This is a genomic window from Ruminococcus sp. YE71 (assembly GCF_900119155.1).
In the GTDB taxonomy this organism is placed as follows: Bacteria; Bacillota; Clostridia; order Oscillospirales; family Ruminococcaceae; genus YE71.
This window is the reverse complement of record NZ_FPIR01000012.1, coordinates 1-57,276: the sequence shown is the minus strand read 5'-3', so window position 1 is coordinate 57,276 and position 57,276 is coordinate 1. Positions and strand designations below refer to the sequence as shown.

The following is a 57,276-nucleotide window of genomic DNA, read 5'->3' as shown; positions in this document are numbered from 1 at the left end:
CGCTCTCACCGAGCTGCCGATGTACTACTCGAACCTCGTTACCATGTCGAGACTGGAGCGCAACCCCACCATCAAGTCCGAGATCAAGATGCGTAACTTCGAGCGCAGCATCCCCGTAGGCTTCATGACCTACCCCATCAGCCAGGCTGCCGACATCACCGCTTTCAGAGCAAAGTACGTCCCCGTGGGCGAGGATCAGCTCCCGATGCTGGAGCAGGCACGCGAGATCGTGAACAGCTTCAACCGCATCTACAAGTGCGACATCCTCGTTGAGCCGCAGGCTATCCTTCCCGAGAACTCCGCCTGCAACAGACTCGTGGGCACCGACGGCGGCACCAAGATGTCCAAGTCGCTCGGCAACTGCATCTACCTCAAAGACGATGAAAAGACCCTCAAGCAGAAGATCATGGGAATGTATACCGACCCGACGCACATCAACGTCAGCGACCCGGGCCACACCGAGGGCAATCCCGTGTTCATCTACCTTGAGGCATTCTCCACCGAGGAGCATTTTGCGGAGTACTTCCCCGACTACAAGAACCTCGCTGAGATGAAGGAGCACTACGAGCGCGGCGGACTCGGCGACATGAAGTGCAAAAAGTTCCTCAACAGCGTTATGCAGGAGATGCTCAAACCTATCCGCGAGCGCCGCGAGGAGTTCGCAAAGGACAAGGGCGAGCTGCTCAACATCCTCAGAAAGGGTACTGACAGGGCGATCGAAGTATCGAACGAGACGCTTTCGCTGGTGAGAAACGCTATCGGAACCGATTACTTCAACGATGCGGAATTCATCGAAAAGTACGCGAAGTAAACAAAAATCCGACCCGAAAACGACCGCTGAGGTATGGTTCGTTATCTGCGTGTGGTTCGGAACGATGATACTGTTTGACTGGCTGTTAGAGAAAAATTATCCCGACACCGCGATCGGTCATGAGGGACTTCGGCAGGTAACGGAATATCTTGAAAAATGGCTCGCATTTATGCTCATAAAACCGCTTTTATGGGCAGGTGCGGTGCTTCTGGCAGGCTGGTTCGACAACTGGTTTGAAAACCGCCATGAAAAGATCAGGCCTAAGTTCAGACCCGTGTTCAGCAAATATCTTGCGGTCATAGCGGCAGTAACAGCGCTGTTTATCACTACCGGGGTATCCCGCTTTGATTTGCAGGCAGAAAAGAACGGCTACAAAGGACTTAAAATAATGAAGGCGGTGTCGCTGCTTGCCGACTGTCAGCATGATCTGGAGGAACAGCAGACAGCATCGGCGAAGATAACCCTCGGCAAGATCAGCATGAACACCTACCGGGTCACCTCGGGCGGCAGAGGCGGAAGGTCAGTTTACACCGCAGAGTACGCCATCTGCGACACTGACGGCGTTACCGTTTCGCAGATCTCAAAGAACGACAGAAACCGCATGAAAGACAGCTTCTGCGGATACCTGACCCACGATGTCGAGCAGTTCGTCCACAGCGGATTCATCGCTTCGATAGACGGACTTGAGAGCGATATCCCCGACGACCACGAACAGATGTTCACTATCGAGTACAGAAGTGAAAAGAAGTTCCGCAAGATCGTCCGAAACACTCAGCCCTTCGAGGGGGAACTGAAAAATCTTACTCTCGTCTGTATTTACGACGGGAAAAGGATCAGCGAGATACTTGCGGCAGAAACCGAATTACCCAACACGACCTATGAGGGCGCCGAATACTTCCTCGAAGCGTTCATAGACGGAAAATTAACGAGGGTCAGCAACATATTGATAATTTAATACAGGGAAAGGCAGTGTTTTTCGGCACTGCTCCACCCCGTGACTTTATCCGTTTAAAAGGTAAAAATTGTAAATAACCACAACTTTAAAGGAGTGATATTTGTGATACTGCTTATTGACAACTACGACAGCTTCACATACAACCTCTATCAGGCGATAGGCGTAATGAACAAGGACATCAAGGTAGTCCGCAACGACGAGATCACCATCGACGAGATTGAAAAGCTCGCCCCCGAAGCGATCATCGTTTCGCCGGGTCCCTGCTACCCTGCGCAGGCAGGCATCTCGGTGGAGGCTATCAGACATTTCAGCGGCAAGATCCCGATACTCGGCATCTGCCTCGGTCATCAGTCTATCGCGGAAGCCTTCGGCGGAAAGATCATCCGCGCAGACGACCCGCTCCACGGCAAGCAGACTTCCGTTTTCATCGACAACACCACGGCGCTGTTCGAGGGTCTCACTTCCTCGATAAACGTTGCAAGATATCACTCGCTGGTGGTCGATACCGAGACCCTGCCCGACTGCCTTGAGGTCATCGCAAAGGACCTGAACGACGGCGCAGTAATGGCTCTCAGACACCGCGAGCACAAGACCTACGGCTTGCAGTTCCACCCCGAGTCGATACTCACTCCCGTGGGTTCGCAGATACTCGCGAACTTCCTGAAAGAGGCAGGCATCAGCTTCAAGCCCCAGCCCGGCACAGAGCTTCCCGACGCACAGAAGGTCGAGCTCAAGCCCCTCATCGCGAAGGTCGTTGAGGGTCAGCACCTCACCCGCGAAGAGGCTCAGAGAGCTGTTGACATCATCATGAGCGGACGCGCTACTCCCGCTCAGACCGCCTGCCTGCTCACCGCCATGAGAATGAACGTTGAGACTCCCGACGAGATCACAGGATGCGCTCTCGGTATGCGCGGCAAGATGACCACCGTTCCTCACGAGCGCGAAGTGCTCGAAATAGTCGGCACAGGCGGCGACCTTGCAAGCAGCTTCAACATCTCGACCACATCGGCGTTCGTTATCTCGGCACTGGGTCAGGCTGTTGCAAAGCACGGCAACAGAAGCGTTTCCTCCAAGAGCGGCGCGGCTGACGTGCTCGAATCCCTCGGCGTGAAGATCGCCACTACTCCCGAACAGGCTTCCGCCTGCATCGAGGAAGTGGGCATGACCTTCCTGTTCGCACAGAGCTACCACAAGGCTATGCGTTTCGTGGGACCCGTCCGCGGTCAGATAGGCGCGAGAACGGTGTTCAATATCTTAGGACCGCTCACCAACCCTGCGGCTGCCGAGTACAACATCATCGGCGTTTACGAGGAGAGACTGCTTGACATCGTGGCAAACGTTCTGAAAAACCTCGGCGTAAAGCACAGCCTTGTAGTATACGGCACCGATAAGCTGGACGAGTTCTCCATCTCCGCTCCGACAGCTGTCCGCGAGATCTGCGAGAACGGCAAGATACTCTCCTACGAAGTAACTCCCGAGTCGGTAGGTCTGAAGCGCGGCAAGAAAGAGGATATCGTGGGCGGCAACGCTGACGAAAACGCGGCTATCACCCTCGGCATCCTGAAGGGCGAGATAACCGATGCCAAGCGCGACATCGTACTGCTCAACTCGGGCGCAGCACTTTACGTTTCGGGCAAGGCTGCTTCCATCGAAGAGGGCGTGAAGCTGGCACAGTCGGCTATCGACAGCGGCGCGGCACTCAGACAGGTCGAGAAGCTGGTCGAGTTCACCAACAGAGGACAGTAAGATGATACTCGACGATATTATCGCATACAGAAAAAAACAGCTGGAGCGCGAGACCGAAAAGTGCCCCCTGAACGAGATGCGCCGACGCGCAGAGATACAGCTCTGCGACCGTGTGCCGCTCTCGCTCGCGGATGCGCTCCGCGGCGACAGGCTCGCCTGCATCTGCGAGGTCAAGAAAGCCTCGCCGTCGAAGGGTCTTATCCGACCCGATTTCCGCCCCGTGGACTTCGCGAAGGAGTACGAGGCGGCAGGCGCGAACGCCATCAGCTGCCTGACCGAGGAGCACTACTTTCAGGGCTCGTCGGAGTACCTGGCGGCGATACGCAAGGCGGTGAACATCCCGATACTCCGCAAGGATTTTATCTTCGACGAGTATCAGCTCTTTGAAGCGGCGGCGATAGGCGCGGACGCAGTACTGCTGATAGCCGCGGTACTGGACGAAAATGAATTCAGCGACCTTTACAGGCTCGCAAAAAAACTCGGGCTGAGCGTGCTCGGCGAGATGCACACGGTCGAAGAGATGCAGAGATACGCCATCGACCGCCCCGAAATGGTGGTGGGCGTGAACAACCGCAACTTAAAGACCTTCGAGGTAGACCTCGCGACCGTCGAGAAGGTGAAGCCATACGCTCCCGAGGGGACGGTGTTCGTCTCCGAGAGCGGAATAAAGACCAACGACGACATGAAGCGCGTGCGCTCACTGGGCGCCGACGCGGTGCTCATCGGCGAAACGCTCATGAGAGCCGACAGCATAACAAACGAACTTAACAGACTGAGAGAGGGAGTTTAAATGGAAAAGATCGGAAGATTCGGTCAGTACGGCGGACAGTACGTCCCCGAGACCGTTATGACAGCCGTTCACGAGCTTGAAGCGGCTTACGAAAAATACAAGGACGACCCGACATTCATCGAGGAGCTGAAAACGCTCTACCGCGACTACGCAGGCAGACCTTCGATGCTCTACTACGCCGAGAAGATGTCGAAAGACTTAGGCGGCGCGAAGATCTACATCAAGCGCGAGGATCTTAACCACACGGGTTCCCACAAGATCAACAACGTGCTCGGTCAGATACTTCTCGCGAAGAAGATGGGCAAGAAGCGCATCATCGCCGAGACGGGCGCAGGTCAGCACGGCGTTGCGACCGCGACCGTATGCGCTCTCTTCGGGCTTGAGTGCGAGGTATACATGGGCGCTGAGGACTGCAAGCGTCAGTCGCTGAACGTTTACCGCATGAACCTGCTGGGCGCGAAGGTCACGCCAGTCAGCAGCGGCACTTCGACCCTCAAGGACGCTATCAACGAAGCTATGCGCGACTGGGTGTCGAACATCGAGACCACATTCTACTGCATCGGTTCGGTAATGGGACCGCATCCCTACCCGACTATGGTGCGCGATTTCCAGAAGATAATCTCGCAGGAGATAAAGGAAGAACTGCTCGAACGTGAGGGAAAGCTCCCCGACTGCGTTGTTGCGTGCGTCGGCGGCGGCTCGAATGCTATGGGCGCCTTCTACAACTTCATCGAGGACAAGAGCGTTCGTCTCGTGGGCGCTGAGGCGGCAGGCAGAGGCATCTCCACCCCCGACACCGCGGCTACGATGGCGCTGGGCTCGGTGGGCATCTTCCACGGCATGAAGTCGCTGTTCTTACAGGACGAGTACGGTCAGATAGCTCCCGTTTACTCGATCTCGGCAGGCCTCGATTATCCCGGTGTAGGCCCCGAGCACACCTACCTGCACGACACGGGCAGAGCCGATTATGTCCCCGTTACCGACGAGGAAGCGGTATGCGCATTCGAGTACCTTTCCAAGACCGAGGGCATCATCCCTGCGATAGAGTCCTCACACGCAGTTGCGGCGGCACTCAAGATCGCACCGACCATGAGCAAAGACCAGATACTTGTCATCAACCTTTCGGGACGCGGTGACAAGGACGTTTATTCGATAGCAAGATACAGGGGGGTAGATGTAGTTGAAGAATAGGATAGACAGCTGCTTCGAGCAGCTCAAAGCAAAGGGCGAGAAGGCGCTCATCACATTCGTGACGGCAGGCGACCCCGACCTTGAAACGACTGAAAAAATTGTGCTCGAAATGTACGACAAGGGCGCAGACATCATCGAGCTGGGTGTTCCCTTCTCCGACCCGATCGCCGAAGGCCACACCATACAGAAAGCGTCGCTCCGTTCGCTGAACAACGGCACGACCCTCGACAAGATATTCGACACGGTAACGAACATCCGCACAAAAACCGACAAGCCGCTCCTGCTGATGATGTACATCAACACGATATTCAAGTACGGCACGGAGCGTTTCTTCAAGGGCTGCAAGGAGCGCGGCATCGACGGCGTTATCGTGCCCGACCTGCCCTTCGAGGAGCGTGACGAGATAAGCGATACCGCCGATGAGTACGGCATCTATGTGATAAACCTTGTTGCGCCGACCTCCGCCGACAGAGTCAGCATGATTGCGAAGGAGTCGAAGGGCTTCCTGTACGTTGTCTCCTCGCTGGGCGTTACGGGAACCCGCAAGGACATCACCACCGATTTCGGAACGCTGCTCGCTCCCCTCAAGGACTGTGACGTTCCCTACTGCATCGGATTCGGTATCTCGAACTCCGAAATGGCAGCGAAGATGTCGAAGTTTGCCGACGGCGTTATCGTGGGCAGCGCGATAGTGAACAAGATAGCCGAAAACGGCAAGGATTCGCCCGAGCCTGTCGGAAAATTCGTGGCAGAGCTTAAAGCTCCGCTCAGATAAGCATAAAAAAGCAGTCCCTTAAAAAGGACTGCTTTTTGTTTCAGTACAATATTATTCCCACCACAAACGAGCCGATGAGTGCCGCGGCAATAACTAAAACAGCCGCGCTTACAGCTTTCGGGACTTGCTTTGTTCCGCGCTTTTTCATGACCGCGAACATAACAGCCGCGATGATAACAAGCAGGGCAATCGTGCCTGCGACCGCATATATCCCGATCGACGCAAGCCCTATCGCGTGTCCTATCTTTTCCATGATTTACCTCACTGATAGCATACTCCGCCGCTTTCAAGGCTCTTGCCGAGATGCGAGATATCACCGTACCCGTGCAGTCGGAAGTTCACAAGCCCGTCATGACGCTCGTCGGTGCAGAGCATCGCGATTGCCGTCGGCTCACAGCTGAACCCCTGCAAGGTCAGCAGCGGCGAGATACCGAGCAGGTGCGCGATCACCATGCAGCCTGCCCCGAAATGGCAGTACAGCGCGATAGTCTTGTCGTTTCTGCCGCTGCGGTATGCACCGCCCTCGCGGATGTAGCCGTACCTCGCAAGTATGCCGTCAAGACCCTCGCGGACAGCCGCCGTCCTCACGCGCATCTCTTCCGTATCAAGCGGAGACGCGCCGAGGAAAGTATCCTCGCTGAAAAAGCGTCTCTCTTTTGTCCATTTTTCGGGACTCAAGTCCCATATCTCCATTCCGTTCACACGCACGTCGAACTCGTGGAGCCAGTCGCAGACCTCGGCTTCAACGCCGAGACGCTTCACTGTGTACTCGCAGGTCTCCCGCGCTCTGCCCATGGGCGACACGTAGAAATCATCCACCCCCAGCTTTGCGATGCGCTCACCGAGCAGTTCGGCTTCGTGTCTGCCGTTCTCGGTCAGGCAGTCGTGAGCGTAATCGGGCTCACCGTGACGCACTATCAGCACTCTCATTTTTTACGTTCTCCTTTTCTTCATCATTGTCCTGTAACATCTTTATGAACTCCTCTTTCGGTATCGGCTTGGAGAAGAAATAGCCCTGCAAATAGTCTACCGCGAGCTTGTCGAGCATCTCTATCTGCTTGCAGGTCTCCACGCCCTCGACGAGTATCTCGCGCTTCATCTGCTTTATCATGCGGACGCTGTTTTCGAGGATTATCTGACCGAGTTCGCTCGTCTCGGCGCTCCAGAGGATGCTCTTGTCTATCTTCACCACGTCGAAATCCAGCGAGAATATCGACTCCATGTTAGAGTAGCCCGTGCCGTAGTCGTCCATCGAGAAGCGGAAGCCGTGATTTTTCAGCGCGTTCACCACCGAGTTGAGCAGCTTGTAGTCGCTCGCCGCCACCGACTCGGTTATCTCGAAGTTTATCATGTGCTTGTCAACGCCTATCTCGTCCACGATATTGTTGATATGCTTGACGAATCCGGGCTGCATACACTCGATGACCGAGAGGTTGACGTTGATGCTGTCCATGCCGAATTTCTCGGGCAGGCCGCTCTTTATGAACTTGCAGACCTCCCGCAGAACGAAGTCGTCTATCTGTTCTATCATGCCGATCTGCTCGGCGATGGGAATGAACTCATCGGGGAAGATGCTGCCTATCTGCTTGTCGTGCAGTCTGATAAGCGCCTCGGCGCCGTGCAGTTTCTGACCCTTGAGCTGATAGGTCGGCTGGTAGTAGACCTCAAAGCTGTTGTTTTTCAGACCCTTTGTGACGGCGTTCTCGACCGCCGAACGTCTCAGCAGGTAGTCAAGGTCGCTGCCGAGAAGTATCTTCTTGTCGTTGTTTGCGGGTATCGGGCTGTCCACCATGTAGAAAGCGTCCGCGGCGCTTGTGATGCGCTCGGGTACTTCGGCAGCCATGAAAATTGCCGACAGCGGCAGCTCGGAATCGCCGTAAGTCCACACGCGGTCGAAACGGTCTTTCATTTGCAGGCAGACATCACGGGCGTGTTCCTTGGTGCAGTCCATCAGCGTCAACACGAAGGAACCGGGGTTAGTGTTGTAGATGTGGTGCTTCGGAACGATGGTCTTCAGATACTCGGACACGACCTCCGAAAGGATGTCGGTGTTCTCCGAACCCACTGCCTTGCGCAGGATGTCGCTGTTGGTTATCCTCACGCAGACGATGTACAGCTGACGCTTGTTGACGATAAAGCTGTTTATATCGTTTTTCAGGGCTTTTCTGTTGTACAGACCCGTGTCAACGTCTATGCGGTCATCCTCACTCTCTATCGCGAACAGAACGCCCAGCAGTGCAAGAGACTCGGCAAACAGCTCCGCCTTTATGAACATAAAGAAAAGCTGCGTCAGTATGCCTATCACCGTTATCATGAAGAAATACACGAGCGCGATCTTTCGTTTCGAGGTCAGCGCCTGCCATGAGAACATCAGCAGAAGTGCCGACAGCGCAAGATAGAGCGCTCCCGAAATGTAGATCGACGCCTCCGCAGGCCCCCTCGTGAACTTGTACCCGTCGGTATAGTAGAAGAAGCTGTGGAAAAACGGGTTCAGGATTATCGGTATCAGCGTCAGCAGGAACGGAAGCATAAAAAACAGCTTCGTCCGCTTCGTGATGAACCCCGAGCCGCTGACCCTCATCACATAGCAGAAAAACAGCGGACACAGTGCCGAATGGAACAGAAAATAACTCGTCTGCGAAATCTCCAGCAGCACCGCGAATAACTTTGAGTAAGGCGCCGCCGCCACGAAAAACTCCGCGAGTATCGAAGTGATGGAGTTGATTATCAGTATGCCGACAATGGCTATGTAGATCTTATTGTGCTTTCTTTCCGTGCGCTGCTGACTGAACTTGAATATCAGGCAGGTAACAGAGATGAGAAAAGACGCTGAAAACGAAGCTATATTGTAATAATTGCTTAAGTCCATGCTATCCCTCCCATAAATCGGAATAAATTTCACTATACTATTGAATATTATAGCACAAAATAACTAAATAGTCAAGGAATATCCGATATTTTTTAAAATTTCATCCCTGCCACCCCTGCTCAGAAGCATTTTTCGTATAAACTCACTCTCCCCCGTCGAATCGGGATTTTGACAAAATAACTGAGAAAAAGTCACAAATCTGTGGTATAATAAAAAGGAGATATTTTGTAAATAAAGGAAAAGAATGTATGAAGAAGAATGACATTGATATGCTGTCGGGTTCGGTGGGGGACAAGACGCTGAAGTTTGCGCTGCCGCTTGCCGCGACGGGTATTTTGCAGCAGCTGTTCAACGCGGCTGACATCGCTGTTGTCGGGCGGTTCGTCGGAAAAAAAGCCATGGCGGCTGTCGGCTCGAACACCCCCATCATCAACCTCATCATCAGTCTGTTCATCGGCATTTCGGTGGGCGCGAACGTAGTCATCGCGAAATACACGGGTCAGCGGAACGACAAGAAAGTCAGCAGGGCTGTCCACACGGCTCTTGCGGTGTCGGTCATAAGCGGTGTGATCCTTGCGCTGGTGTGCGAGTTTTTTTCAGCCGCGATACTTCGCAGGATGTCGATACCCTCGAACGTTTTCTCCCTCAGCCTGAAATATTTCCGCGTCTACCTCGCAGGTCTGCCCGTGATACTGCTTTACGACTTTGCGTCGGCAGTGTTCAGGAGCAGGGGCAACACGCGGACGCCGCTCATCTGCCTGTTCAGCTCGGGCGTGATAAACGTCCTGCTGAACCTGTTTTTTGTCATCGTGCTGAAACTCTCGGTCATCGGCGTGGCACTTGCGACCGTGATGTCAACTTTCATCAGCTCGGCGATGCTTGTGTTTTTCCTCTACAAGGACACAGGCGCCGCCCACTTCGACCCGAAAAAGCTCTGCCTCGACGGCAGGATACTGAATCAGATGGTGCAGATAGGTCTGCCCGCAGGCTTGCAGGGCATGGTCTACGCCCTGTCGAACATCATCATTCAGGCTTCCATCAACAAGCTGGGCGAGGACGTTATGGCAGGCTCGGCGGCGGCGCTCAATATCGAGGTCATCGTCTACTACATACTCAGCGCCTTCGGTCAGACCTGCACCACTTTCGTCGGGCAGAATTACGGCGCACGCAAACCCGACCGCTGTCAGAAGATACTCCGCGTCACGATGCTGCAAAACGCCGTGTTCTCGGTGTCGGTGTCGATGCTGATACTGCTGATGGGCAGACCGCTGCTCTCGATGTTCAACCCCGACCCCGATGTGATAAACTACGGCATCGTCAGGATGCGCTACATCCTGCTGGCGGAGATATTCAACGTGGTCATCGAGATACTTTCGGGATGGATGCGCGGCTTCGGCTACTCGCTGGTGCCTGCGCTCATATGCGTGGCAGGCATCTGCGGCGTCAGGATAACATGGGTCTACACGATTTTCAAACACAAAAGCACTTTCACGAACCTCATCTCGGCGTATCCGCTGAGCTGGGCGATAACGGCGGCAGCGCTCGGGCTGGCGTATATTTACGTGAGATACAAAAAGCTCGGCAAGTTTTTCGCCGAGGGTACGGAGGTATGAAATGAAGATAAGAAGAGCGGAAAAGAAGGATATCGACGGGCTGAACAGACTGCTGTATCAGGTCGCAAGGGTCCATCACGACGGCAGACCCGACCTTTTCAGGGCGGGCGCGAAAAAGTATACCACCGAGGAACTTCTGACTATCCTCGATGACCAGGATAAGCCCATCCTCGCGGCAGTTGAGGACGATGACACGATGCTCGGCTACGCTTTCTGTCAGCTGAAAATCTACGACGGCGAGGGCGTTCACACCGCGATGCGGACTCTGTACGTCGATGATATCTGCGTCGAAGAGTCCGCAAGAGGTCAGCACGTCGGTACCGAGATATTCGCGGCGGTCAGACAGCTTGCAAAAGAACTCGGCTGCTACAACGTGACCCTCAACGTCTGGGAATGCAACCCGCCCGCCATGGCCTTCTACCGCTCCCTCGGCATGACCCCCTACTGCACGGGCATGGAACTCATCTTGTGATGCTTTGTTTTCAAGAGTGCTGAACTTATTGGGGGAAACCCTTTTGAAAAAGGGTAATCCCCCAAACCCCTTTCCTAAAACTTTTAATACTTTTTGGCTTTTTGGTGATCCTTTCTTACTTTGTACAGGTCGGGAAGATCGTAGTTCTTCTCTTATGTTGCTTGCCCCTTGCCAAAAAGACGTTCAAAGACGGGCTACGCCTCATTGTGTGGTTCAGGCATGGGTGAGCGTTTACATTTTATAGCAAAGAAAAACGGCGGGAGACAAACTCCCGCCTTACTTTTTCTGTCTTTTTTTTCATTTATGGAGAGAGCCTATCTTCCAAACCACATCCAACAAACGACAATATTAAAAGTCTTTGGAAGTGGGTCTGGGGGAGAACCTTTCTTCTAGCCGTGCGAAGCTAAGGCGGCTGTGCGAAGCTAAGGCGGGCGTGCGAAGCTAAGGAGGGCGTGCGAAGCTAAGGCGGGCGTGCGAAGCTAAGGCGGGCGTGCGAAGCTAAGGCGGGCGTGCGAAGCTAAGGCGGGCGTGCGAAGCTAAGGCGGGTTTCCCACAGCTAAATTCCGCACTCTACCGGTACATATTCTGTTCGATGAGAGAGACTTTTTCGTAGCTGGATGTTGAGGCGGCGCCGAGGGCGTAGAGGATGTCGGTGGCGCCCACTTCCTTTGCGAAGCTGAGGGAGTTGGTGTTAAAGAACCTGTCGTCGCAGAGGTATATTTTGGAGAACGAGCCTGTCAGGAACGGCAGGAGCGCGTTTCCGTAGCTGTCTTTGAAGACCACGAGGACTCTGTCATTGTTCACGTCCGTATCTATCTCTAAGATAGTATCGTCGGTACCCACGAACACCGTGTAGCTCGAACCTATGTCCATATCCTCGAAGAAAAGGCTGCCCTCGTAGCCCTCGCCGCTGAACCACGTATCGTAGGACAGCACCTTGCAGCGGCCGAGATTCGCGGGTTTGTAGTAGGTGAAAGTATCGGGATGATCCTCCAGCTGATATATGCCGTTGACGCTGTAGAACGCCCCGAGATAGCCCTCACGCTCCACCGCCTGATAGGTCGAAAATTCGGGGAACGGCACGCCTGCTTTTTCCGCGAACTCACGCGCCGCGTAGAACGCCGCTATCGGCTGCCAGTGGTAATCTGTCCGCGAGTAGAGATATTCCGCCTTGTGTTCGCCGAGCAGACGGTCGATGGGTACACTCTTCGCCGTTTTCAGCTTCGAGTATACGTAGTCCGCGCACTCCGCCTGGTCCGGATAGTCGTCCTTTATCTCCACGGGGGTATAGAATTCCTGCGAGGTCGGTATCATCATCAGGTAGGTGTTCACCCCATCGAGCTTTTCCGCGTAGCTGTCGATGCTCTGCGCGAGGTAGTCGCCCGTTTCCTCGCTGAAATAGAACTCCTCCATCGCCCTGACCCAAGGCGTGTCCTGATAGGCAACGATACAGCCACTCTCGAAACCGTAGGGGCTGTCCTCGTCGGGCGGTGCGGAAGTCGAAACGAGGGTGGTCGTTGTGGTCGTTGTGGTGGTCTCCGCCGTTGTGACGGAGGTCTCGGGCGCGGCTTTTTCCGCAGCTGCGGCGCCGTCATCCTTCCGCGCATCGGCGCACCCTGCCAGCATCATCGCCGCCGCCGTTACGGCGAATATTCTCTTCTTCATGTGAAACAACTCCCTGTCAGCTAAAGCTCTTGGCGTGGTCATCGGCGATACGGCGCACCTCATCCTCCGCGCTCAGGAAGGCGTCAGCCACATACGGGTCGAAATGGGTGCCTGCGTCCTCGCGGATGATGCTCATAGCCTTCTCCACCGTGAAGGGCTTCTTGTAGCTCCTCTGAGAAACGAGCGCGTCGAACACGTCGGCAACCGCCATTATCCTTGCCGAAAGGGGTATCTCCTCCCCTTTCAGACCGTGGGGATAGACCTTGCCGTTCCACTTCTCGTGATGGAACTCGGCAACGTTCTTCGCCTCGGTAAGATAGTCCGAATCGGGCACCATCGCGATTGCCCTGTCGATAATAAGGCTTCCGCGGGTGGTGTGGGTCTTCATTATCTCGAACTCCTCGTCGGTCAGCTTGCCAGGCTTGTTGAGGATGGTGTCGGAGACCTGTATCTTTCCGATGTCGTGGAGAGGTGCGGCGTTCATGACGTTCCGCGTGAACTCCTCGTCGATGATGTCGCTGTAGTAGCCCTTTTCTTTGAGCTGTCTGAGTATCACCCTGCAATACGCCACAGTCTTTCTTACGTGGTCGCCCGTACACTTGTCGCGGCTCTCGACCATGTCCGCCAGCACCATGATAAGACCGTTCTGCATCTTCGAGATTGTCTCGGTCTTGGTCTGGATGTCGTCAACGTAGCTCATGCTCTCGCTGATGGTCTTGACGAAGGCATTGTAGAGGTTCTCTATCTCGTCGCCCGTGCGGATGTTGAGATACTTCATCAGCCGCACGCTCTCGTCGCGGGCTTCATCGCTGTTGTAGGCGAAATCCTCGGCGCTGTAAGCCATAGTGTTCACGGGAACGATGACGTTGTACTCAACCAGCCACAGACCCACCGCCAGTATCAGCATGAAGAAGCCGATGAGAAGCGACACCTGCTTGGTGATGAAGCTGTAGCCGTAGGTCTCCAGCAGGTTCATGGAGACATCGGTGCAGGCGTAGCAGACGCAGTTCCCTTCCTTGTCGTAGACGGGCTTGTAGACGGTCAGGAGCCAGCCGAAAGCGCCGTCGGTAACTATCGGGTCGATCTTTCTGTCCTTCAGAAGGGTGGGCACCAGCTTCATGAAGGACTCGTCAAACTTGACGACGTCACCCGCCGCGGAACCCTGCACATCGCTGTCAAGGTCGAACACCACATGACAGCCGTCCTCATGTATCTGATAAACGTACATATACTGTATGTCGGGCAGGCTGTTTTTGAGCCTGTACATCTCTTCGAGAGTCTCGGTATACCCCGGCTCGTCAACGCCGTTTTCCATGTAGGCATCCACCTTCTCGGGGTCGATCTTTGAAGCGACAATCGTTGCGATACCGTCCGCGAGCCTGATATGGTCGTTCTTCATCGAGCGCTTGAAAAGCACGAAGCTGATAACGATAGCGATGCCCGCCACCAGCACCGAAGCCGCCACAAGGATAATGAGCATCTTCGTCCTCAGCGAGACCACGCGGTTTTTCTCGCTCTTGATGCCTGCCGCCATGTCGGTGTCGATGGGTGCCTGCCATCTGCCCGTGGGGGGCATCGAAGCCGCGACCTTCTCGGGTACGAGCTTTACCATGAACAGCGCCGCGATGAAGGACAGCCCCTTGTCGAACAGCTCGGTTATGAACAGCGACAGGTACAGCGCCCAGAATCTCGGCAGTCCCGACTCGTGCAGATCCAGCGCCAGTTCCTTTGAAGTGCCGCCTATGTCAGCCGAATGCAGGAACCAGGTCATTACCGTGCCGATGGTCGCCGTCACTGCCGTGATGATGGCGATGGATGCAGCACAGCCGAGCTTTTTCTTCACCCAGCCCTTCCGCACAAATATCGAGACCATTATCGCCGACAGCATATTCAGCGCCGCATAGTACATCTCGTTGCTCTTCGTGATGCACTTTATCGCGTTTGTGACAAACCCCACGATAACTCCGGGGAGCATACCGCCCAGCATGGAGATCGACATTGTGCCTGCCGTGTCGGCAAACGCGGGTATGCCCATCAGATCAACTATCTCCGCAAGCGTGAGATTCAGCACAACGCCTGCGATACAGTACAGCAGAAAGAACCGTACCCTACCCCTTCGTGTGCTTTTTTCATCTATATCTTTTTCCATAAAAGCTCACCTGACTGTCTAAAAAAAATATTAAGCACATATAGGAATATTATAATATATTTATTAAAAGAAATCAAGTACTTGTGATAATAAAGTCTATTTTGAACATATAAATATAGCGTTTTTGTGAAAAACTCCTATTAAACGTATCCGCTCTTGACAAAGGGCGCAGATTGAGTTATAATAAATATAATTGTGTGATAATATAACGTGCAGGATAAGGAGATTTTTATGGTATTTTTAGAGAACCTCAGATCTGAACTGGAAAGCTTCCGCCCGAAGATTCAGGAACTTCACGACGTTTACGATATCGAAAACAGCAAGGAGCGCATCCTCGAACTTCGCGAAAAGGCCGCAGAGCCCGGCTTCTGGGACGACGTGGAAAAGAGCCAGCCCGTCCTCAAGGAGACACGTACCCTTGAAGGACACATCGAAAAGTATGAGAAAATGACACAGACCTTCGAGGATATCGAGGTCATGATAGAGATGGCCGCCGAAGAGGACGACTCGGAGGAGATCATCGAGGAGATCCGCGCAGAGATCGAGGCTCTCGGCAATATGATCGAGGAGCTTACCCTCGCTTCCCTGCTGACGGGCGAATACGATAAGTCCAACGCGATTGTTACCTTCCACGCAGGAAGCGGCGGAACCGAGGCTCAGGACTGGGCGGAGATGCTGTTCCGTATGTACAGCCGCTGGGGCGACGCTCACGGTTTCAGCGTAAAGACCCTCGACTACCTGGAAGGCAGTGAGGCAGGCATCAGCAGCGCGTCTATGATAATCGAGGGCGAGAACGCTTACGGCTACCTCAAGGGCGAATCGGGCGTTCACAGACTCGTCCGCGTGTCCCCCTTCGACGCACAGGGCAGAAGGCACACTTCCTTCGCGGCTGTTGACGTAATGCCCGAAATGGATGACTCCATCAACGTCGAGATAAACCCTGCCGATATCGAGATGCAGGTGTACCGTTCGTCGGGTGCGGGCGGTCAGCACATCAACAAGACTTCCTCGGCAGTTCGTCTGATACACAAGCCGACGGGTATCGTCACCGCCTGCCAGACCCAGCGTTCCCAGTTCCAGAACAGAGACTACGCTATGAAAATGCTCATCGCAGAGCTGGTCAAGATCAAGGAACAGGAACACGCTGACACCATTAACGACATCAAGGGCGTCCAGAAGGAGATAGCATGGGGTTCGCAGATTCGCTCCTACGTTTTCATGCCCTACCAGCTGGTAAAGGACACCCGCACAGGCTTCGAGACCGCGAACATCAGCGCTGTCATGGACGGCGACCTTGACGGTTTCATCAACGCCTACCTCAAGTCCCTCTCGCTCGGCAACCTCAACGCCGAGGACAGACGCGACTGATAAATACGCGAACCAAGGCTGCACGGCACCACGCTGTGCAGCCTTATTTTTTTGCGGAAGCTATGCACAAAAAAAACTGCTGTCGGGTAATGACAGCAGCTGAGATATCATTTATTCTTCTCGAAAAATTCCTTGATCTTTGTGAAGCTCTCTGCGCTTATGTCGTGCTCCAGCTTGCAGGCGTCATCGGCAGCCACTTCGGGAGACACCCCGAGACTGCTGAGCCAGTCGGTAAAGAAAACGTGGCGTTCATAAATGGTCTCCGCGACCTCGCGGCCTGCGTCGGTCAGCGTGATATAGCCGCCCCCGTCAACGCTTATGAACCCGCCCTCGCGCAGGATACCGACCGCACGGCTGACGCTGGGCTTTGAAAGCTCCATTTCGCGGGCAATATCTATCGAGCGCACCTCTCCATGCTTTTTCTGAAGAATGAGTATCGTTTCAAGATAATCCTCGCCCGATTCGTAGATCTTTTTCATATTGACCACACCCCTGTTTTTATTTTTATTCTATTATAGCATATCGCGGACGTAAAATCAACCCCTATTCTTTCGGTACGTGCCGAAAAGAGGTATTTTGATTTGTACTTTCAGCACATAAGTTAGCTCAATGCAACCGAAATTTTGTCAAATAGTTAGAAAACGCTAACCTCTTTTCTCCCAGATGTTGACAGCGGCACGAAACAGTGATATAATCATAAAGGTTATCCAGGACTAACTAAGGAGAAGGACAATGCTAACGGAACAGCAGAAAAAATACCTCATCACCATCTACCAGCTCGGTCAGAACGGCAAGACCGTGCGCACCACGGATATCGCGGAGTACCTTCACGTCGCAAAGGCGAGCGTGGTCAAGATGGAGAAAAAGCTCATCGAAGAAGGGCTCATCTCAAAAGAGCCCTACCGCAGGATAGCACTGACCCAGAAAGGCGTCTCGGAAGCGAACGGCCTGTTCACGCCATGCGTGATATTGCAGGATTTCCTCTCGAAAAAGGTCTGTATCGCCCCCGAAAAAGCAGGCGAGGCGAGCATGATGATCTCATCGGTGCTCGATGAGCAGACCCTTGAAAAACTGGTGGGCTATCTGCTTTCGCAGAGTCAGTGACGCATACCGAAAGGAATGGATGATATGTACAAGACAACAGTGAAGATCGAAGGCATGATGTGCGGTATGTGCGAGGCGCACGTCAACGATGCCATCCGCGCAAAGCTCGCCGTCAAAAAGGTGAATTCTTCCCACAAGAACGGTGAGACTGTCATCATCAGCGAGTCCGCCCTCACAAGATCGGAGATCGAGTCGGCGCTCGCGGACAGCGGCTACAAGGTCAGCGGCGCCGAGTGCGTTCCCTACGAGAAGAAGGGGCTTTTCGGCAGAGGATGAGCGGAAAACTCAGCACTCAGCGGGTCGATACATGAGTCACAGCGCTCATGTATCGACAATACTTTGATTATAGGTTAGCTTTAGCTAACTCAATTATACATGGAGGTATGGAAATGAAACTGGGAGAACTGAAGGAAAACACTCAGGCAGTCATCAGCAGCCTGAACGGTGACGCGCGGTTTATCAGCCGCATCACGTCCATCGGACTGACGCCCGGCTGCCGTGTCGTCGTCATCAAGAACGACCGCAGCCGCCCCGTCCTGCTCTACTCGCGCGACACGATGATAGCCGTCAACCGCCGCGAGTGCGAGGGCATCGAGGTATCGGAGGTGACAGCATGAGCACAGCAACTATCGCGCTATTAGGTCAGCCAAACTCTGGCAAATCCACCCTGTTCAACGCGCTGACGGGGCTTCGTCAGCACGTCGGCAACTGGCCCGGAAAGACCGTCGAGAAGAAGGAGGGCACCTTCACTCACGGCAGCGACACCTACTCGGTTGCCGACCTGCCGGGCTCCTACAGTATGTCGGCGAACTCGGACGAGGAGGTCATCACCCGCGACTTTATCGCGTCGGGCAAGGCTGACGTGGTGTGCATCCTCGCCGACAGCTCACAGCTGGAACGAAGCCTCTTCATGCTGGCGGACTACGCAGGACTTTCCGCGCCATGCTTCCTCGTGCTGAACATGGAGGACGTGGCGAAGGAACAGGGCAAGACCATCGACGCGGCGGCCATCGAGAAAAAGCTCGGCATCCCCGTCATGCTGTTCTCGGCGACCGACATCAAGGCCTACGACAAGTTCTACGCGACCCTTGAAAGGGCGCTGAAAACCAAAGCGCACATCAACGTTTCGGCGCTGGAGAAGGAGTACGAAAAGCTCGGCGGCTACAGCGAGATAAAGTCGCAGCTGTCCGAGAACACCCTGTCGGGCTACACCCCCATGTGGCTGACCGTCAAGGTGCTCGAAAACGACAAGGTGGTCTCGGCGAAGCTGAAAGACTCGCTGCCGGGCGACAAGTTCGGCAGGATAGAGAGCCTTGCGAAAAACGGCGCAGACGCGGTCGCGACCGGCGAATGCAAGTTCGCATGGATAGACGATATACTGCACGGCGCAGTAAGCGGCAGAAAGAACATCACCACCCTCGGCAGGCTCGACCGCATCTACACCCACAGGATATGGGGCAAGCCCGCCGTTGTGCTGACGGTCATCCTCGGACTGCTGGGGTCGTTCATACCTGCCCTGCCCGTGATGGCAGTGGGCTCACTGGTGACCGTCCTGCAAAACGCTGTCGGCTCGGGACTGACTTCGGCAGGCTACCCCCACATCATAATCAGCCTGCTGTGCGACGTCATCTTGCAGTCTATGGGCTACGTCATCAAAATGCTCGGCTTCGTGTTCGGCGTGACGCTGGTGTTCGGTATGCTCGAAGAGGTCGGCGTCATGGCGCGAATCTCCTACGTTTTCGACAACACCATGGGTAAGCTGGGCTTGCAGGGCAAGTCGGTAATGCCGTTTCTCGTCAGCTTCGGCTGCACCATGGGCGGCGCGTCTGGCGCAAGAGTCATCGACAACTGGGGTCAGAAGGTGCTGACCATCGCCCTCGCATGGGCTGTACCCTGCGGTGCGGCATGGGCGATAATCCCGATGCTCTCCACCGTGTTCTTCGGCGCAGGGGCGCCGCTCATCATCGTGGCGCTTCTGCTGACCATGCTGCTCCATATGTGGGTGACTGCGAAGATATTCGGCAGAACGCTCGTCAAGACCGAAGACCGCTGCGGCATGATAATGGAGCTGCCGCCCTACCACAAGCCGCGCTGGGGCGCACTTTTCAAGTACGTTCTCGGCAGAACGAAGGACACCTTCTTCCGCGTGGTGAAGGTGGTACTGCTGGTGTGCGGCATCTTCTGGGTGCTCAGCTACGGCGGCTCCAACGAGAGCAGCATCCTCTACAAGGTCGGCACGGCTATCGAGCCCGTGACAGGGTTCTTCGGTATGCCCTGGCAGCTGTTCATCGCGTTCGTGGCTTCGTCGGTGGGCAAGGAAGGTGCGGTAGGCGTAATAAGCGCACTGTACAGCGGCTCGTCCTACTCCGAGGGCTTCATGCAGGCGATGAGCGGCGCGGCGAGGGCTGCGAACCTGAACGAGCTTCTGCTCGCAAACGTCACACTCCCCGAAGCGCTGGCGTTCATCTTCGCGCTGACCTTCAACCTGCCCTGCGTGGTAGCGCTCGCCGCGACCTATCAGGAGATACGCTCGGTCAAGTGGACGGCAAAGATAGCGCTGTACTACACGGCGACGGCGCTGGTGCTTGCCTGCGTGGCGTATCATGTGGGTCTGCTGATCTGGTGACGCTATGAGAGAGCTTCTTGAACTGCTGAAGGACGGCAGAGCCCGTTCCATCGAAATGCTCGCTGCCGAGCTTCATACGACCGTCGAGGACATCAGACGTCGGATAGAATACCTCGAACGCACGGGTCTCATACACAGGGTCTCGCTGAACTCTTCGGGCTGCGGCGGCAGCTGTTCGGGCTGTGACGGCAAGACCTGCGCAGGCTGTATGCCGAAGGACGGCTTTCAGAACATGGGAGAGATGTGGGAAGTCGTGACAGCGGAAAAATGATTCGGCACAAGTCCGATCACACATGGATAATAAAACGGCACACCGCTCGTAAGAACGATGTGCCGTGATTTTTTTGAGAGGTCAGATCTTCGGAAGTCCTGCGAAGCCCTTTGCAAGATCCTCGTCGGTGGGGATGTAGTCGGTCATCTCACCGTCGTTGAACTTCTGGTATGCCACCATATCGAAGTAGCCCGTACCTGTCAGACCGAACAGGATGGTCTTCTCCTCGCCTGTTTCCTTGCACTTGAGTGCCTCGTCGATAGCAACGCGGATAGCGTGGCTGGACTCGGGTGCAGGCAGGATGCCCTCGATGCGTGCGAACTGCTGTGCAGCCGCGAATACGCTGGTCTGCTCGACCGAAACAGCTTCCATCAGCTTGTCATCGTACAGCTGGGAGAGGGTGCTGCTCATGCCGTGATAGCGGAGACCGCCTGCGTGGTTCGCAGAGGGGATGAAGCCGCTGCCGAGGGTGTACATCTTCGCGAGGGGGCAAACCATGCCCGTGTCGCAGAAGTCGTATGCGTACTTGCCGCGTGTGAAGCTCGGGCAGGATGCAGGCTCAACTGCGATGATGCGGTAGTCAGCTTCACCGCGGAGCTTTTCGCCCATAAACGGCGAGATAAGTCCGCCGAGATTAGAACCGCCGCCTGCGCAGCCGATGATGATGTCAGGCTTTACGCCGATCTTTTCGAGCGCAGCCTTCGACTCAAGACCGATGACCGACTGGTGCAGCAGCACCTGGTTCAGCACCGAACCGAGAACGTATCTGTAGCCCTCACTGCCGACTGCAACTTCAACAGCCTCGGAGATAGCACAGCCAAGGCTTCCCGTTGTACCGGGGTGCTCGGCAAGGATCTTTCTGCCGACGTTGGTGGTGTCCGAGGGGGACGGGGTAACGGACGCGCCGTAAGTCCTCATGACCTCACGTCTGAAAGGCTTCTGCTCGTAGGATACCTTTACCATGAACACCTTGCAGTCAAGTCCGAAGTAAGCGCACGCCATCGAAAGCGCCGTGCCCCACTGACCTGCACCTGTCTCGGTTGTAACACCCTTCAGACCCTGCTTCTTCGCATAGTAAGCCTGTGCGATAGCGCTGTTGAGCTTGTGGCTTCCCGAGGTGTTGTTGCCCTCGAATTTGTAGTAGATCTTCGCAGGTGTGCCCAGCGCCTTCTCAAGGCAGTAGGCTCTGACCAGCGGAGAGGGGCGGTACATCTTGTAGAATTCCTGTATCTCCTGCGGGATGTCGATGTAGGGGGTGGTGTCGTCAAGTTCCTGCTGAACCAGCTCGTCGCAGAAAACAACGCCCAGCTCCTCGGCTGTCATAGGCTTGTGAGTAGCGGGATTGAGCAGGGGCGCAGGCTTGTTCTTCATGTCAGCTCTGACATTGTACCACTGCTTGGGCATCTCGCTCTCTTCAAGATAGGTCTTGTAAGGGATGTTCTTATCCATAGTTATTCTCCTTTGCATTATTGCTTTAAAGCGATTACTTTACAATTATACCACAAATTAGCACCCGTGTCAATACTTTCGACAAAAAAACTTGCCAACAATTAAGAATTTCTGCCAACTCCGCACAAACCGACCTGTATTCTCCCAATTTACGGTAACACTTGAAACGTCGGGAACCTATCTTCCAAGTCACATCAAACATCCCCCAGTATTCTCTCCCCCCTTTTAATCCCCCGCAGACACACAAAAAGACCCGGCATGAGACCGGGTCTGTAGGTTATGCGCCTATTCTGGGGGATTTGGCGGAGCGGGTGACCTGAGCTTCTTCTTCGCCCTTTACCACCTTGTCGGTGATAGTCACCTTTACGATCTCCTTGTCGGAGGGGGCTTCAAACATGACCTTCTGGAGGCTGTGTTCAACGATAGCCCTGAGTCCTCTTGCGCCTGTTTTCTGCTGGATCGCCATTTTTGCGATCTCAAGCATAGCTTCGTCGGTAACTTCGAGGTCGATGCCGTCCAGCTTGAACAGCTTCGAGTACTGCTTTACCAGCGAGTTCTTAGGCTCGGTGAGTATCCTTGTGAGCGCCGATTCATCGAGCTCGTCGAGGACAGTTATAACGGGAAGTCTGCCGACCAGCTCGGGCACGAGTCCGAACTTCACGAGGTCGTGGGGGACTACCTTCTTCATCACGTTGTGCTCCTCGCTCTTCTTCACGACATTCGCGCCGAAGCCCAGCGACGAGGAATCGGTCCTCTTCTTGATGACCTGCTCAAGGCCCTCGAAAGCGCCGCCGCAGATGAAGAGGATGTTCTTGGTGTCGATCTGGATGAACTCCTGATGCGGATGCTTTCTGCCGCCCTGAGGAGGAACGTTTGATACCGTACCCTCGACGATCTTGAGCAGAGCCTGCTGAACACCCTCACCGCTTACATCACGGGTGATGGAAGTATTCTCGGACTTTCTCGCGATCTTGTCGATCTCGTCGATATATACTATACCCTTTTCGGCAGCCTCAACGTCATAGTCAGCCGCCTGGATGAGTCTTGTCAGCACGTTCTCAACGTCGTCGCCCACGTAGCCTGCCTCGGTGAGCGTTGTAGCGTCAGCGATAGCGAAAGGCACGTTCAGGAGCTTTGCGAGGGTCTGAGCGAGCAGGGTCTTGCCCGTACCCGTCGGACCGAGCAGAAGAACGTTCGACTTCTGGAGCTCGACGTCGTTGTCCTCGTCCTCAAGGGAGAGGATGCGCTTATAGTGGTTGTAGACTGCGACCGAGAGCGAGATCTTCGCGTCCTCCTGACCGATGATATACTCATCGAGGACAGCCTTGATCTCGGCAGGAGTACGGAGAACGATGCCCTCTTCCTCGAACTCGGCGCTGATGTCGGTGTTCGAGAGGGTGCTCTGCTGGCTGAGCAGATTGTAGCACAGCGTCACGCACTCGTCGCAGATGTGGTTATTGTCCGCGGAGAACACGTACTTTACCTTAGTTTCGGGCTTTCCGCAGAAATTGCATCTCTTTATGGATTCAATTGCCATTTATTACCTTCCTCACTGTTATCTGTGGGTTATGACCTTATCGATAAGACCGTATTCCATCGCCTGCTGAGCCGAGAGGTAGTTGTCGCGCTCGGTATCTCTTGCGATCTCCTCGATGGACTTACCTGTATTCTGAGCAAGGATCTTATTGAGGTTTTCTCTGGTCTTGATGATGTGGTCGGAGATGATCTTTATCTCGGTAGCCTGACCGCCGACGCCGCCGCCGATAAGAGGCTGATGGATCATTACCTCGCTGTTGGGCAGTGCGAATCTCTTGCCCTTAGCGCCGCTGGAAAGCAGGAATGCACCCATCGAGGCAGCCATACCGATGCAGATGGTGGACACGTCGCACTTGATGTAGTTCATCGTATCGTATATAGCCATACCCGCTGAGATAGAACCTCCCGGGCTGTTGATATAGAGGTCGATATCCTTCTCGGGATCCTGACCTTCAAGATACAGCATCTGTGCGATAACGAGGCTCGCGGTGGTGTCATTCACCTGGTCGCAGAGCATGATTATCCTGTCGTTGAGCAGTCTTGAAAAAATGTCGTAGCTGCGTTCGCCTCTGCCTGTCTGCTCTACTACGTAAGGTACTAATGCCATATTGTTTCCTCCTTCGGGATCTTTGTCGAAAAATGTGAACTTATGATAATACACGTTTCGCCCACTATAAAAAGTGGGCGAAATGCTTATGTTCTGATGTCAGATAATTACTTGATTACAGCTGCATCCTTGATAAGGTCTACAGTCTTGCTTACCTTAACGTCGAGCTTTACGCCGTCCTCGGGAAGGATCTTCTTAACTTCCTCAAGCTCCATGCTGTAAGCGTCAGCGACTCTCTGATACTCAGCCTCGATCTCCTCAGCGTTAGGCTCAACGCCCTCGATCTCAGCGATCTTCTCAAGTGCGAGTCTGAGGTCTACCTGCTTCTTAGCCTGAGTCTCATAGACCTTCTTCACGTCGTCGAGAGACTGGTTAGTGTACTGGAAGTACTGCTGGAGCGAGATGCCCTGAGGAGCAAGTCTGCCTGCGAGATCCTGAAGCATCTCGTTGATGCGTGCGTCGTACATCTCCTGAGGAACGTCAGCCTGCATCTTCTCAACTACAGCGTCGAACAGCTTGTTCTCAACGTCGGAATCAGCGACTCTCTCAGCCTGCTCTTCCATGTTCTTTCTGATGTCAGCCTTGTAAGCGTCAACGGTATCGAACTCGGTGGAGTCCTTAACGAGATCGTCATCAAGCAGCGGAACTTCCTTGAACTTGATCTCCTTGAGCTTGATCTTGAATACAGCGGGAGCACCCTTGAGGTCTTCTACCTGATACTCCTCGGGGAAAGTAACGTTTACGTCGAACTCTTCGCCTACGCTGTGGCCAACGATCTGATCCTCGAAGCCGGGGATGAAGGTGTTGCTGCCGAGCTCGAGGTCATAGTCAGAAGCCTCGCCGCCCTCAAAAGCAACGTCATCCTTGAAGCCCTTGAAGTCGATGGTAACGGTATCGCCGTTCTGAGCAGCTCTGTCCTCAACGGAAACGAGACGAGCGTTTCTCTCGGTGAGCTGCTGAGCTCTTGCGTCAACCTCTTCGTCGGTAACAGCCTTAACGACTCTCTCTACCTCGATGCCCTTGTAGCCGTCGATAGTAACTTCGGGCTTGGTAACGCATCTGGCCTTGAGGGTAACGCCCTCCTTGCCGACAGCGGTAACTTCAACGTCGGGACGAGCAACGATCTCAAGCTTGGACTCCTCAACTGCCTTGTCAACAGCCTCGGGAGCAGCAGCGTTTACAGCCTCCTCGTAGAAAACGCCCTCGCCGTACTCACGCTCGATGAGCTTTCTGGGAGCCTTGCCCTTACGGAAGCCGGGGATAGCGATGTTCTTTCTCTGCCTGATGTAAGCAGCCTGAACAGCAGCCTCGAACTCCTCAGCGGAGATCTCGATCTCAAGCTCGTACCTATTGGTAGCAACATTGTTTACAGCCTTTAAACTCATTTTTTATTCCTCCAAGTTAACGTCAATTATTACTGACAAAATATCCTTAATATTATACCATACTTTTTCACGGATTTCCAGTATTTCAGATACTATTCATCACTTTGCACAAATTTTGTTATATCAAGCGGCATGAATTGTAGATAATCACTTGAAATCAGATGGTAGTTTATTCCATTCCTCACTCCCCTGACCGCAAGCGAATGTCCGCGGCGGCCGTGGATATGCCCGTAGAACACCTCGGTGATGTTATGTCGTCTGAGGACTTCCATGATCGGGGCGTTCTCGCCGTAGATGTAAAGCGGCGGATAGTGCAGGAACACCATGGGTCTGAGCCCTTGTTTTTCGGCAGCCGCCACCGACATCTCAAGCCTTCCCGCTTCCCGCGCAAGGACTTTTTCATCGGCAGGTTCGCCGTTTTCGCTTATCCACCCTCTTGTGCCGCAGATGCCCGTTTTCCCGTAAGCGAAGCAGTTGTTGTGAAGGATGCTGACGCTCCCGATGCCGTTTTCCTCAAAGAAGCGGCTGAGCTTCGCTGAGGTCTGCCACCAGTAGTCGTGGTTCCCCTTCGAGATTATCTTTCTGCCGTTTAGCCTTTCGAGGAAGCGGAAATCGGGCAGCGAATCCTCAAGCTTCATCGCCCAGCAGAAGTCGCCCGGTATCACCACGGTATCATCGGGTGCAACGACGTGCTGCCAGTTTTCCTCAAGCCGTTCGACGTAGTTGTCCCAGCCTTCAAAAATATCCATCGGCTTATCGACACCGAGCGGCAGATGAAGATCCGCTATCACAAAAAGCGCCAAATTTTTCCCTCCGGTCCTATCGAATAATCCCCTCGGAACGTGCAATACTATATCCGAAAGGAGCTGATCTCAACATGAAAGACCACAACCATCTTCACTGTAACGTCGCAAGCTGCGCGTTCAACAAGAACGCCTGTGAATGCACCGCAGACCACGTTGACGTGAGCTGCACCTGCTCGGAACCCGACTGCTGTGACGAGACCGAGTGCCGCACATTCAAGGCAAGAGACTGACAATAATCAGCATTAAACAATTCCCCGACAGCCTGTCAGACTGTCGGGAATTTGTTTTTTAACGCATGAACGTTCACGCCCGGACGTTCACACAGATATTATCAGATGCCGAGTACCGAGAATACATACTCCTTCATCTCGTCCTTAGCGATTACCTTGTCAAAGCGTACAGCCTTGTTCTTCAGAGCTGCCAGCGATGCAGGGATCTTCAGACCCGATACCTCTGCCAGCTTGTCAACAAGCTCGAACTCCTCAGCGTCTGTGTTCTCGCCGATAGCCGACAGAACGGAACCGCTGAACTTGTAGGGGCTTGCGGTGGAAGCGATGATGGTCTTGGTATTGTCGCCCGTCTGAGCCTTGTAGTCCTCATATACCTTGACAGCAACAGCGGTGTGAGTGTCGCAGGTGTAGTGGAACTTGTCGTAGATGCGCTTGATGGTAGCCTTTGTGTCCTCATCGGAGCAGCAGCCTGCCGCGAACTCCTCGGAGAGGATCTTCTTGACGTCGTCGCTTACCTCGTACTTACCCTCGCTTGCCAGCTTCCCGAACCAGTCTCTGATGGTAGCGTCGTTCTCGCCGCAGAGCATATAGAGCAGTCTCTCAAGGTTCGAGGAGATAAGGATATCCATCGAAGGCGAGATGGTAGCGTGGAACGCTCTGTTTCTGTCGTAAACGCCTGTGGTGAGGAAGTCGGTCAGAACATTGTTCGAGTTGGAAGCGCAGATGAGCTTTCCTATCGGCACGCCCATGTGCTTAGCGTAGTAAGCCGCAAGAATGTTGCCGAAGTTGCCTGTCGGAACAACAACGTTCAGGGTCTCGCCCAGCTCCAGCTTGCCGTCGGCAACGAGCTGTGCGTAGGAAGAGATATAGTAGATGATCTGCGGTGCAAGTCTGCCCCAGTTGATGGAGTTTGCAGAGGAGAACATCATGCCGTTCTTGTCAAGTTCAGCCGCGATCTCAGCGTTGGTGAAGATAGCCTTAACGCCGTTCTGAGCATCGTCGAAGTTGCCCTTGATAGCGCAGACGCCTACGTTGCCGCCTTCCTGAGTGGTCATCTGCTTCTTCTGCATAGCGGAAACGCCGTCATCGGGATAGAACACGAGGATGGAAGTATCGGGAACGTCCTTGAAGCCTTCAAGTGCAGCCTTGCCTGTATCGCCCGAAGTAGCAACGAGGATGACAACCTTCTTGTCGGTGCCGAGCTTCTTGGTGGAAGTGGTCAGCAGGTACGGAAGTATCTGGAGAGCCATATCCTTGAAAGCGCAGGTCGGGCCGTGCCACAGTTCGAGCATATAAGTACCGTCGAAAAGGGGTGCGAGCTCGCAGATATTGTCGGTATCGAATGCCTTGGTGTTGTATGCGCTGTCAACGCAGTGAGCGATCTCTGCCTCGGTAAAGTCGGTCAGGAACTTAGCGAAAACGAACGCCGCACGCTCACGGTAGTTCATCGAGCCGAGCTTCTTCACGTCATCGAGGGTTATCTGGGGGATAGTCTCGGGAACGAACAGACCGCCGTCCTTCGAGATGCCCTGAGCGATAGCCTGTGCCGAAGTTACCTTTACCTGGCTGTTTCTTGTGCTTTTGTAATCCATATTCTTCACCTTTCCTTATCTCACGTACTCGCGTCGAATGCGCCGACGTAATACCGCACATGAGTTATCTTACCGTTTTCGAGCACAGCCGCCGCCACATCGAAGCGGCATACCGCCTCACCGTGAGCCTGTCTGTAACGGCTGTAGTATATCCCTGCCGCGCGGATGATAAAGTTCCGCTTGGCTTTCGTCACCGAACGTTCGCCCGAAACGAGCGCATCCGGAGAGCGTGTCTTGACCTCGACGAACGCGAGACGTCCGTCCTTGTACGCGATGATGTCTATCTCGCCGCCGCGCACCGTGAAGTTCCTCTCAAGGATGGTGTATCCCCTGCTTTCGAGAAACGCCGCAGCCGCCTTCTCGCCGATATTCCCCGTCTCACGCGCCTTCCTGTTTTTTTGCATAGTACTTTTTCAGGAAGGAATGTCTGTGGATGGGGCTCTCGCCGTACTTGTCTATCATCTGATAATGGAGCTTTGTGCCGTAGCCCTTGTGCTTGTCGAAAGCGTACTCGGGATATTTCTGCGCCATTTCCTCCATATATCTGTCCCTTGCGACCTTTGCGAGCACCGAAGCCGCCGCTATCGACTGGCTTTTCGCGTCGCCCTTAATGACGTACTCGACCGGGCAGGCGACCTTCGGGGTCTTGTTGCCGTCGGCAAGCACGATATCGGGAACGACACCCAGTCCCTCGACCGCCCTCTGCATCGAGAGCATAGCGCAGTTGAGGATGTTCAGGGTCTCTATCTCTTCAACGGTCGCCGAAGCGATAGCCCAGTAAAGCGCCTTTTCCTTTATCTCATCGAACAGCTTGTCGCGCTTTTTTGCGGTGAGTTTCTTGCTGTCGTTGATGCCCTCTATGACCGTATCGGGTGCGAGTATGACCGCCGCAGCGAAAACATCGCCCGCGAGAGGTCCTCTTCCCGCCTCGTCGGTGCCGCAGAGAAGCGGATATTTATCGTAGTACTGCAAGTCAAAGTCATGCAGTGTCAGTATGCTCTGTTCTTCCATCACGGTCTCTCCAGTGAAATGCGTCCAAGCTTGCCGCCGCGGAACTCATCGAGAAGTGCCGCCGCCGCGCGTTCGGTGTTTATCTCGCCGCCCGACACGAGGAAACCGCGTTTCCTGCCGATGCGTTCGAGAAGCTCCGCGCCCTTGACGCAGCCCATCATCTCGTCCTCATTCTCGGGCAGGTCATCAAGGGAGATGCCGTAGCGTCCCGTCAGCGTCTCGGGGTAACCCTCACAGAGAAGCTCCGCGAGCCTGCACGCGAGGTACTCGGCGTCGAGGATATCATCCTTGACCGCCCCCGTGAACGCAAGATGTTCGCCCACCGTCTTGTCCTCAAACTTCGGCCACAGCACGCCGGGCATATCGAGCAGTTCGGTATTGTCGTCGAGCGTCACCCACTGTTTGCCGCGTGTCACGCCCGGTCTGTCCTCGACCTTAGCGCGTTTTGAACCTGCGAGACGGTTGATGAACGACGACTTTCCCACGTTCGGGATACCGACTATCATCATGCGTATGGGTCTGCCGTGCATACCCTTCGCTTCCCATATCTTCACCTGCTCAGCCATGATATCGTTAAGTGCCGACTTAAAGCGGTTGAGGTTCTTTCCGCTCCGACAGTCGGTCGCGACGGCTGTGATGCCGTTTCTCTTGTAGTAGTCTATCCACTGTGATGTAACGGTCTCATCCGCCGAATCCGCCTTGTTGAGCAGCAGCAGTCTCGGCTTTGAGCCCACGAGCCTGTCCATCTCGGGATTGCGGCTCGAATAGGGGATGCGTGCGTCGGTTATCTCGACCACCACGTCCACGAGCTTGAGGTTAGACTGCATTATGCGGCGGGTCTTCGCCATATGTCCGGGGAACCATTGTACCCTTGTCGTGTCGCCCAATGCGCCGTCCTCCTTTTAGGTCATTTCAGCAGCCCGAGCTTACCGGGCTTGTCACCCTTGTAGAATCTCACCGCGGCTCTGCCGAGGATGTCGTCCTCGCTTATGAAGCCGACCTCAGAGGTGCGGCTGTCGCGGGAATTGTTGCGGTTGTCGCCCAGCACGAACACCGTGTCCTCGGGGACATGGTACTCATAGGAAGTGGGACCAACGCGGTAGGTATCGTCGAATATGTAGTCCTTGAGCTCCATCGGCTCGCCGAGATAGCTCTGGTCTATCTCCTCGCCGTTGACGGCTATCGAATTGGTAGCATAGTCGATGAGAACGGTGTCGCCCTCAACGCCGATGCATCTCTTGATGATTATCTTATCGAGACCCGGGCAGTTCGCAACTACGATGTCGCCGCGCTCGGGCGTGTATCCGAAGTGAGTGAGGATGAGCCTCTGCTCGTTGTAGAGGGTGGGCTCCATGGAGCCGCCGTCAACAACTACGGTCCTGAACATGAACATGAATATCAGCAGTACCATGAAGGTGGCGAACACAAACGCCTCCAGCCAGTCCAGCAGCTCGTCTGCAAGGTTGAAGGGCTTTTCTCCCTCAGCCTCCTGCGTCTCGGTTATCTCTTCTCTCTTTTCAGTTATCTCTTCTCTATCCATAAGACAGACCTCTTTTTATTTATTTTGTGTTGCAAAGCGGGGGGATAGTGCAGGTCTTATTTGGGCAAGTCAGCTGTGTAAGGTGAATCCGATACCAACTAACAAATACCGCAAATTTTCTTTTTCACCGCTATCGAACGTCTTTTTTCAAAAGGGTTTCCCCAAATGCGTGCGGCACTGACTACCCGTCAGAAAACCGACTCAGCAACATATAATGATATTATAACAAATCGGCAGGTAAAATGCAAGCATTCGCACGAGATTTTTTCATAATGTTCAATTCGTTTCACGAAAGTTTTACATTTTCTGCATCATTTGCACACATGGGTAAAAAAAGACCGAAGATGCGCTGTTCTTCGGTCATGTGATTCATGAATTATCGACAAACTCTTCAAGCATGAGTTTCGAGCAGCCGCCTGCCCTTGCAGCGGCTATCTTCCCGTCTTTCACAACGACGAAGCACGGGATATTTGTGATGCCGAACTGTTCTGCCAGCTCTTCCTCCTCGTCAACGTTCACCTTGCAGACCATGATGTCATGGCGCTCCTCGGCTATCTTCTCGATGACAGGAGCCATATTCTTGCACGGGCCGCACCAGGGCGCCCAGAAATCTATGAGCATGGGCTTGCCGTTCTCAGCGGCTTCCGCAACAGCGTCGCTGAAAGTCTGAGCCGTAAGTTCAATTGCCATTCCGATGCACTTCCTTTCCGAAAATGCGTTCAGCGGTCATTCAGCCGCGAACTGATCCTTGCCCACACCGCAGAGGGGGCACACGAAATCCTCGGGCACATCTGCCCACTTTGTTCCTGCTTCTATCCCTGCATCGGGACATCCTTCTGTCTCGTCGTAGATGTATCCGCAGACCTCACATACGTATTTCATAGCTTTTTACCTCCGTAGTTTCATAAATTTCAAATCGGACTAAAATAGTCTTCTTTGTTTAAAATCAATGATAACATATAACTATGATAATATGGTATGTATCTCGTGAGCGTTTCGTGAATTATTCAGGAAAATCGGCTTTCTCAGTCCTCTTTCATCTTATGTTTCAGCCCCATCTCGACAAGGAAAGCCGAAATGATAAAGCCCGCAAACTCGGCGATAAGTATCACCAGAGCCGACAGCGTGCCTGCGGAGCTGCCGATATTTTTCGCAGCGAGGATGGGCAGGAACAGCGACATCATCAGCGTTATCAGACCGAAGATGAACCAGAGCTTTCCGCCCTTTTTGTTCGCGTACCTGCGGGCTGCGCGGCTCTCGTTCGCACGGGGCGTTTTGAATCCGACGGGATTTTCAAGCCTTGATGACGTAAAATTCATCAGCACTATCCCCCCGAGCACTTGTGCCGAGGAAATAATGATATCGACAATGATAAGCACTTCCATCATTCACCCACCTTTCGCAAAGAAGCACCATGACGCAGTGCTCCCCTTAACTAACTATTTCAAATCATACCACAACTTATGTTAAAAGTCAAGTAAAATTTGTATGAAGTGCTGACACATTCCTATCATAAACAATCAAATTTCGACATAATTACGTAAAAAGTCTCACAAAGCAGCGAAACTCCGTGAGACTTTGGATTTTAATATTTTTGCATCAGAGTCTTGCTACTCCGCTGTCTCTTGCAGCCTGTGCAACTGCTGCGGCAACTGCTGCCGCCACGCCGCGGTCGAGAGCCGAAGGGATGATGTACTCTGCGGAAAGCTCCTCGGGCTTCACGAAATCTGCGATAGCCTTTGCAGCCGCGATCTTCATAGCGTCGTTGATGTCGCTTGCACGAACGTCCAGCGCACCGCGGAAGATGCCCGGGAATGCGAGCACGTTGTTTATCTGGTTCGGGAAGTCACTTCTGCCCGTACCGACTACTGCCGCGCCTGATTCACGGGCAAGGTCGGGCATGATCTCGGGAGTGGGGTTAGCCATCGCGAAGATGATGGGGTCTTTCGCCATGCTCTTCACCATCTCGGGGGTAACGCATCCGGGAGCGGAAACGCCGATGAACACGTCAGCGCCCTTGATGACCTCAGCGAGGGTACCCTTGCGCATCTGTACGTTGGTTATCTCAGCCATCTCGGTCTTTTCGGCGTTAAGACCCTCTCTGCCCTTGTAGATAGCGCCCTTTCTGTCGCAGAGAACAACGTCCTTCAGACCCATAGCGATGAGCAGACGGATGATAGCGATGCCTGCCGCACCTGCGCCGCTGGTGACAACTCTTATCTCGTCGAGCTTCTTGCCTGTGAGTTTGAGAGCGTTCATCATAGCCGCGAGTGTGACTACAGCGGTACCGTGCTGGTCGTCGTGGAATATCGGGATGTCGCTGATCTCCTTGAGTCTGCGCTCTATCTCGAAGCAGCGGGGAGCGGAGATGTCCTCAAGGTTAACGCCGCCGAAGGAACCGAGCAGAAGTCCTACGGTCTTTACGATGTCGTCAACGTCCTTGGAGCGGACGCAGAGCGGTACAGCGTCAACGTCGCCGAAAGCCTTGAAGAGTGCGCACTTGCCTTCCATAACGGGCATACCTGCTTCGGGGCCGATGTCGCCGAGACCGAGTACGGCAGTACCGTCGGTGATGACCGCAACAAGGTTGGAGCGGCGTGTCAGCTCATAGCTCTTGTTGATATCCTTCTGTATCTCAAGGCAGGGCTGTGCAACACCGGGGGTGTATGCCAGCGAAAGGTCGTCCCTTGTTTCGAGAGGTGCTCTTGTGATGACCTCTATCTTGCCCTTCCACAGTTCGTGAAGTTTCAGCGATTCCTTTGCGTAATCCATTGTATCCAATTCCTTTCTTAATAAGGTTTACTGACTGAATATACCGACACCCCTGTGCCGTCCTCATCGGTGTATGTGCCGCAGAGCGTCATGCCTGCCGACCTTGCAGTCGCTGACGAGGGCAGATTTGCGGTGTGCATATACGAATACAGCACCCTAAACGGAGTGTTTGCAAATGCCCAGTCACGCACGGCGCACGCGGCTTCCCGTGCGTAGCCCTGACGCTGTTTGTCGACGCGGATATGGTATCCTATTTCGGGACGAATAAAGCCGTCGATGACCTGCATCGTAAGTCCGCAGTCACCTATCACTTCGCCCGTGTCTTTCAGGCAGACAGCCCACAGTCCGAAGCCGAACACGCGGTAACGTTCTTTGTTCGTGCTTATCCAGCTGCGGACGCGCTCTTCATCGAACACATACCGATAGTGACACATGATGTCACGGTCGGCAAGTACGGCATAAAGCGCATCAAAGTCATTGTCATCCATTTCGCGCAGGATGAGTCGTCTGGTTTCGGTCATATAAGACACCTCCCGCGTACCCGACAACGGCACAACTAACTATTATACAATAAATTTTTGTATTTTACAACGCTGAATCGGCAGAGTTTTTGAACATTCTGTAAATTATCGCTTCAAACCTCAAAAACCACATATTTTTCACCGACCTATACCGAAAACACATATTTTTCACCGACCTATACCGAAAAAAAAGAAAAGAGAGTGTTTTTTCACGCTCCGCTCCCATCCCCCGCACGCAGGATAAATTTCCGCTAACGTGAACCTCGTTCTCGGCAAATTCACTTTTCTGAGCATAATATAAATTGAGATACCGACATCGCAGGTCTTGCACAGCGCTCAAAAAGCGATTGACAAATCAGCCGCGATATAGTATAATATTAACAAATACCGCGGAGACGCAGAACGCCCTCGCCGCGATAAGAAAGGATATGCTTCATATGGCAAATACAGTCCGCTCCATTCAGGACAGGATAGAAGAACTCAAAAGAGAAAAGGATATATGCATACTCGCTCACAGCTATCAGGGTCACGAGATAGTCGAGACCGCTGATTTCACGGGGGATTCCTACAAGCTGAGCGTTGACGCGACCAAGGTCACCAACAAGAACGTTGTGTTCTGCGGAGTACATTTCATGGCTGAGACCGCAAAGATGCTCTCCCCCGAAAAGCACGTCTTCCTCGCCCACACCGAGGCAGGCTGCCCGATGGCAGAACAGATGGACGCCGAGATGATTTCGGCGATAAAGGCGAGGGAACCCGACCGCAAGGTGGTCGCCTATATCAACACGACCGCTTCGCTCAAGACCGTATGCGATGTGTGCGTCACTTCCTCATCCGCGGTGAAGATAGTGTCCGCTATGCCCGATAAAAAACTGCTGTTCATACCCGACTGCAACCTCGGCGCATTCGTGCAGAAAGCCTGCCCCGACAAGGACATCATGCTCCTCAACGGCGGATGTCCCGTTCACGCGGCTGTGACTGCCGATGAAGTGACAGAGGCAAGAGCCGCTCACCCCAACGCGCTCCTGCTCGTTCACCCCGAGTGCAGACCCGCTGTCTCCGAACAGGCTGACTACGTCGGCTCCACTTCGGGCATCATCGACTTCGCAAAGAAGAGCGACTGCAAGGAATTTATCATCGGTACCGAGATAAGCATCGCCGAACACCTGCAATTCGAGTGCCCCGACAAGAGATTCCACATACTGTCCAAAAAAATTCTCTGTCCCAACATGAAGATGACTAACCTCACCGACGTCCTGCGCGTCTGCGAAGCGATCGGCACCGATGCCGCAGCCGAAAACGAGATCCTCATGTCCGACGACCTCATCGCCAAAGCCAAGGTCTGCATCGACGAGATGCTGAGACTGGGCGGCTGAACGGCTTCTTAAACAGGGAGTGTGTCAGCTGGTGGAAACCTTTCTGAAGAAAGGTTCTCCCCTTGCCGTGCGTAGCTAAGGCGGCCCACATTCCAAAGACTTTTAATATTGGACTGCGTTTGAGCAGTGAGGGACGTTTGACTGTAGCCGTTTCAAGAGATATCATCTGACAGATAATCGGGATTGGATGCTCTCCTGACAGCCTTTGTGCAGGATGGTTTTACGGTCGACTTACTGCTTATATCCAACAAAATAACTGCAAAGGAGTACAAAAATATGGACATTGACCACATCATTGAGATAATGACCCTCGAAGAAAAGGCGGCGCTGTGTTCGGGTGCGGACTTCTGGCACACCAAGGGCATCGAACGTCTGGACATCCCGCAGATAATGGTCTCGGACGGCCCTCACGGACTGCGCAAAATGCGTGACGGCGCGGAGAATCCGAACGAATCCATAAAGGCGGTTTGTTTCCCGACGGCGTCGGCGCTTGCGTGTTCCTTCGACAGGGAGCTTATCGGCGAGATGGGAAAAGCGCTGGGCGAGCAGTGTCAGGCGGAGAATGTAGCGGTGATACTGGGTCCCGGATGCAACATCAAACGTTCACCGCTGTGCGGACGCAATTTCGAGTACTTTTCGGAAGACCCGTATCTCGCCTCGCAGATAGCGTCCGCGCACATCAAGGGCGTGCAGTCGAAGGGCGTGGGAACTTCGTTGAAGCACTTCGCAGCGAACAATCAGGAGCACCGCAGAATGAGCGTTTCGGCTGAGATTGACGAGAGGACGCTCCACGAGATATATCTGGCGGCGTTCGAGCCTGTGGTGAAGGAAGCAAAGCCCTGGACGGTCATGTGCTCCTACAACAAGATAAACGGCGAGTACTCCTCGCAGAACAAGTGGCTGCTCACCGACCTGCTCCGTGACGAGTGGGGCTACGAGGGGCTTGTGGTAAGCGACTGGGGCGCTGTGGATGACAGAGCGAAGGGCGTTTCCGCAGGGCTCGACCTGGAAATGCCGGGAAGCATGGGCAAGAACGACAGGGCTATAGTCAAGGCTGTGGAAGAAGGAAGGCTCACCGTCGAAGAGCTCGACAGGTGCGTCCGCCGCGTGCTGGAGCTTATCGAGAAGGCGGAAACGAGCCGCACGGAGATGAGCTGGGACATGGAGCGTCACCACAGGCTCGCGAAGAAGATAGCCGAGAATTCGGCGGTGCTGCTGAAAAATGACGGCGGTCTGCTGCCCCTCTCGCCTGACAGGAAGATAGCTTTCATCGGCGCATTTGCAGAGACCCCGAGGTATCAGGGCGGCGGAAGCTCCCACATCAACAGTTTCAGGACAGTTTCGGCGCTCGAAGCGGTAAAGGGCGTTGCGGACGTGACCTACGCCCAGGGCTTCACCCTCGACAAGGACGAGACCGACCCCGAGCTTGAACAGAAGGCGATAGAAGCGGCTATGGCTGCGGACATTGTGGTGGTCTTTGCAGGTCTGCCCGAGGCCTTCGAGTCGGAGGGCTACGACAGAAAGCATATGCAGCTGCCCGAGTGTCAGCTCGACCTCATCAGCAAGCTCTCGGCAGTCAGCGACAATATCGCGGTGGTGCTGCACAACGGTTCTCCTGTGGAGCTCCCATTTGCGAACGACTGTGACGGCATGAGACCCGTCAAGGCGATCCTCGAAATGTATCTCGGCGGTCAGGCTGTGGGCGAAGCGGCAGTTGACCTGCTGTTCGGAAAGGTCAACCCCTCTGGCAAGCTGGCTGAGACCTTCCCCCTCAGACTGGAGGACAACCCCTCTTACCTGAACTTCCCCGGCGAAGGCGACACCGTGCGCTACTCGGAGGGAGTGTTCGTGGGCTACCGCTATTACGACAAGAAGAACATGGAAGTGCAGTATCCCTTCGGCTACGGACTCAGCTACACTTCCTTTGAATACTCGGATATAAAGGTCAGCTCCTACGAGCTTTCGGACAAGAAGCCTTTCACCGTTGAGTGTACCGTCACGAACACGGGGGACAGGGACGGCGCAGAGGTGGTACAGCTGTATATCGAGCCGCTGACTCCTACCGTTATCCGACCCGTCAAGGAGCTCAAGGGCTTCGAGAAGGTGTTCCTGAAAGCGGGCGAGAGCAGAAAAGTCGTGTTCCGTCTCGACAAGAGCGCCTTTGCTTACTGGTCGGTGAAACTGCACGACTGGTTCAGCGAGAGCGGCGAGTACAACATCCTCATCGGCGAGAGCTCCCAGAGCATCCTGCTGGAAGAACAGGTGCATTTCAATTCGTCCGTGAAGATACCCGTCCGCTTCACCCTCGACAACCCCGGCGGCGACATCAGGTCGTTCCCCGAGGGCGAGCAGATCTTCAAGGATATGCTCATGGACGTTGACCCCACCATGAACGGCGGTGCCAACGCAGGCGACGACGGTCTCGGTGAGAACGCCGCGCTCATGGCTCTTGCGATGGCGAACGACCTGCCGCTCCACGCGATGGTCAGCTTCACCGACAACGCCGAGATAACCAGAGAACGCCTGCAAATGACCGTTGACAAGCTCAACGCAGTTCTGGCTTCGATGGAAAAATAACATGACCGAAAAGCTGAAAAAATACCGCCCCGAAATAGCCGCGATGATACTGTGGCTCGCAGGGGCAGTGACCGTTTCTGTGTTTCACGAGCCCTGGTTCGATGAGATACAGGCATGGCAGATAGCAAGGACGGCGACGTGGCACGACCTTTTCTTTGAAGTGCCGCACTCGGAATGCCACCCGATACTGTGGCACCTGATACTGCGCCCCTTTGCGATGGCGGGACTTCCCTTCGAGCCCGCGATAAAGACCGTGAACATCGCTGTCACGGGCACAGCCTGCGGTCTGATACTGTTCGGGACACGCCTGCCGAGGTTCGTAAGGCTGCTTCTGCCCTTCACCTTCATGATATTCTATCAGACGGCTGTGGTGAACAGATGCTACTGCCTGCTGTTCCTCGGGTTCACCGTGCTCGGTATACTCAGACCCGAACGCGACAGCAAGCCGCTGCCCTACGTCATTACGATGGCGTTCATGTGCCTGACGCATATCATGGGGGTTATGATGTGCGGTCTGATATGTGTGATATGGGTGACGGAGATAGTAAGAGGTCACGCCGCCGACAAAAACAGCGGGAACATCCTTAAAGACAGGCGTGTACCGCCTCTGGCGGTGCTGTTTGTTCTGGCTGTGGCGGTCATCATAGCCGTCTTCCCGAGCACCGAGAACACGAACTTTGACAGCGATACTGCCCTGCCCTCTTTCGGCAGGGTCATCGCATTGTCGGGCAACTTCATCAGCCTGCCCTTCGACGCGACCTTCTGCCCCACGTTACGCACCGCGGGGACGGGTCTGTATCTGCTGTTCTTCGTGCTGATAAACGCATTCATGGTCGTATTTTGCAGGAAAAAGCGATGCACCGCCGAATACTTCGTTCCGTATCTGGTCTTTTCCTACTTCTATGCGTTTGTCTGGTCGTGGGAACACATGATGCAGGTGTACTATTATTTTCTGGTGTATATTTTCATCGCTTTCGCCGGGGAAAACTACGAGACCTCAAAGGAGCTTCTCGGAAAGCTTCACGATGAGCGGCTGAAAAAGGGCTTCACGGCTGTGGCGGCGGTGCTGTTCCTGCTGATGCCTGCTTCTGCCGCGGCTTCTTCAGCAAGCGAGATAAAACGCACTTACTTCGACGCAAGACCCGTTGCGGAGTTCATCAAGGATAACGGTCTCGAAGACCTGCGCATCTTCTCCATGTGGAAGGTCGGCACTTCCCAGAGTCACGGCAGACACGATACCGACCAACAGCCCGATGAACCCGACCCTTACAAGGATATCGATGTCAGGTGCAACCCTTACGCCACGACCCTCGGACCCTATTTCGACCATCAGGTCATAAGCAATAACTACGACCCGGGGCACGACAGATGGTATATCACCCACAAAAGGACTTCCGAAGAGGACGTAAAGAACTGCTACGAACAGCTCTCGGAACAGCCTTACCCCGATATGATAATCGGCAATATGTCCGTCCTCGACACCATTTTCGGCGAGGACGAGGTGAAAAAACACCGCTTCAAGATGGTGTACCGCTGCACGGATTACTTCCCGTGGAAGTTCAGCTCGATGAGCAAAAGTTCCGTCACAGTTTGGCTGCGCGACGACCTTCTCGACCGCTACAACCTGCACGAAGTTCCGCCCGACTACAACGAGATCACCTGATCTTCTGCCGAGCGCGCTTTTGTATGGTCAGCGTCGGGGGCAACCTTCCCAGCAGACAGTAAAAAAACAGAGAAAGAGAAAAATCAAGGAGGAAATTAAAAGAAAATGGCCGACAAGTTAAAGAAATACCGTTGGGAGACGGTAACTTTTATATTATGGCTGGCGGGAGTCATAACTGTTTCGTTGTTCCACGAACCATGGTTTGACGAGATACAGGCGTGGCAGATCGCGAAAACAACGACATGGCATGAGCTTTTCTTCGAGATACCGCATTCGGAGTGCCACCCTCTGCTATGGCATCTGATACTGCGCCCCTTTGCGATGGCAGGGCTTCCCTTCGAGCCCGCGATAAAGACGATCAACATACTCATCACAAGCGTGGGCTGTGCGATCTTTATGTTCAGGACGAGTCTTCCGAAACCGCTGAAGCTGATACTGCCCTTCTCGTTCATGATATTCTATCAGACGGCGGTGGTAAACAGATGCTATTCGCTGCTGTTCGTTGAATTCATCCTGTTGGCGCTCTACAGAAAAGACCGTGACGAAAAGCCTCTGCCCTTTATCATTTCGATCGCATTCCTCTGCATGACCCACGTTCTCGGCATCATGATAGGCGGACTCATCTGCCTGATATGGGTCATCGGCATTATCGGCGAATACCGCAGCGGAAAGAGCAAGGGAAACATCCTGAAAGACAAGCGTACTAAGTATCTTGCCTGCCTTTTCGTATTTGCGGTGCTCATCATGATAATGATATTCCCGAGTACGGAGAACACGAATTTCAGCAGTACGAAGGCCAATTTGCCTACTTTTAATTTTAGAAACATCCTCGCCTGCTTGCAGATATTCCTCGGCATACCCTTTGAAACGACCTTCGACCCAACGATGAACAAGTCGGGATTCGCTGTGAACCTGCTCTTCTTCGCCCTGATAAATGCGTTCATGTATTACTTCGGCAAGAAAAGAAAATGCCGTGCAGAATATTTTGTACCTTACCTGACCTTCTCCTTATTCTACACATTCGTATGGTATTCACCGCATACTTTACAGGTCCTGTTCTTCTACATGACCTACATCATCACTGCATTCTACGACGAGAACGACCCAATTTTGAGAACGCTTATCGGAAAGCTCAAGAATGTCAGATTGCAGAAAATGACAGGTGCCACCGTATTCGGTCTGTTCATCCTGATGCCCGCCTCAGCGGCGGCATCCTGCGTCACAGACATCTGTCATCCCTATTTTGAGGCCAGACCTATCGCAGACTTCATCAAGGATAACGGGCTTGAAGATCTGAGGATATTCTCCGAATGGGAGATAGAACCCGATGCGAAAGATAAAAAAAAAGCCAACGAAGATGACACAATAAATGCCGATATAGATTTAGACTTCGACGTTTATACCGATATCGACGTCAGAAGGAATATCTGTGCGATAACTCTCGAACCGTATTTCGATCACCACGTTATCAGCAACAACTATACTCCCGAGAAGGAGATATACTATATGTCCTTCAAGATATCGAACGAAAAGGACAGAAGAGACTGCTATGAAAAGTTCTCAAAAGGAGCTTTTCCCGATATAATAATCGGCAACCTCTACCCGCTCGAAACGATATTCGGCAAGGAAGAAGTCGAAAAGCATCACTTCAAGCTGGTGTACAGGACTTACTATAATATGCCCTGGAAATTCGACACATTCAGCACAGGCTATCAGACCATATGGATGCGCGAAGACCTGCTTGAACAGTACGGCGTCAAGGAAGTTCGCGGTGATTATAACACCGTGGGCGTTGACTGATACAGTATTTAAACAAACGGCTGCGGCTATGTCTCCGCGGCCGTTTAGTATTTTGGTATAATCTCATATTTTTCCAGCCGCAACAAACGATTTTGTTGTGTTCTTCGGCGTAAATTTACTCAATGAACATCCTCAGTACATATCTTAGACACAATTATTATATAAAATTATAATAGCTATATCCCTGTCATGTCTTCCCAGACAGCGGCTGCGATCACGAAAAAGTGCATCGGCGATATAGCGATACCGACACAAGGGGGCGGTCTTGTGAAAAGAAAACTGATAGGACTAATAACTGCGAATCCCGAGGCTGTTTACCAGCAGCACGTTATGGAAGGCGTGTTTTCCCAGTGCGTCAAATACGGCTATGATGTTGCTGTGTTTGCACCTCTGATGCAGGCTTGTTCCGACTTCGAGAGTTATCTGAACGGCGAGGTCAGGATATTTGACCTGATAGATTTTGACAGGCTGGACGGCGTTTTTGTCGCGACCATTTCTCTGGCGGAAGCCAATACCGAATGGGTGCGCGACCGCGTCGCAGAGCTGATAAAGGAAAAGTGCAGCAAACCCGTCGTGGCTTTCGACCTGCCGCTGGGCGACCTGCCTGCGGCGGCGAGCGTTGACGATGCACCGTCTTTCGAGAAGATAACGGCTCACCTTATCGACAACTGCGGCAGACGGAACATCTACTATCTGGGCGGTCAGGCGGACGCGGAAGTCACTCACCGCAGGCTCAGGGGCATCAGGAACGAGCTTGAAAGACGCGGTATGGAGCTGCGGGACGACCACATCTTCTACGGTAACTTCTGGTACAACGGCGGCGAAGAACTCGCCGAGAAGATAATCAGCGGCGAAGTGCCCATGCCCGATGCGGTCATCTGCGCCAACGACCACATGGCTATCGGTCTGGTGAACAAGCTGCTCAAAAACGGCATCAACGTTCCGAGACAGATTTCCGTCACGGGATTTGACGCTACTCACGAAGCCGCGCTCAACGAGCTCAGCATCACCACCTACATCCCCGATATAAGCATGGCGGCTGCCGAGGGTATCAACATCCTCGCAAGGCAGATAGACCCCGATGCGGAAATCATCCCAGCCCTTCCTAGCGAGGAGAACGGGCTCAGGGTATGCGCAAGCTGCGGCGGCAAGGAGAACATCACCTACATCCGCAAGCGTCTGTACGACTCGCTGTTCAACGTCACCTTCAATCCCTACGACCTCGACCAGTTCGACGACGTTAATATCGGCAGATGGCTCGACAGCTATATGCTCGAAAAGCTCACAAGAGCCGCCGACCCCGAGGAATGTCTCAGGGAGATAGGCGAGACCGACTACCTGCTCAAACCCTACAAGGATTTCTACCTCTGTCTCAATGAAAACTGGCTGACCGCTCTGCCAAACGAGAGTTTCAGCCGCAGGATGAAGAACGTCATCCACTCGCGGTCGTTCAGCGATTTCGACGAGGTGGAGAAGAACCGATTCTGCTCGGACAGCAGGGCTGAACTCTTCGACGTGAAGCTGCTTCACCCCGAGATAGACCGCGAGCACGACGAACCCCTGGTTTACTACTTCTCCAGTATACACTTCCTGGAAACCCTGCTGGGATATGCGGTGCTGGTCTGCCCGCTGGCTCAGAAAAAGCGCATCGGCATCGTTTACCGCAACTGGGTGAGAAACGTCAACAGCGCACTGGAGATGACGAGAGTCCGCACCAAGCTGACCATGTACTCGGAATTCGACGCCATGACAGGGCTGATGAACCGCCGCGGAATGGAGCACAGACTGAAGGGTATGCTCGGAAAGTCGCCCATGATGTTCGCCTGCGTGCTGGATATGGACGGTCTGAAATACATCAACGACAATTTCGGTCACGCCGAGGGCGACAACGCCATCATCGAGCTTGCTCACGCAGCGCGTTCGATAACGATGCCGGGCGAGATTTGCATCCGCGCAGGCGGCGACGAATTCTTCATCCTCGGAAGCGGCACCTACACTCCGCAGGAGCTTGAAGAACGCCTGCTGTCCTTCCTCGACGTGCTGAACAAGTACAACGAGACCAGCGGCAAGCCCTACAACGTAATGGCGAGCGCGGGCTTCGCGCTCGGGAACGCCGACACTACCGACGCGGTTGAAAAACTGCTGCACGACGCCGACACAAAGATGTACGATCAGAAGGTCGAGCACAAAAGACAGCGTAAGAACTGAGATAAAGCAGTCCGAAAATACGGACTGCTTTTTTACTGTAAAAAACATCCCCGAAAGCAGACCGCCTTCGGGGATATGTAAGTCTTATGAGATAACTGCGGGAAGCGTCTTGTAGTACATAACTACGGGGGTGCCGAGGGGCACGTTCTCGTATACGTACTGAGCGTCATAGTAGCTCATGTTGATGCATCCGTGGGAGCCGTCGTACTGGTAGATGGTGCCGCCGAAGCCGTATCTCCATGTAGAGTCGTGCATACCGATGCCGACTATCGCGATGCGGTTCCAGTAGTTGCAGGTGGTGTCCCACTGCTCGCCGTCAGCGTTGCGGTCCTTCATGCGGTAGTTGGTGTCCTTCTGCCAGAGCTTATACACGCCGGGAAGAGTAGTTCTTGCGGCAGAGGTCGTCTGACCCGATACCACGTAGCCCTCTTTCTTCTTCTTGCCGTCCTTGTAGTACCACCACATCTGATTGGTGAGGTCTACTTCAAGGTAAGTCTTGCCGATGTCGTCGTTCTCCGACCTTGCCTCGGGAACGCCCGTGAACTCGAAGTTGCCGTCCTTGTAGTATACAGGCTCGACCTTCTTGCGGTTCTCTCCCTTCTTGATGATGCCGATCAGCTGCTTGCAGCAGGCCTTTTGATCGAGCCACCAGCCGTACTTCGCGTCGGAGCTGGGGGGAACGGTTATCTTGCCGAGCTTAGTAGCCTTGAACTTTCTCGGCTTGTTGTAGGTATCGTACTTATCGGCGAGTTCCTCGATGTACTCCATGCACTTGTCCTCGTCGATAGTCCATGTACCGTCGCGCTTCACCTTCACCATCTTCGCGAGCTTCTTGCCCGTGAGCTTTTCCTTGGTATAGTTGAAGTCGTAATTGATCTCCATGTTCCAGAACTTATTGAGGGTCTCTATCTTGGCGTCGTAGTCGCCCTTTACAGTCTCGGGAGGGATATAAGCCTCGGTATCGGCCCAGTCAACGGTGTAGACCGCGTTGTCGAGCTGATGCGCGATGGAAGACTTGAGGGTATCCATATCGAAAACGTCGCCCTGAACTTCGGGAACGACATAGTAACCGTCGTCGCCCGACTTTATCTGAGCGTTCTGGTTTTCCTCACTGCCCCAGTCGGCGTCTTCTATCTCGCTCATGAGAGCGTCATAGTTGTAGGAAGCAACATCGCTGAAGTTGTAGTCGGTCCTTGTCAGCAGAAACGAGAACCAGCTCTTTCTGTCGATGTCGTTGTATATCTTCTCAAGCTCTTCGGAGTAGCTGTACTTGTAGCCGATATTGCTGAGCGAGAGGTCTACCGTATTGTCAGTAGGAGTTTTGACCTGTATCGAAGAGGGCACTTCGCTGTGAGCGAACATCCGTTCAGCCTCTGCGAAGGTCTTTCCGCCCACATCCTGACCGTTGACGAAGGTATTGGCTGTGAACCTGTTCTTGTAATATATGAAACCGAGCCAGTATACCATAACTATCAGCAGAAACAGGAAAAGCACTGCCAGCAGAGCTATGACGGGAGCTTTTGATCTCTTTTTTCTCCGTCTTACAGCCGCCGCCTGTCCCCTCTGTCCCGAAGGTCTGTGAGAGGGTGATGAAGAGCTTCTCGGTCTCGTGCCCGTGCCCGAAGAGCCGCTTCTCGGGCGCTGTCCGCTGCCGCTTCCGCCGCGTCCCGATGATGATGTTGAATGCGTTCTCTGACCCGCCTGTCTTCCCTGGGAAGGCGGTCTTTTGGGATTTGCTGCCGTTTGTGACATTATTTCACACTTTCCTTCCGTTTCCTCTTGGTTTTTACGTTCTCCAACAAGTTTCGACATCTATTATAACATACTATTTTTAAAAATTCAAGCCCCTTTCTAAACTTTTGGTATTTTGTAATTTATCTGTAATTTGAGTGATAGCTATGTGTAAAGTGTAATAAATTGTAACCTTACCGTAATTGAATATTTACATAAAGTATACTATAATTATTATAGTGATATTGCACAGGGCAGTCCTGCGTATTTCCCCGCGGATGCCTTTCGACAAAAGGAGGGATACTAAATGGCAAAGATCAGGGCTATTGCTATAGAAAGACAGTATTGCAGCGGAGGACGCGAGATCGCAAAGCTCACCGCGGAAAAGCTCGGATTTGAATTTTACGACAAGGAGCTCATGATGCTCACTGCCGAGAAAATGGGCGTCGAACCCGAGATAATCGAGAAGTACGAGGAGACCCTGCAAAACCCGTTCTTGTCCATCTCTTTCAAGGGCAGCAGCGACAGGAAAAAGAATATGAGCGAGACTATCTTTGAGGTGCAGGCCGACATCATCACAAAGCTCGCAAGAAAAGCTCCCTGCGTTATCGTGGGACGCTGCGCTGATTACATACTCAGGAACAATGTGCCCACTCTGTCGGTGTTCGTTTACGCTCCCCCCGAGACAAGGGTCGCTCATGCTATGGAATGTCACGGCATCCCCTATGACGATGTTGCAGCCACTCTGCGCAAGATGGACAAAAAACGTGCCGAATACTACAAGCTCAACACCCGCAAGGAATGGGATTCAAAGATAGGTTACGACCTCTGCCTCAACAGCAGCAGGCTCGGTCTCGACGGCGCAGCTGTCATGATCGCAAACTACGTTTCTTCAACGTTCTGATAAAGCAGCTTTTAACGGGAGGGCATACCCACGCTCTCCCGTATTTTGTTCACCGAAACTGTACATTACGGTCATGCTCATTTCGCGAAAAAATATCGAAAACCTCTTGAAATGAGTTTTGAAATATTGTATAATATAAAGGATATATCTAATCGGAGGTAAATATATGATACACACTCTTAAAGACATATACGGACAGGCTGCCGTTGACGCTCAGGCCGAGCGCTACAGGAATGCGGCTGCGGAATTTGAATCGATGTTCGGCAAGAAGCCCGAACGTTTCTTCTCCGCACCCGGACGCACCGAGGTCGGCGGAAACCACACCGACCACAACTGCGGCTGCGTGCTGGCGGCAGGCGTGTCGCTAGACGTTATCGCGGCGGTGACACCCACCGACGACGGCATCATCCGCATCAAGTCACAGGGCTTCCCGATGGACACCGTTGACCCTGCCGACACCGACATCAAGGACGAGGAAGAGAACAGCTCGGCGGCTCTCATCAGAGGCGTTGCGGCAGGTATGCAGAGGCGCGGCTACAAGGTGGGCGGCTTCTCGGCGTACACCACTTCCAACGTGCTTAAAGGCTCGGGTCTGTCCTCGTCGGCGGCTTTCGAGGTGCTGGTGGGCACTATCCTCAGCGGTCTCTACAACGACTTCAAGGTCTCCCCTGTGGAGATTGCTCAGATTGCACAGTTCGCGGAGAACATCTACTTCGGCAAGCCTTCGGGTCTGATGGATCAGATGGCTTCCTCGGTGGGCAGCTTCATAACCATCGACTTCAAGGACGTTACCGCACCTGTTATCGAAGCGATAGACTTCGACTTCGAGGCCAGCGGTCACAAGCTCTGCATCGTTGACACGAAGGGCAGCCATGCCGACCTGACCCCCGATTACGCCGCTGTTCCCAGCGAGATGAAGGCGGTGGCACAGTACTTCGGCAAGAACGTCCTGCGTGAGGTGGAGCGTGCCGACGTGGTGGCGCATATCCCCGAGCTGAGAGAGCGGCTCGGCGACAGAGCCGTCCTCAGAGCAATGCACTTCTTCGCAGACAGCGACAGAGTCAGCAAGGAAGCGGCAGCCCTCAGGAGCCACGATTTCCGCAGGTTCCTGACCCTCATCAACGAGAGCGGCGACTCCTCTTACAAGTACCTCCAGAACATCTACTCGTCGGCGCACCCCGAACAGCAGGGTCTTTCTCTGGCGCTGAACCTCGCAGAGGCAGTCCTCGCAGGTGAGGGCGCTTGCAGAGTACACGGCGGCGGCTTCGCAGGAACGATACAGGCATTCGTCCCCGACCACAAGCTTGAGCTGTTCACTCACCGCATGGAGAGCGTGTTCGGCAAGGGCAGCTGCTACGTGCTGTCCATCAGACCTTTCGGCGGAACAGAGGTGCAGCTGTAATGGCTTTTTTCGATAACCAGATGATAGCACGCGCGATGCAGAAGCGCGACAAGACAAGAGTCGCACTCAGAAAGTCCGCGTGCGGAGCAGTGCTGATTGACGGTATGCCCTTCTCGGTAAGCGTCGAGAGCGACGGGGCTGCGAACAAAAAAGGCGTGATGCTCGTCATCGCAGGGGACGCCGTCGAGAACGGCGACCTGACCGTGGATATGTTCGATGTGACTTTTCCCGACACTATGGGCAAGCCGCGCACCATCAAGCGCAAACCCGAACTCTACGAAAAAAAAGAGGGCGGACAGGTCCTCAGACTCTGGATGCCCGAGATAAACATCCCTGCCTGCGACGACCCCGACTCACTGACGGGCGTTCCGCGGACCGAGGAAATGCTCATGAACGCGACTGCGCACCAGATGGTGTTCAGGTTCACCCCCCGCTACTCGGGCAAGGACAGTGAGGTCATGATAAACATCTATCCTCACGTCAACCCTCTGGACGGCAGCTGCACAGAATGGGTGACACTGACATCCGACAAGGATTTCTTCGAGCACGGCGGACTTGCGAAGATAATGCGGAAGAAAAAATGAACCGCGTCATCGTGTTAGGCAGCCCGGGCGCAGGCAAAAGCACCTTTTCGAGGGCGCTTGCGGAGATAACGGGTCTGCCGCTGTATCACCTCGACATGATATGGCACAGGCCCGACCGCACGAATGTGAGCCGTGAGGAGTTCGACAGGAAACTCGCGGAGATACTTCGTTACGACCGCTGGATCATCGACGGGAATTATAACCGCACCATACCCGTGCGGCTGGAGAAGTGCGACACCGTTTTCCTGATGGACTTCCCCGTTGAGGTGTGCCTTGAAGGTGCGGCTGAAAGGGTCGGAAAGAAACGCCCCGATATGCCCTGGGTCGAGCAGGAGCTTGACGCGGAATTTGAACAGTTCATCAGGGATTTCCCGAAAGACTTTCTGCCGAACATCCGCGAACAGCTCGCACAGTGCGGCAAAAAGGTCACCGTTTTCCATTCGAGGGACGAGGCGGACGAATACCTCGCATCAGCAGGAAAAAACTGCATCCCGTGCGAAACATACAGGACAGATAAAGGAATAAAAAAATATGAGAATGAGAAGAAAAAAGCACCTTGAAGACAGGCTCGCGGCGTGCGGCGACATGATAATCTACATGGACAGGGACGACCGCGATTACCGTATCAAGGACAGCGAACATATGATAGACCCCGTAAAACTCTTCGGCAACGACAAGCCCGTGGTGCTTGAAGTCGGCTGCGGAAAGGGTCAGTTCATCCGCGAGCTCGCAAAGCGTGAGCCGCAGTTCAACTACCTTGCGGTGGAGAAGGCTTCAAACGTGGTGGTGGACGCCGCCGAGCAGACCATCGCCGAAGGGATAGAGAACATCCGCTTCATGAGAGGCGGTGCGGAATACCTTGACTGCTACATCCCGCAGGGCATCGTGCAGCGCATCTACCTGAATTTCAGCTGCCCCTTTCCGAAGAAGAGCTACGCAAAGCACAGGCTCACCCACCGCAATTTCCTGAAGATATACGAGGGACTGCTGGTCAAGGGCGGCGAGATCCACCAGAAGACCGACAATATGCAGCTCTTCGAGTTCTCGATAGCGGAATTCTCGCAGAGCGGATGGGGGATACAGAACGTTTCCCTTGACCTGCACAACTCGGATTTTGAGGGCAACATCGTGACCGAGTACGAACGCCGCTTCACCGAGATGGGTATGCCGATATACAGGCTCGAAGCCTACAAGCTGTAAATTCGGAGACAGTAACATGAAAAGATCACACATCGCGGCTGTCTGCGCCGCTGCCGTCTTAGTGATGGGCGGCTCTGCCGTGTACGGGCTACGCAGCAAGAAAAATGCGGAAAATATGCCCGCGCCGAAGAAAAACACTTCCTCACAGACCGATGAGACCATCCCCGTGAGCCTGAAACCCATACTCACCGAGGGATACACCGACGACGACCGCCGCTACGGCTACGAAGTGCTGTACAGGCAATACGGCATCACCATCACTGTCGATGAGCTGAAAAGGAACGGTTCTTCCTACGATCTGGTGCTGAACATCAAGAACGACAGCGATCACAGGATGAACGTGTTCAGCAGCTACATCGCACCCAACAGCTACACCAGCACCGCTGAATTTGACGTATACGTCTACCCTCAGAGCGAGATACAGACCACGGTCGAGAACATCAACGACCTTATCAGCGTAAGAGCCGCCATTACGGACATCCGCATGAAGATCGGCGTACACGACGAGACGGAGGACGGCGAATACCTCTACAGCGACCAGATACACACCTACTTCGATCTGGAGGGTTCGGTGCCAAATCACGATTCAAGCGACTACGTGGTGTACGACGCGATGGATGATGCGGGCGTAAGGCTGTGGTACGACTCGAACTATCCGATGACCGACGACGACCAGAATAAGATCGGCAGGATAGTAAGATTGTACATCGAGAACACCGGCGACACGGATATCATTTTCAGGGTGAACGATCACACCTGCTATTCTGGGGATACGGTGGTGGATATGGAGAATAATCTCCGCAATTCCGTTCCTGCCCACACGGGTCACTATATTCTTATGAAATTCTACGCGCCCGAAAACGACCCGAATGCCGATTTCGACAGGCTGGTTTTCTCATCGGAAATACTCGATTACGACAACTTCTCAACGATAACCTCGGCAGAGGATATCACGATTTCTCTCTGATAAATACAAGGCACTTTTGTCAATCACGACAAAAGTGCCTTTTTACTGTTATACGATCATTCTTCCGCCCAGCCCTTGCTCCTGCCGATGGCTTTGTGCCAGCCCGAAAGGAGCGACTCGCGCTGTGAGGGGGACATATCGGGGGTGTATGTGCGGTCTATCTCACGGGCGGATACGAGCCCCGAGGCATTCTCCCACAGACCCACCGTGAGCCCTGCGAGATACGCCGCGCCCAGTGCCGTCGATTCGTGGTTTTTCGGCTTTACGAGCTTTCTGTCCAGAATATCGGACTGAAACTGCATCAGGAAGGAATCCCTCGAAGCGCCGCCGTCAACGTTCAGTTCGCTGATGCGCACCCCAGAATCGCTCTCCATGGCGGTGAACAGATCTGCCGACTGGAAGGCGATGGACTCCTGCGCCGCACGGATGATGTGCTCGCGCTTGGTGCCGCGGGTGATGCCGACGATGGTGCCGCGGGCGTACATATCCCAGTAGGGTGCGCCCAGCCCCGTAAAGGCAGGTACAAGGTACACGCCGCCAGAGCTGTCCACCTTCCGTGCGAAGTACTCCGCGTCGCGGCTCTCGGAAAACAGGCGCATCTCGTCGCGCAGCCACTGGATGACCGCTCCACCGACGAAAACGCTGCCCTCAAGCGCGTACTGAACGGGATTTCCGCGGAGAGTGGCGGCGATGGTCGTCACCAGTCCGTTCTCACTCGTCCTGCGCTCGCTGCCCGTGTTCATCAGAAGGAAACAGCCCGTGCCGTAGGTGTTCTTCGCGCTGCCTGCCTCGAAACAGCCCTGCCCGAAAAGCGCCGCCTGCTGGTCGCCAGCGTCTCCTGCGATAGGCACAGCCGCTCCGCAAACGTCCGCAACACCGTAGAAATCCCCCGAACTCTTGACTTCGGGGAGCATCGAACGCGGTATGCCGAAGAGTTTCAGCAGGTCGTCGTCCCACTCGCAGGTGTTGATGTTGTAGAGCATCGTCCGCGACGCGTTGGTGCGGTCGATGGCGTGGGTCTTGCCCCCCGTCAGCTTCCAGATGAGCCATGTGTCCACCGTGCCGAACAGAAGCTCGCCACGCTCCGCCTGTGCGCGTGCGCCCTCAACGTTGTCCAGTATCCAGCGGATCTTCGTGGCGGAAAAATACGCGTCTGGCACAAGCCCCGTCTTTTCGCGTATCATCTCGGTCAGACCGTCGGCTTTCAGCTTCTCGATGAGCGGCGCGGTGCGGCGGCACTGCCACACGATAGCGTTGTACACAGGCTTCCCCGTGCTTCGCTCCCACACGATGGTCGTCTCGCGCTGGTTGGTGATGCCAACCGCCGCGATGTCCGAAGGGTTGATGCCGCTCTTGGCTACCGCTTCCGTGACCACCGAATACTGCGATGACCATATCTCCATCGGATTGTGCTCGACCCAGCCCTCCTTCGGATAATACTGGGTGAACTCCCTCTGAGAGATCGCAGTGATGCGCTGCTCCTCGTCAAAAAGTACCGCCCTCGAGGACGTGGTCCCCTGGTCAAGTGAAAGAATATACTTCATACACTATGCTCCTTTCTGCTCCCGACGGGGGGGGCGAAAACTACGGGTTTTACCGGGGGAAACCTTTCTGAAGAAAGGTTCTCCCCCAGACCCCCTTCCAAAGACTTTTAATATTGTCATCATATAGATGTGTTCGGGGAGATAGACTCTCGCCGCTTCAAAAGATGTCTACTTGCCTTACCGCTTTCCTGCACTCATGAACGTCTTTTTGGCAAGGGACAGACTATTGAAAAAATAGAACTACAACCTTCTCGACTTGCACAATATAAAGAAGAAACACCCACAAGCCAAAAAGTATTAAAAATTTTAGGAAAGGGGTCTTCCCCCAGTCAGTCCCGCACTCTCCCCGTTAGAAGCGCAGTATCTCGCCGTGGGAGAAGGTCTGGCGGCCGTCGGGGGTGTCGAGGACGAGTTCGCAGGCGTCGCCTATGCTGACGACTGTGCCGCGGTATTCGCGGGAGCCGTCGGAGAAGAGTATCTCGCGTCCGATCAGGAAGCAGCCGCTTCGGTACTCGTCCATGAAGCCGTCGGGCTTTTCCTCGGCGATCGAGAAGAACTCCGAGATCATCTCTGCCGCGAGTTGGTTCCTGCGCACTTTCACGCCGAGTGACGCGGCTTTTTCACGTATGCTGTCGGGGAAATCCTCGGTGGTGATATTCACGCCGATACCGACTATCATCCGACGCACCTCGCCCGTCTCGAAATCCGTTTCGGCCTCGGTCAGGATGCCTGCGACCTTCCGTTCGCCGATGTAGAGGTCGTTTATCCACTTTATCTGCGGTCGGATGCCGCAGACTTTTTCAGCCGCCCGCGCCGCCGCCACAGCCGCCATCGCCGTGTAGACCACAGCTCTGTTCAGCTGTTCGTGAGGATAGAAGACAATCGAAAGGTACAGCCCCGTTTTCGCGGGGGAATAGAACTTCCGCCCGAAACGTCCGCGCCCCGAGAGCTGACTGTCCGCCACGAACACCGCAGGCTCGCTCGGGTAGTCCATGCTCAGCTTTTTCGCCTCGTCGTTGGTGGAGCCGACCTCCTTCGCAACAGCGAGCCGCGAGCTGCGCAGTTTCTCGGGCAGAAAACTCCGTATGCCCTCTTCCGAAAGAATGTCGCTGCCGTCAGTCAGCCGATAGCCCTTGCGCCCGACCGTTTCGACCGAGTGACCCTCTTCTTTCAGCGCGTTTACCGCCTTCCAGACCGCATTTCTCGACACGCCGAAACGCTCGGCGAGCATACTTCCCGACAGCACTTCGCCGTGTTCGCTCTCCATCAGCGAAAGAATGTCGTTTTTCAGAGCCATTTTCTCACCCTCTCAGCCAAAGTAGTACGGATAGCGCAGTATGCCGTTCTCGGTGATTATCGCCGTGATGAGCTCGGCAGGGGTCACGTCGAAGGCGGGGTCGCGGAAACCGATGCCCTCGGGGGCGGTGCGCTGTCTGAAATACAGCTCGGTTATCTCACTGCCGTCGCGCTCTTCCACCACGATGTCCGCACCCGTCTTGCAGCTCCTGTCGATGGTGGAGCCGGGGCAGCAAACATAGAACGGCACTCCGAAATGATGCGCCGCCACAGCCGCGCCCAGCGTGCCTATCTTGTTGGCGGTGTCGCCGTTTGCCGCCACGCGGTCGCAGCCCACCATCACCGCGTCTATCTCGCCGCAGGACATGAGCCACGCCGCCATGTTGTCGCAGATGAGACTGACGTCGATGCCTGCGTTGTGCAGCTCGTAGGCGGTGAGCCTTGCGCCTTGCAGCAGCGGACGGGTCTCGTCCACCACCGCCGAGACTTTGAAGCCCCTTTCAGCGGCAAGCAGCAGCGCCCCCAGCCCCGTGCCGTAGCGCGAACAGGCGAGGGCACCTGCGTTGCAGTGGGTCAGCACCCTGTCGCCCTCGTGCAGGAGCGACAGCCCGTGCTCGGCTATCGCCTTGCAGGTGCCGATGTCCTCAAGATGGATGCGCACCGCTTCATCGGCGAGGCCTTCCCTGCCCGACCTTGCGGCACATCCGAGCTGACGTTTCACCGCCCACGAAAGGTTCACGGCGGTCGGGCGCGAGGAGATGAGGTACTCCCCAAGCCGCGTCAGCTCGTCCATGAAACCCTCGTCGGGGATGCTCTTCGCAAGCACCGCCATGGCGTACCCTGCGAAGATGCCGATGGCAGGTGCGCCCCTCACCCGAAGGGTCTTTATCGCCTCGAACATCTGCTCGGCAGTCGTGAGGGTCAGATATTTCAGCTCGTTGGGGAGCAGGGTCTGGTCGATTATCACGACAGCACTTCCGTCCCCGGAAAGGCGGACACTGTCCATTTTATTGTACACTATTTCAGGCATCATATCTCCCTCGTTTTCAGATGAGCCGAGATGTTCACGATGCTCTCGGAGATGAGCGCCTTGAAACGCGGAGCGGCTTTATTGGCGGTCTCCTGGACCTCATCGTGAGTGAGCGGTGTCGGGCTGATGCCTGCCGCCTGATTTGCGACGCATGAGATGCCGCACACCAGCACACCTGCGTGACGGGCGGCAATCGCCTCGACCGCCGTGGACATTCCCACCGCGTCAGCGCCCAGCGTACCCAGCATACGTATCTCGGCAGGGGTCTCGAAGGACGGACCCGTCAGCTGCGCGTAAACGCCCTCTTTAAGCGGAACGCCTATCTTCTCCGCCGACGACTTTATGACATCGCAGAGCCCGTTGTCGTAGACGTTCGACATATCAGGGAAGCGGGTGCCGAGCTCCTCGACATTCGCGCCGATGAGCGGATTCGGGACGAAGGACGCGATGTGGTCACGGATGAGCATGAAGTCACCAGCGCCGAGCTCGGGCGAAATGCCACCCGAAGCGTTGGTCAGAAACAGCACTTTAGCCCCCATCATCGCCAGCAGACGTGCAGGCATGACAACGTCGGTCATGGGGTAGCCCTCGTAATAATGCACTCTGCCCTGCATGACCGCGACCTTCACGCCGCCCACCGTTCCGAACACGAAACGACCCTTGTGCCCGATGACCGTCGAAACGGGAAATCCCGCGATGTCCTTGTACTCAACGACAGCTTCGGTCTCGACGCGCTCATCCGCGAACGCCCCCAGCCCCGACCCCAGCACCAGCGCGACCTCGGGAACAAAATCCGTCTTCCTGCGAATGGACGCGTACGCAGATTCGAGCTTCTGGTATGTATTCAATTTCATGGTATTTACCTCCGAATTACTTTAAGGCAACACCGCGCAACCACCGGCTCGCGCCTTTGCACATCATATGCTTGCATAAATTCCGTCATATTACCCAAATTCGGCTTGATGGGCGCCAGCCCATCTGCGCCTCATTTAGGTAATCTGACGAAATTTCTGACTTCGCATCTGACGCACAATGGTCGTGCGGTGTTGCCTTAATCTCTATTTGAGCGTCTGCGGGTGTTCTTTTTGGAAACCCGCAGGGACATATTTGTTACAAAATAATTATATCATACCATTCAAAATCTGTCAACAGTCATAAAAATTTCTACCGTTTCACAGGGTTTCAGTACCTCGATAAAAGTTAATTCACTATTGACAAGATTTTCGCTTTATGATATAATTATGAGCGTAGGGACACGAAATCGTTAACGGTGTCCCCTTGGAGAAAAGGAGGCATACATATGGATTGGATCCAGGAGAATCTTGGTACGATCGGCATTATCGCAGGCATCATCCTGCTGATAATCATCGTCGTTTCGGGTTACTGCAAGGCACCGCCCGATGAGGCATACATCATCTCGGGTCTGAGAAAGCGAACACTTATCGGCAGGGCAGGCATCAAGGTGCCTTTCCTCGAAAGACTTGATAAACTGAGCTTAAAGCTCATTTCGGTAGACGTCAAGACCGCTACAAGCGTTCCGACCGCCGACTACATAAACATCAGGGTAGATTCGGTCGTTAACATCAAGATCTCTGACCGCTCCGAAATGATCGCGCTGGCAGCTCAGAACTTCCTGAACCAGAACTCGAACTACATCTGCGGCGTTGCACGCGAGGTACTCGAAGGTAACGTTCGTGAGATCGTAGGTCAGATGGGCTTGCAGGACATGGTAAACGACCGTAAGAAGTTCGCTGAAAAGGTTCAGGAGAACGCTTCTCCCGACCTGGCGGCTATGGGTCTTGAGATCGTTTCGTTCAACGTTCAGAACCTGACTGATGAGCAGGGACTTATCGAGAACCTCGGTATCGACAACACCACAAAGATCCAGAAGACGGCGGCTATCACCAAGGCTGAGGCTGAGAGAGATATCCAGATCGCACAGGCTAAGGCGAGCAAGGAATCCAACGACGCAAGAGTTCAGGCTGAGACCGAGATCGCACAGAAGAACAACGAACTCGCTATCCGCAAGGCTGAACTGAAAAAGCAGTCGGATATCAAGCAGGCTGAGGCAGACGCTGCTTACGACATCCAGAAGCAGGAGCAGAGAAAGACTATCGAAGTAACAAGCTCGATGGCGGATATCGCTAAGACCGAGCAGTCGGTACTCTTACATGCTAAGCAGGCGGAAGTTCAGGAGCAGGCACTCAACGCCGAGATCAAGAAGAAAGCAGATGCAGACCGCTACCGCAAGGAGCAGGAGGCGCAGGCAGCGCTCTTCCAGCGCTCGAAGCAGGCTGAGGCGGAGCTGTACGAGACACAGAAGGAAGCAGAGGCTCAGAAGGCTAAGGCTGAAGCGATGAAGTTCGCAAAGCTCCAGGAAGCCGAGGGTATCAGGGCAGTCGGTGAGGCAGAGGCAAACGCCGTAAAGGCTAAGCTTCTCGCTGAGGCTGAGGGTCTTGACCGCAAGGCGGAGGCTATGCAGAAGATGCAGGAAGCAGCGGTATTACAGATGTACTTCGAGGTGCTCCCGCAGATCGCAAAGGCTATAGCAGAGCCGCTCGCAAGCGTAGACAGCATCACGATGTATGGCGAAGGCAACACCGCAAAAATGATCGAGGACATCACAAAGTCCACAAATCAGGTGAGCGCGGGAATGCTCGACGGCATCGGCATCGACCTCAAGTCTATGATAAACTCCTTCGTTACGGGTAAGGCTATCGGCATGGGTATGAACCCTCCCGACAACACCACACCCCCGACAGCACCCACACCCACCACTCCCACCGAGTCGTAACGGAAAGCAAACGCTTAAAAACAAAAGAAGGGGCTGTTGCACCCCAAAAAGAAAGAAAAAGAGCTTAGCGAACCCCGAAAGGTATAGCTAAGCTCTTCGTTTTGTGGTATAATTTAATTGCGAAAAAAATAACCCACGAAAGGATTGTACCATAAAAATGAGAAATTGTCAAGTACGTCTTAACATGAATTATGAGATCTACATCGAAGAAAGCTCACCGGTCAGAGTACTGGGCAATGTGATAGACGAGATCTATTCCAAAGAAGATTACACGATACAGAGCAAGTGGAACGGCGCTGTGCCCGAGGATATCATGATGAAAATACTCATTTACGGCTACATGAAC

Annotated in this window: 54 protein-coding genes (1 of these 54 only partly in view); 28 read left to right on the top strand and 26 right to left on the bottom strand. The window is 54.1% G+C overall.

All coding sequences use genetic code 11. From position 1 onward, the window contains the following. From trpS to trpA, 6 genes are all read left to right on the top strand, one after another. A protein-coding gene (gene trpS / locus BT142_RS11855; RefSeq protein WP_072418412.1) for a tryptophan--tRNA ligase crosses the window boundary here: on the top strand, nt 1-811 show its 3' portion. The gene continues 269 nt to the left of window position 1, outside the view; 811 of the gene's 1,080 nt are visible here — the last part of the coding sequence; its start codon lies beyond the left edge, outside the window; the stop codon is at nt 809-811. Next, a complete protein-coding gene (locus BT142_RS11850; protein ID WP_139182225.1) occupies nt 780-1,766 on the top strand; it encodes a hypothetical protein in 987 nt (328 codons plus the stop codon). Before trpS ends, BT142_RS11850 begins: the two co-directional genes overlap by 32 nt. Before the next feature lie 102 nt (nt 1,767-1,868). Further along, nucleotides 1,869-3,512, top strand: coding sequence for a bifunctional anthranilate synthase component II/anthranilate phosphoribosyltransferase (locus BT142_RS11845; protein WP_072418410.1), 1,644 nt, complete (start codon nt 1,869-1,871; stop codon nt 3,510-3,512). Between the two features lies 1 nt (nt 3,513). Continuing rightward, the gene (trpC, locus tag BT142_RS11840; protein ID WP_072418409.1) at nt 3,514-4,302 is read left to right on the top strand and encodes an indole-3-glycerol phosphate synthase TrpC; all 789 of its coding nucleotides are present in this window, start codon (nt 3,514-3,516) and stop codon (nt 4,300-4,302) included. Next, nucleotides 4,303-5,493, top strand: coding sequence for a tryptophan synthase subunit beta (gene trpB / locus BT142_RS11835; protein ID WP_072418408.1), 1,191 nt, complete (start codon nt 4,303-4,305; stop codon nt 5,491-5,493). It begins immediately after the preceding gene. Further along, nucleotides 5,483-6,268, top strand: coding sequence for a tryptophan synthase subunit alpha (gene trpA, locus BT142_RS11830; RefSeq protein WP_072418407.1), 786 nt, complete (start codon nt 5,483-5,485; stop codon nt 6,266-6,268). The genes trpB and trpA overlap by 11 nt, the downstream gene beginning before the upstream one ends. 40 nt (nt 6,269-6,308) lie before the next feature. On the opposite strand, the gene BT142_RS11825 is transcribed toward trpA, so the two are convergent. The 3 genes from BT142_RS11825 to BT142_RS11815 are packed head-to-tail and all read right to left on the bottom strand — an operon-like array spanning nt 6,309 to nt 9,137. Further along, nucleotides 6,309-6,521, bottom strand: a complete 213-nt coding sequence (locus BT142_RS11825; RefSeq protein ID WP_072418406.1) for a hypothetical protein — start codon at nt 6,519-6,521, stop codon at nt 6,309-6,311. 8 nt (nt 6,522-6,529) lie between these two features. Further along, nucleotides 6,530-7,198 (bottom strand): histidine phosphatase family protein, encoded by a 669-nt coding sequence (locus BT142_RS11820; RefSeq protein WP_072418405.1) that lies wholly within the window; start codon nt 7,196-7,198, stop codon nt 6,530-6,532. Then, nucleotides 7,170-9,137 carry a bifunctional diguanylate cyclase/phosphodiesterase gene (locus BT142_RS11815; protein WP_072418404.1) on the bottom strand — a complete coding sequence of 656 codons (1,968 nt, stop codon included), beginning with the start codon at nt 9,135-9,137 and terminating at the stop codon, nt 7,170-7,172. The genes BT142_RS11820 and BT142_RS11815 overlap by 29 nt, the downstream gene beginning before the upstream one ends. Before the next feature lie 248 nt (nt 9,138-9,385). Here BT142_RS11815 and BT142_RS11810 point away from each other — a divergent pair, with 248 nt between their 5' ends. Next, on the top strand, nt 9,386-10,750 hold the full coding sequence (locus BT142_RS11810; RefSeq protein WP_072418403.1) for an MATE family efflux transporter: 1,365 nt from the start codon (nt 9,386-9,388) through the stop codon (nt 10,748-10,750). Between the two features lies 1 nt (nt 10,751). Next, entirely contained in the window at nt 10,752-11,222 is a 471-nt protein-coding gene (locus BT142_RS11805; RefSeq protein WP_072418402.1) for a GNAT family N-acetyltransferase, read from the top strand. Nucleotides 11,223-11,792: 570 nt separating this feature from the next. On the opposite strand, the gene BT142_RS11800 is transcribed toward BT142_RS11805, so the two are convergent. Both BT142_RS11800 and BT142_RS11795 read right to left on the bottom strand, forming a co-directional pair. Continuing rightward, the gene (locus BT142_RS11800; RefSeq protein WP_072418401.1) at nt 11,793-12,887 is read right to left on the bottom strand and encodes a DHHW family protein; all 1,095 of its coding nucleotides are present in this window, start codon (nt 12,885-12,887) and stop codon (nt 11,793-11,795) included. A gap of 16 nt (nt 12,888-12,903) precedes the next feature. Beyond that, complete coding sequence (locus BT142_RS11795; RefSeq protein WP_072418400.1) at nt 12,904-15,036, bottom strand: HD-GYP domain-containing protein; 2,133 nt, start codon at nt 15,034-15,036, stop codon at nt 12,904-12,906. Between the two features lie 231 nt (nt 15,037-15,267). Here BT142_RS11795 and prfB point away from each other — a divergent pair, with 231 nt between their 5' ends. Then, nucleotides 15,268-16,404: a peptide chain release factor 2 gene (gene prfB, locus BT142_RS11790; protein ID WP_072418399.1), complete on the top strand. Its 1,137-nt coding sequence runs from the start codon at nt 15,268-15,270 to the stop codon at nt 16,402-16,404. A gap of 107 nt (nt 16,405-16,511) precedes the next feature. Here the strand turns inward: prfB and BT142_RS11785 are convergent, their stop codons facing one another. Then, nucleotides 16,512-16,883 (bottom strand): metal-dependent transcriptional regulator, encoded by a 372-nt coding sequence (locus tag BT142_RS11785; RefSeq protein WP_072418398.1) that lies wholly within the window; start codon nt 16,881-16,883, stop codon nt 16,512-16,514. A gap of 253 nt (nt 16,884-17,136) precedes the next feature. Here BT142_RS11785 and BT142_RS11780 point away from each other — a divergent pair, with 253 nt between their 5' ends. The 5 genes from BT142_RS11780 (at nt 17,137) to BT142_RS11760 (ending at nt 20,405) form a co-directional block, all read left to right on the top strand. Next, nucleotides 17,137-17,508 (top strand): metal-dependent transcriptional regulator, encoded by a 372-nt coding sequence (locus BT142_RS11780; RefSeq protein WP_072418397.1) that lies wholly within the window; start codon nt 17,137-17,139, stop codon nt 17,506-17,508. A gap of 24 nt (nt 17,509-17,532) precedes the next feature. After that, complete coding sequence (locus BT142_RS11775; protein ID WP_072418396.1) at nt 17,533-17,784, top strand: heavy-metal-associated domain-containing protein; 252 nt, start codon at nt 17,533-17,535, stop codon at nt 17,782-17,784. A 113-nt stretch (nt 17,785-17,897) separates the two neighbouring features. Then, complete coding sequence (locus BT142_RS11770; RefSeq protein ID WP_072418395.1) at nt 17,898-18,125, top strand: FeoA family protein; 228 nt, start codon at nt 17,898-17,900, stop codon at nt 18,123-18,125. Next, nucleotides 18,122-20,134, top strand: coding sequence for a ferrous iron transport protein B (gene feoB / locus BT142_RS11765; RefSeq protein WP_072418394.1), 2,013 nt, complete (start codon nt 18,122-18,124; stop codon nt 20,132-20,134). Before BT142_RS11770 ends, feoB begins: the two co-directional genes overlap by 4 nt. A gap of 4 nt (nt 20,135-20,138) precedes the next feature. Beyond that, the gene (locus BT142_RS11760) at nt 20,139-20,405 is read left to right on the top strand and encodes a DeoR family transcriptional regulator (protein ID WP_072418393.1); all 267 of its coding nucleotides are present in this window, start codon (nt 20,139-20,141) and stop codon (nt 20,403-20,405) included. Nucleotides 20,406-20,486: 81 nt separating this feature from the next. Here the strand turns inward: BT142_RS11760 and BT142_RS11755 are convergent, their stop codons facing one another. The 5 genes from BT142_RS11755 to BT142_RS11735 form a co-directional block, all read right to left on the bottom strand. Continuing rightward, a complete protein-coding gene (locus BT142_RS11755; protein ID WP_072418392.1) occupies nt 20,487-21,854 on the bottom strand; it encodes a TrpB-like pyridoxal phosphate-dependent enzyme in 1,368 nt (455 codons plus the stop codon). A 277-nt stretch (nt 21,855-22,131) separates the two neighbouring features. Further along, the gene (gene clpX, locus BT142_RS11750) at nt 22,132-23,391 is read right to left on the bottom strand and encodes an ATP-dependent Clp protease ATP-binding subunit ClpX (protein WP_072418391.1); all 1,260 of its coding nucleotides are present in this window, start codon (nt 23,389-23,391) and stop codon (nt 22,132-22,134) included. Between the two features lie 18 nt (nt 23,392-23,409). Then, nucleotides 23,410-23,997: an ATP-dependent Clp endopeptidase proteolytic subunit ClpP gene (clpP, locus tag BT142_RS11745; protein ID WP_072418390.1), complete on the bottom strand. Its 588-nt coding sequence runs from the start codon at nt 23,995-23,997 to the stop codon at nt 23,410-23,412. Nucleotides 23,998-24,104: 107 nt separating this feature from the next. Then, entirely contained in the window at nt 24,105-25,382 is a 1,278-nt protein-coding gene (tig, locus tag BT142_RS11740; RefSeq protein ID WP_072418389.1) for a trigger factor, read from the bottom strand. A gap of 92 nt (nt 25,383-25,474) precedes the next feature. Beyond that, a complete protein-coding gene (locus BT142_RS11735; protein WP_072418388.1) occupies nt 25,475-26,185 on the bottom strand; it encodes a metallophosphoesterase in 711 nt (236 codons plus the stop codon). A gap of 74 nt (nt 26,186-26,259) precedes the next feature. Here BT142_RS11735 and BT142_RS11730 point away from each other — a divergent pair, with 74 nt between their 5' ends. Continuing rightward, the gene (locus BT142_RS11730; RefSeq protein ID WP_072418387.1) at nt 26,260-26,418 is read left to right on the top strand and encodes a DUF1540 domain-containing protein; all 159 of its coding nucleotides are present in this window, start codon (nt 26,260-26,262) and stop codon (nt 26,416-26,418) included. A gap of 101 nt (nt 26,419-26,519) precedes the next feature. Here BT142_RS11730 and thrC read toward each other — a convergent pair whose 3' ends face one another. The 10 genes from thrC to BT142_RS11680 form a co-directional block, all read right to left on the bottom strand. Then, nucleotides 26,520-28,010: a threonine synthase gene (thrC, locus tag BT142_RS11725; protein WP_072418386.1), complete on the bottom strand. Its 1,491-nt coding sequence runs from the start codon at nt 28,008-28,010 to the stop codon at nt 26,520-26,522. A 20-nt stretch (nt 28,011-28,030) separates the two neighbouring features. Further along, nucleotides 28,031-28,414, bottom strand: coding sequence for a YraN family protein (locus BT142_RS11720; protein WP_072418385.1), 384 nt, complete (start codon nt 28,412-28,414; stop codon nt 28,031-28,033). Next, nucleotides 28,389-29,021 carry a ribonuclease HII gene (locus BT142_RS11715; RefSeq protein WP_139182224.1) on the bottom strand — a complete coding sequence of 211 codons (633 nt, stop codon included), beginning with the start codon at nt 29,019-29,021 and terminating at the stop codon, nt 28,389-28,391. Before BT142_RS11715 ends, BT142_RS11720 begins: the two co-directional genes overlap by 26 nt. After that, a complete protein-coding gene (ylqF, locus tag BT142_RS11710; protein WP_072418383.1) occupies nt 29,021-29,908 on the bottom strand; it encodes a ribosome biogenesis GTPase YlqF in 888 nt (295 codons plus the stop codon). Before ylqF ends, BT142_RS11715 begins: the two co-directional genes overlap by 1 nt. A gap of 20 nt (nt 29,909-29,928) precedes the next feature. Continuing rightward, the gene (gene lepB, locus BT142_RS11705; RefSeq protein ID WP_072418382.1) at nt 29,929-30,561 is read right to left on the bottom strand and encodes a signal peptidase I; all 633 of its coding nucleotides are present in this window, start codon (nt 30,559-30,561) and stop codon (nt 29,929-29,931) included. A gap of 369 nt (nt 30,562-30,930) precedes the next feature. Next, the gene (trxA, locus tag BT142_RS11700) at nt 30,931-31,251 is read right to left on the bottom strand and encodes a thioredoxin (RefSeq protein WP_072418381.1); all 321 of its coding nucleotides are present in this window, start codon (nt 31,249-31,251) and stop codon (nt 30,931-30,933) included. A gap of 36 nt (nt 31,252-31,287) precedes the next feature. After that, a complete protein-coding gene (locus BT142_RS11695; RefSeq protein WP_072418380.1) occupies nt 31,288-31,443 on the bottom strand; it encodes a rubredoxin in 156 nt (51 codons plus the stop codon). 143 nt (nt 31,444-31,586) lie between these two features. Beyond that, nucleotides 31,587-31,949, bottom strand: a complete 363-nt coding sequence (locus tag BT142_RS11690) for an SdpI family protein (RefSeq protein ID WP_084659450.1) — start codon at nt 31,947-31,949, stop codon at nt 31,587-31,589. Nucleotides 31,950-32,160: 211 nt separating this feature from the next. Continuing rightward, nucleotides 32,161-33,333, bottom strand: a complete 1,173-nt coding sequence (locus tag BT142_RS11685) for an NAD(P)-dependent malic enzyme (RefSeq protein WP_072418378.1) — start codon at nt 33,331-33,333, stop codon at nt 32,161-32,163. Nucleotides 33,334-33,350: 17 nt separating this feature from the next. Then, nucleotides 33,351-33,854, bottom strand: coding sequence for a GNAT family N-acetyltransferase (locus BT142_RS11680; RefSeq protein WP_072418377.1), 504 nt, complete (start codon nt 33,852-33,854; stop codon nt 33,351-33,353). 437 nt (nt 33,855-34,291) lie between these two features. On the opposite strand from BT142_RS11680, the gene nadA reads away from it, so the two are divergent. From nadA to BT142_RS11655, 5 genes are all read left to right on the top strand, one after another. Next, a complete protein-coding gene (nadA, locus tag BT142_RS11675) occupies nt 34,292-35,230 on the top strand; it encodes a quinolinate synthase NadA (RefSeq protein ID WP_072418376.1) in 939 nt (312 codons plus the stop codon). A 276-nt stretch (nt 35,231-35,506) separates the two neighbouring features. Next, nucleotides 35,507-37,807, top strand: coding sequence for a glycoside hydrolase family 3 C-terminal domain-containing protein (locus BT142_RS11670; RefSeq protein WP_072418375.1), 2,301 nt, complete (start codon nt 35,507-35,509; stop codon nt 37,805-37,807). Nucleotide 37,808: 1 nt separating this feature from the next. Beyond that, nucleotides 37,809-39,470 (top strand): APC family permease, encoded by a 1,662-nt coding sequence (locus BT142_RS11665; protein WP_072418374.1) that lies wholly within the window; start codon nt 37,809-37,811, stop codon nt 39,468-39,470. A gap of 105 nt (nt 39,471-39,575) precedes the next feature. Next, on the top strand, nt 39,576-41,270 hold the full coding sequence (locus BT142_RS11660; protein WP_072418373.1) for a hypothetical protein: 1,695 nt from the start codon (nt 39,576-39,578) through the stop codon (nt 41,268-41,270). Nucleotides 41,271-41,537: 267 nt separating this feature from the next. Next, on the top strand, nt 41,538-43,478 hold the full coding sequence (locus BT142_RS11655) for a diguanylate cyclase domain-containing protein (RefSeq protein WP_175444938.1): 1,941 nt from the start codon (nt 41,538-41,540) through the stop codon (nt 43,476-43,478). Nucleotides 43,479-43,562: 84 nt separating this feature from the next. On the opposite strand, the gene BT142_RS11650 is transcribed toward BT142_RS11655, so the two are convergent. Then, nucleotides 43,563-45,230, bottom strand: coding sequence for a L,D-transpeptidase family protein (locus BT142_RS11650; RefSeq protein ID WP_175444937.1), 1,668 nt, complete (start codon nt 45,228-45,230; stop codon nt 43,563-43,565). Between the two features lie 286 nt (nt 45,231-45,516). Here BT142_RS11650 and BT142_RS11645 point away from each other — a divergent pair, with 286 nt between their 5' ends. The 6 genes from BT142_RS11645 to BT142_RS11620 all read left to right on the top strand — a co-directional run bounded on the left by BT142_RS11645 (nt 45,517) and on the right by BT142_RS11620 (nt 50,266). Further along, on the top strand, nt 45,517-46,113 hold the full coding sequence (locus BT142_RS11645; RefSeq protein WP_072418371.1) for a cytidylate kinase-like family protein: 597 nt from the start codon (nt 45,517-45,519) through the stop codon (nt 46,111-46,113). Between the two features lie 166 nt (nt 46,114-46,279). Beyond that, on the top strand, nt 46,280-47,515 hold the full coding sequence (locus BT142_RS11640) for a galactokinase (protein ID WP_072418370.1): 1,236 nt from the start codon (nt 46,280-46,282) through the stop codon (nt 47,513-47,515). Continuing rightward, complete coding sequence (locus BT142_RS11635) at nt 47,515-48,099, top strand: hypothetical protein (RefSeq protein WP_072418369.1); 585 nt, start codon at nt 47,515-47,517, stop codon at nt 48,097-48,099. The genes BT142_RS11640 and BT142_RS11635 overlap by 1 nt, the downstream gene beginning before the upstream one ends. Continuing rightward, nucleotides 48,096-48,659, top strand: coding sequence for a P-loop NTPase family protein (locus tag BT142_RS11630; RefSeq protein ID WP_072418368.1), 564 nt, complete (start codon nt 48,096-48,098; stop codon nt 48,657-48,659). Before BT142_RS11635 ends, BT142_RS11630 begins: the two co-directional genes overlap by 4 nt. Next, complete coding sequence (trmB, locus tag BT142_RS11625) at nt 48,631-49,299, top strand: tRNA (guanosine(46)-N7)-methyltransferase TrmB (RefSeq protein WP_072418367.1); 669 nt, start codon at nt 48,631-48,633, stop codon at nt 49,297-49,299. The genes BT142_RS11630 and trmB overlap by 29 nt, the downstream gene beginning before the upstream one ends. A gap of 16 nt (nt 49,300-49,315) precedes the next feature. Further along, nucleotides 49,316-50,266: a hypothetical protein gene (locus tag BT142_RS11620; protein WP_072418366.1), complete on the top strand. Its 951-nt coding sequence runs from the start codon at nt 49,316-49,318 to the stop codon at nt 50,264-50,266. Between the two features lie 56 nt (nt 50,267-50,322). On the opposite strand, the gene glpK is transcribed toward BT142_RS11620, so the two are convergent. The 4 genes from glpK to BT142_RS11600 form a co-directional block, all read right to left on the bottom strand. Beyond that, entirely contained in the window at nt 50,323-51,810 is a 1,488-nt protein-coding gene (gene glpK, locus BT142_RS11615) for a glycerol kinase GlpK (protein ID WP_072418365.1), read from the bottom strand. Nucleotides 51,811-52,159: 349 nt separating this feature from the next. Then, nucleotides 52,160-53,107 carry a biotin--[acetyl-CoA-carboxylase] ligase gene (locus tag BT142_RS11610; RefSeq protein ID WP_072418364.1) on the bottom strand — a complete coding sequence of 316 codons (948 nt, stop codon included), beginning with the start codon at nt 53,105-53,107 and terminating at the stop codon, nt 52,160-52,162. A 12-nt stretch (nt 53,108-53,119) separates the two neighbouring features. Then, nucleotides 53,120-54,139 carry an S-methyl-5-thioribose-1-phosphate isomerase gene (mtnA, locus tag BT142_RS11605; protein WP_347497668.1) on the bottom strand — a complete coding sequence of 340 codons (1,020 nt, stop codon included), beginning with the start codon at nt 54,137-54,139 and terminating at the stop codon, nt 53,120-53,122. After that, nucleotides 54,136-54,990 carry a purine-nucleoside phosphorylase gene (locus BT142_RS11600; RefSeq protein ID WP_072418362.1) on the bottom strand — a complete coding sequence of 285 codons (855 nt, stop codon included), beginning with the start codon at nt 54,988-54,990 and terminating at the stop codon, nt 54,136-54,138. Before BT142_RS11600 ends, mtnA begins: the two co-directional genes overlap by 4 nt. A 446-nt stretch (nt 54,991-55,436) precedes the next feature. Here BT142_RS11600 and BT142_RS11595 point away from each other — a divergent pair, with 446 nt between their 5' ends. Both BT142_RS11595 and BT142_RS11590 read left to right on the top strand, forming a co-directional pair. Continuing rightward, nucleotides 55,437-56,930 carry a flotillin family protein gene (locus tag BT142_RS11595; protein ID WP_072418361.1) on the top strand — a complete coding sequence of 498 codons (1,494 nt, stop codon included), beginning with the start codon at nt 55,437-55,439 and terminating at the stop codon, nt 56,928-56,930. Nucleotides 56,931-57,087: 157 nt separating this feature from the next. After that, nucleotides 57,088-57,276 (top strand): hypothetical protein (locus tag BT142_RS11590; RefSeq protein ID WP_139275802.1); only part of this gene is annotated, 189 nt, incomplete at its 3' end.

Excerpts from the sequence above, each read along its gene's own strand:
- trpC (WP_072418409.1), top strand. The coding sequence starts at position 3,514 with ATGATACTCGACGATATTATCGCATACAGAAAAAAACAGCTGGAGCGC.
- feoB (WP_072418394.1), top strand. The coding sequence starts at position 18,122 with ATGAGCACAGCAACTATCGCGCTATTAGGTCAGCCAAACTCTGGCAAA.
- BT142_RS11755 (WP_072418392.1), bottom strand. The coding sequence starts at position 21,854 with ATGGATAAGAACATCCCTTACAAGACCTATCTTGAAGAGAGCGAGATG.
- thrC (WP_072418386.1), bottom strand. The coding sequence starts at position 28,010 with ATGGATTACAAAAGCACAAGAAACAGCCAGGTAAAGGTAACTTCGGCA.
- BT142_RS11660 (WP_072418373.1), top strand. The coding sequence starts at position 39,576 with ATGGCCGACAAGTTAAAGAAATACCGTTGGGAGACGGTAACTTTTATA.
- BT142_RS11680 (WP_072418377.1), bottom strand. The coding sequence starts at position 33,854 with ATGACCGAAACCAGACGACTCATCCTGCGCGAAATGGATGACAATGAC.
- prfB (WP_072418399.1), top strand. The coding sequence starts at position 15,268 with ATGGTATTTTTAGAGAACCTCAGATCTGAACTGGAAAGCTTCCGCCCG.
- glpK (WP_072418365.1), bottom strand. The coding sequence starts at position 51,810 with ATGAAGTATATTCTTTCACTTGACCAGGGGACCACGTCCTCGAGGGCG.
- tig (WP_072418389.1), bottom strand. The coding sequence starts at position 25,382 with ATGAGTTTAAAGGCTGTAAACAATGTTGCTACCAATAGGTACGAGCTT.
- BT142_RS11730 (WP_072418387.1), top strand. The coding sequence starts at position 26,260 with ATGAAAGACCACAACCATCTTCACTGTAACGTCGCAAGCTGCGCGTTC.
- BT142_RS11810 (WP_072418403.1), top strand. The coding sequence starts at position 9,386 with ATGAAGAAGAATGACATTGATATGCTGTCGGGTTCGGTGGGGGACAAG.
- BT142_RS11800 (WP_072418401.1), bottom strand. The coding sequence starts at position 12,887 with ATGAAGAAGAGAATATTCGCCGTAACGGCGGCGGCGATGATGCTGGCA.
- BT142_RS11820 (WP_072418405.1), bottom strand. The coding sequence starts at position 7,198 with ATGAGAGTGCTGATAGTGCGTCACGGTGAGCCCGATTACGCTCACGAC.
- BT142_RS11850 (WP_139182225.1), top strand. The coding sequence starts at position 780 with ATGCGGAATTCATCGAAAAGTACGCGAAGTAAACAAAAATCCGACCCG.
- clpP (WP_072418390.1), bottom strand. The coding sequence starts at position 23,997 with ATGGCATTAGTACCTTACGTAGTAGAGCAGACAGGCAGAGGCGAACGC.
- trxA (WP_072418381.1), bottom strand. The coding sequence starts at position 31,251 with ATGGCAATTGAACTTACGGCTCAGACTTTCAGCGACGCTGTTGCGGAA.
- BT142_RS11600 (WP_072418362.1), bottom strand. The coding sequence starts at position 54,990 with ATGAAATTGAATACATACCAGAAGCTCGAATCTGCGTACGCGTCCATT.
- BT142_RS11720 (WP_072418385.1), bottom strand. The coding sequence starts at position 28,414 with ATGCAAAAAAACAGGAAGGCGCGTGAGACGGGGAATATCGGCGAGAAG.
- BT142_RS11825 (WP_072418406.1), bottom strand. The coding sequence starts at position 6,521 with ATGGAAAAGATAGGACACGCGATAGGGCTTGCGTCGATCGGGATATAT.
- BT142_RS11780 (WP_072418397.1), top strand. The coding sequence starts at position 17,137 with ATGCTAACGGAACAGCAGAAAAAATACCTCATCACCATCTACCAGCTC.
- BT142_RS11815 (WP_072418404.1), bottom strand. The coding sequence starts at position 9,137 with ATGGACTTAAGCAATTATTACAATATAGCTTCGTTTTCAGCGTCTTTT.
- BT142_RS11690 (WP_084659450.1), bottom strand. The coding sequence starts at position 31,949 with ATGATGGAAGTGCTTATCATTGTCGATATCATTATTTCCTCGGCACAA.
- BT142_RS11760 (WP_072418393.1), top strand. The coding sequence starts at position 20,139 with ATGAGAGAGCTTCTTGAACTGCTGAAGGACGGCAGAGCCCGTTCCATC.
- BT142_RS11670 (WP_072418375.1), top strand. The coding sequence starts at position 35,507 with ATGGACATTGACCACATCATTGAGATAATGACCCTCGAAGAAAAGGCG.
- BT142_RS11595 (WP_072418361.1), top strand. The coding sequence starts at position 55,437 with ATGGATTGGATCCAGGAGAATCTTGGTACGATCGGCATTATCGCAGGC.
- BT142_RS11770 (WP_072418395.1), top strand. The coding sequence starts at position 17,898 with ATGAAACTGGGAGAACTGAAGGAAAACACTCAGGCAGTCATCAGCAGC.
- BT142_RS11610 (WP_072418364.1), bottom strand. The coding sequence starts at position 53,107 with ATGGCTCTGAAAAACGACATTCTTTCGCTGATGGAGAGCGAACACGGC.
- BT142_RS11650 (WP_175444937.1), bottom strand. The coding sequence starts at position 45,230 with ATGTCACAAACGGCAGCAAATCCCAAAAGACCGCCTTCCCAGGGAAGA.
- BT142_RS11640 (WP_072418370.1), top strand. The coding sequence starts at position 46,280 with ATGATACACACTCTTAAAGACATATACGGACAGGCTGCCGTTGACGCT.
- clpX (WP_072418391.1), bottom strand. The coding sequence starts at position 23,391 with ATGGCAATTGAATCCATAAAGAGATGCAATTTCTGCGGAAAGCCCGAA.
- BT142_RS11645 (WP_072418371.1), top strand. The coding sequence starts at position 45,517 with ATGGCAAAGATCAGGGCTATTGCTATAGAAAGACAGTATTGCAGCGGA.
- trmB (WP_072418367.1), top strand. The coding sequence starts at position 48,631 with ATGAGAATGAGAAGAAAAAAGCACCTTGAAGACAGGCTCGCGGCGTGC.
- nadA (WP_072418376.1), top strand. The coding sequence starts at position 34,292 with ATGGCAAATACAGTCCGCTCCATTCAGGACAGGATAGAAGAACTCAAA.
- BT142_RS11695 (WP_072418380.1), bottom strand. The coding sequence starts at position 31,443 with ATGAAATACGTATGTGAGGTCTGCGGATACATCTACGACGAGACAGAA.
- BT142_RS11685 (WP_072418378.1), bottom strand. The coding sequence starts at position 33,333 with ATGGATTACGCAAAGGAATCGCTGAAACTTCACGAACTGTGGAAGGGC.
- BT142_RS11795 (WP_072418400.1), bottom strand. The coding sequence starts at position 15,036 with ATGGAAAAAGATATAGATGAAAAAAGCACACGAAGGGGTAGGGTACGG.
- BT142_RS11665 (WP_072418374.1), top strand. The coding sequence starts at position 37,809 with ATGACCGAAAAGCTGAAAAAATACCGCCCCGAAATAGCCGCGATGATA.
- BT142_RS11775 (WP_072418396.1), top strand. The coding sequence starts at position 17,533 with ATGTACAAGACAACAGTGAAGATCGAAGGCATGATGTGCGGTATGTGC.
- BT142_RS11715 (WP_139182224.1), bottom strand. The coding sequence starts at position 29,021 with ATGGAAGAACAGAGCATACTGACACTGCATGACTTTGACTTGCAGTAC.
- lepB (WP_072418382.1), bottom strand. The coding sequence starts at position 30,561 with ATGGATAGAGAAGAGATAACTGAAAAGAGAGAAGAGATAACCGAGACG.
- BT142_RS11635 (WP_072418369.1), top strand. The coding sequence starts at position 47,515 with ATGGCTTTTTTCGATAACCAGATGATAGCACGCGCGATGCAGAAGCGC.
- BT142_RS11630 (WP_072418368.1), top strand. The coding sequence starts at position 48,096 with ATGAACCGCGTCATCGTGTTAGGCAGCCCGGGCGCAGGCAAAAGCACC.
- BT142_RS11805 (WP_072418402.1), top strand. The coding sequence starts at position 10,752 with ATGAAGATAAGAAGAGCGGAAAAGAAGGATATCGACGGGCTGAACAGA.
- BT142_RS11620 (WP_072418366.1), top strand. The coding sequence starts at position 49,316 with ATGAAAAGATCACACATCGCGGCTGTCTGCGCCGCTGCCGTCTTAGTG.
- trpB (WP_072418408.1), top strand. The coding sequence starts at position 4,303 with ATGGAAAAGATCGGAAGATTCGGTCAGTACGGCGGACAGTACGTCCCC.
- BT142_RS11785 (WP_072418398.1), bottom strand. The coding sequence starts at position 16,883 with ATGAAAAAGATCTACGAATCGGGCGAGGATTATCTTGAAACGATACTC.
- mtnA (WP_347497668.1), bottom strand. The coding sequence starts at position 54,139 with ATGATGCCTGAAATAGTGTACAATAAAATGGACAGTGTCCGCCTTTCC.